43 protein-coding genes and 1 riboswitch (1 of these 44 only partly in view) are annotated in these 57,671 nt (G+C 31.5%); of the genes, 11 read left to right on the top strand and 32 right to left on the bottom strand.

Annotated elements, in window-relative coordinates:
• From D4Z93_RS08330 to D4Z93_RS08360, 7 genes are all read right to left on the bottom strand, one after another.
• Window positions 1-2,110 carry the 5' portion of a glycyl radical protein gene (locus D4Z93_RS08330; protein ID WP_119972418.1) on the bottom strand. Its footprint begins 248 nt before the window's first position, so the window shows 2,110 of its 2,358 coding nt (coding positions 1-2,110); the start codon lies at window positions 2,108-2,110; the stop codon falls past the left edge of the window.
• Between the two features lie 58 nt (window positions 2,111-2,168).
• Window positions 2,169-3,095, bottom strand: coding sequence for a glycyl-radical enzyme activating protein (locus tag D4Z93_RS08335; RefSeq protein WP_119972421.1), 927 nt, complete (start codon window positions 3,093-3,095; stop codon window positions 2,169-2,171).
• Window positions 3,096-3,160: 65 nt separating this feature from the next.
• A complete protein-coding gene (locus D4Z93_RS08340; protein WP_119972423.1) occupies window positions 3,161-4,309 on the bottom strand; it encodes a YkvI family membrane protein in 1,149 nt (382 codons plus the stop codon).
• Between the two features lie 179 nt (window positions 4,310-4,488).
• The gene (locus tag D4Z93_RS08345; RefSeq protein WP_119972425.1) at window positions 4,489-5,637 is read right to left on the bottom strand and encodes a YkvI family membrane protein; all 1,149 of its coding nucleotides are present in this window, start codon (window positions 5,635-5,637) and stop codon (window positions 4,489-4,491) included.
• Window positions 5,638-6,252: 615 nt separating this feature from the next.
• Window positions 6,253-7,149, bottom strand: a complete 897-nt coding sequence (locus D4Z93_RS08350) for a LysR family transcriptional regulator (protein WP_119972428.1) — start codon at window positions 7,147-7,149, stop codon at window positions 6,253-6,255.
• Window positions 7,150-7,306: 157 nt separating this feature from the next.
• Window positions 7,307-8,197: a glycyl-radical enzyme activating protein gene (locus D4Z93_RS08355; protein WP_207666740.1), complete on the bottom strand. Its 891-nt coding sequence runs from the start codon at window positions 8,195-8,197 to the stop codon at window positions 7,307-7,309.
• Window positions 8,198-8,229: 32 nt separating this feature from the next.
• On the bottom strand, window positions 8,230-10,593 hold the full coding sequence (locus tag D4Z93_RS08360) for a glycyl radical protein (RefSeq protein WP_119972432.1): 2,364 nt from the start codon (window positions 10,591-10,593) through the stop codon (window positions 8,230-8,232).
• A gap of 427 nt (window positions 10,594-11,020) precedes the next feature.
• Here D4Z93_RS08360 and D4Z93_RS08365 point away from each other — a divergent pair, with 427 nt between their 5' ends.
• Window positions 11,021-11,485, top strand: coding sequence for a DUF441 domain-containing protein (locus tag D4Z93_RS08365; protein ID WP_119972435.1), 465 nt, complete (start codon window positions 11,021-11,023; stop codon window positions 11,483-11,485).
• Between the two features lie 163 nt (window positions 11,486-11,648).
• On the opposite strand, the gene polC is transcribed toward D4Z93_RS08365, so the two are convergent.
• The 3 genes from polC to D4Z93_RS08380 form a co-directional block, all read right to left on the bottom strand.
• On the bottom strand, window positions 11,649-15,998 hold the full coding sequence (polC, locus tag D4Z93_RS08370) for a DNA polymerase III subunit alpha (protein ID WP_119972438.1): 4,350 nt from the start codon (window positions 15,996-15,998) through the stop codon (window positions 11,649-11,651).
• Window positions 15,999-16,025: 27 nt separating this feature from the next.
• Complete coding sequence (locus D4Z93_RS08375) at window positions 16,026-18,227, bottom strand: DNA topoisomerase III (protein WP_119974276.1); 2,202 nt, start codon at window positions 18,225-18,227, stop codon at window positions 16,026-16,028.
• A 169-nt stretch (window positions 18,228-18,396) separates the two neighbouring features.
• Window positions 18,397-19,317 carry a sensor histidine kinase gene (locus tag D4Z93_RS08380; RefSeq protein ID WP_162920281.1) on the bottom strand — a complete coding sequence of 307 codons (921 nt, stop codon included), beginning with the start codon at window positions 19,315-19,317 and terminating at the stop codon, window positions 18,397-18,399.
• Window positions 19,318-19,505: 188 nt separating this feature from the next.
• Window positions 19,506-19,615: riboswitch (SAM riboswitch) on the top strand.
• A gap of 79 nt (window positions 19,616-19,694) precedes the next feature.
• Here D4Z93_RS08380 and D4Z93_RS08385 point away from each other — a divergent pair.
• Entirely contained in the window at window positions 19,695-20,882 is a 1,188-nt protein-coding gene (locus D4Z93_RS08385; RefSeq protein WP_119972443.1) for a pyridoxal phosphate-dependent aminotransferase, read from the top strand.
• A gap of 130 nt (window positions 20,883-21,012) precedes the next feature.
• On the opposite strand, the gene D4Z93_RS08390 is transcribed toward D4Z93_RS08385, so the two are convergent.
• Window positions 21,013-21,591 carry a DUF1836 domain-containing protein gene (locus D4Z93_RS08390; protein ID WP_119972445.1) on the bottom strand — a complete coding sequence of 193 codons (579 nt, stop codon included), beginning with the start codon at window positions 21,589-21,591 and terminating at the stop codon, window positions 21,013-21,015.
• A 323-nt stretch (window positions 21,592-21,914) separates the two neighbouring features.
• Between D4Z93_RS08390 and trhA the strand changes: the two genes are divergently transcribed.
• Entirely contained in the window at window positions 21,915-22,565 is a 651-nt protein-coding gene (gene trhA / locus D4Z93_RS08395) for a PAQR family membrane homeostasis protein TrhA (RefSeq protein ID WP_119972448.1), read from the top strand.
• Window positions 22,566-22,668: 103 nt separating this feature from the next.
• Here trhA and D4Z93_RS08400 read toward each other — a convergent pair whose 3' ends face one another.
• The 5 genes from D4Z93_RS08400 to D4Z93_RS08420 all read right to left on the bottom strand — a co-directional run bounded on the left by D4Z93_RS08400 (window position 22,669) and on the right by D4Z93_RS08420 (window position 30,912).
• On the bottom strand, window positions 22,669-23,952 hold the full coding sequence (locus D4Z93_RS08400; RefSeq protein WP_119972451.1) for an efflux RND transporter periplasmic adaptor subunit: 1,284 nt from the start codon (window positions 23,950-23,952) through the stop codon (window positions 22,669-22,671).
• The gene (locus D4Z93_RS08405) at window positions 23,939-27,076 is read right to left on the bottom strand and encodes an efflux RND transporter permease subunit (RefSeq protein WP_119972453.1); all 3,138 of its coding nucleotides are present in this window, start codon (window positions 27,074-27,076) and stop codon (window positions 23,939-23,941) included. Before D4Z93_RS08405 ends, D4Z93_RS08400 begins: the two co-directional genes overlap by 14 nt.
• Window positions 27,077-27,355: 279 nt before the next feature.
• A complete protein-coding gene (locus tag D4Z93_RS13490; protein ID WP_119972456.1) occupies window positions 27,356-28,609 on the bottom strand; it encodes a transposase in 1,254 nt (417 codons plus the stop codon).
• A gap of 319 nt (window positions 28,610-28,928) precedes the next feature.
• Window positions 28,929-29,945: an NADH:flavin oxidoreductase gene (locus D4Z93_RS08415; RefSeq protein ID WP_119972459.1), complete on the bottom strand. Its 1,017-nt coding sequence runs from the start codon at window positions 29,943-29,945 to the stop codon at window positions 28,929-28,931.
• 64 nt (window positions 29,946-30,009) lie between these two features.
• Window positions 30,010-30,912, bottom strand: a complete 903-nt coding sequence (locus D4Z93_RS08420) for an MBL fold metallo-hydrolase (protein ID WP_119972461.1) — start codon at window positions 30,910-30,912, stop codon at window positions 30,010-30,012.
• A gap of 228 nt (window positions 30,913-31,140) precedes the next feature.
• Between D4Z93_RS08420 and D4Z93_RS08425 the strand changes: the two genes are divergently transcribed.
• Both D4Z93_RS08425 and D4Z93_RS08430 read left to right on the top strand, forming a co-directional pair.
• Complete coding sequence (locus tag D4Z93_RS08425; RefSeq protein ID WP_119972463.1) at window positions 31,141-32,181, top strand: glucosaminidase domain-containing protein; 1,041 nt, start codon at window positions 31,141-31,143, stop codon at window positions 32,179-32,181.
• 87 nt (window positions 32,182-32,268) lie between these two features.
• Complete coding sequence (locus tag D4Z93_RS08430) at window positions 32,269-32,880, top strand: DNA-3-methyladenine glycosylase (protein ID WP_119972466.1); 612 nt, start codon at window positions 32,269-32,271, stop codon at window positions 32,878-32,880.
• A gap of 51 nt (window positions 32,881-32,931) precedes the next feature.
• Here the strand turns inward: D4Z93_RS08430 and D4Z93_RS08435 are convergent, their stop codons facing one another.
• Entirely contained in the window at window positions 32,932-34,095 is a 1,164-nt protein-coding gene (locus D4Z93_RS08435) for an aspartate aminotransferase family protein (RefSeq protein WP_119972469.1), read from the bottom strand.
• Complete coding sequence (gene argB, locus D4Z93_RS08440; RefSeq protein WP_119972472.1) at window positions 34,077-34,982, bottom strand: acetylglutamate kinase; 906 nt, start codon at window positions 34,980-34,982, stop codon at window positions 34,077-34,079. Before argB ends, D4Z93_RS08435 begins: the two co-directional genes overlap by 19 nt.
• Before the next feature lie 160 nt (window positions 34,983-35,142).
• Here argB and argC point away from each other — a divergent pair, with 160 nt between their 5' ends.
• Window positions 35,143-36,183 carry an N-acetyl-gamma-glutamyl-phosphate reductase gene (gene argC / locus D4Z93_RS08445; RefSeq protein ID WP_119972474.1) on the top strand — a complete coding sequence of 347 codons (1,041 nt, stop codon included), beginning with the start codon at window positions 35,143-35,145 and terminating at the stop codon, window positions 36,181-36,183.
• Between the two features lie 406 nt (window positions 36,184-36,589).
• On the opposite strand, the gene D4Z93_RS08450 is transcribed toward argC, so the two are convergent.
• The 6 genes from D4Z93_RS08450 to cax all read right to left on the bottom strand — a co-directional run bounded on the left by D4Z93_RS08450 (window position 36,590) and on the right by cax (window position 47,057).
• Complete coding sequence (locus D4Z93_RS08450; protein WP_119972477.1) at window positions 36,590-37,954, bottom strand: SpoVR family protein; 1,365 nt, start codon at window positions 37,952-37,954, stop codon at window positions 36,590-36,592.
• Between the two features lie 14 nt (window positions 37,955-37,968).
• Window positions 37,969-39,192, bottom strand: coding sequence for a sporulation protein YhbH (gene yhbH, locus D4Z93_RS08455; RefSeq protein WP_119972480.1), 1,224 nt, complete (start codon window positions 39,190-39,192; stop codon window positions 37,969-37,971).
• Window positions 39,193-39,196: 4 nt separating this feature from the next.
• The gene (locus tag D4Z93_RS08460; RefSeq protein ID WP_119972483.1) at window positions 39,197-41,119 is read right to left on the bottom strand and encodes a PrkA family serine protein kinase; all 1,923 of its coding nucleotides are present in this window, start codon (window positions 41,117-41,119) and stop codon (window positions 39,197-39,199) included.
• Between the two features lie 329 nt (window positions 41,120-41,448).
• Window positions 41,449-45,213 (bottom strand): phosphoribosylformylglycinamidine synthase, encoded by a 3,765-nt coding sequence (locus tag D4Z93_RS08465; protein WP_119972485.1) that lies wholly within the window; start codon window positions 45,211-45,213, stop codon window positions 41,449-41,451.
• 162 nt (window positions 45,214-45,375) lie between these two features.
• Window positions 45,376-45,576, bottom strand: a complete 201-nt coding sequence (locus D4Z93_RS08470) for a cold-shock protein (RefSeq protein WP_423243047.1) — start codon at window positions 45,574-45,576, stop codon at window positions 45,376-45,378.
• Between the two features lie 440 nt (window positions 45,577-46,016).
• Window positions 46,017-47,057, bottom strand: coding sequence for a calcium/proton exchanger (gene cax / locus D4Z93_RS08475; RefSeq protein ID WP_119972493.1), 1,041 nt, complete (start codon window positions 47,055-47,057; stop codon window positions 46,017-46,019).
• A gap of 132 nt (window positions 47,058-47,189) precedes the next feature.
• Here cax and D4Z93_RS08480 point away from each other — a divergent pair, with 132 nt between their 5' ends.
• Both D4Z93_RS08480 and D4Z93_RS08485 read left to right on the top strand, forming a co-directional pair.
• Entirely contained in the window at window positions 47,190-47,573 is a 384-nt protein-coding gene (locus D4Z93_RS08480; protein ID WP_119972496.1) for a NusG domain II-containing protein, read from the top strand.
• Window positions 47,574-47,614: 41 nt separating this feature from the next.
• Window positions 47,615-48,112, top strand: a complete 498-nt coding sequence (locus D4Z93_RS08485) for a Gx transporter family protein (protein WP_119972498.1) — start codon at window positions 47,615-47,617, stop codon at window positions 48,110-48,112.
• Window positions 48,113-48,560: 448 nt separating this feature from the next.
• Here the strand turns inward: D4Z93_RS08485 and rnfB are convergent, their stop codons facing one another.
• The 7 genes from rnfB to D4Z93_RS08520 are packed head-to-tail and all read right to left on the bottom strand — an operon-like array spanning window position 48,561 to window position 54,069.
• Window positions 48,561-49,427 (bottom strand): RnfABCDGE type electron transport complex subunit B, encoded by an 867-nt coding sequence (gene rnfB, locus D4Z93_RS08490; RefSeq protein WP_119972501.1) that lies wholly within the window; start codon window positions 49,425-49,427, stop codon window positions 48,561-48,563.
• 32 nt (window positions 49,428-49,459) lie between these two features.
• Window positions 49,460-50,035 (bottom strand): electron transport complex protein RnfA, encoded by a 576-nt coding sequence (locus D4Z93_RS08495; RefSeq protein ID WP_423243030.1) that lies wholly within the window; start codon window positions 50,033-50,035, stop codon window positions 49,460-49,462.
• Complete coding sequence (gene rsxE / locus D4Z93_RS08500) at window positions 50,035-50,667, bottom strand: electron transport complex subunit RsxE (RefSeq protein ID WP_119972507.1); 633 nt, start codon at window positions 50,665-50,667, stop codon at window positions 50,035-50,037. The genes D4Z93_RS08495 and rsxE overlap by 1 nt, the downstream gene beginning before the upstream one ends.
• A 2-nt stretch (window positions 50,668-50,669) precedes the next feature.
• The gene (locus D4Z93_RS08505; protein WP_119972509.1) at window positions 50,670-51,230 is read right to left on the bottom strand and encodes an RnfABCDGE type electron transport complex subunit G; all 561 of its coding nucleotides are present in this window, start codon (window positions 51,228-51,230) and stop codon (window positions 50,670-50,672) included.
• A gap of 5 nt (window positions 51,231-51,235) precedes the next feature.
• On the bottom strand, window positions 51,236-52,231 hold the full coding sequence (locus D4Z93_RS08510; protein WP_119972511.1) for an RnfABCDGE type electron transport complex subunit D: 996 nt from the start codon (window positions 52,229-52,231) through the stop codon (window positions 51,236-51,238).
• Window positions 52,232-52,243: 12 nt separating this feature from the next.
• Window positions 52,244-53,599 carry an electron transport complex subunit RsxC gene (gene rsxC / locus D4Z93_RS08515; RefSeq protein ID WP_119972514.1) on the bottom strand — a complete coding sequence of 452 codons (1,356 nt, stop codon included), beginning with the start codon at window positions 53,597-53,599 and terminating at the stop codon, window positions 52,244-52,246.
• A gap of 41 nt (window positions 53,600-53,640) precedes the next feature.
• On the bottom strand, window positions 53,641-54,069 hold the full coding sequence (locus D4Z93_RS08520; protein WP_119972517.1) for a SoxR reducing system RseC family protein: 429 nt from the start codon (window positions 54,067-54,069) through the stop codon (window positions 53,641-53,643).
• Window positions 54,070-54,705: 636 nt separating this feature from the next.
• Here D4Z93_RS08520 and D4Z93_RS08525 point away from each other — a divergent pair.
• On the top strand, window positions 54,706-55,185 hold the full coding sequence (locus D4Z93_RS08525) for a hypothetical protein (RefSeq protein ID WP_119972519.1): 480 nt from the start codon (window positions 54,706-54,708) through the stop codon (window positions 55,183-55,185).
• Here D4Z93_RS08525 and D4Z93_RS08530 read toward each other — a convergent pair.
• Entirely contained in the window at window positions 55,168-56,298 is a 1,131-nt protein-coding gene (locus D4Z93_RS08530) for a D-alanyl-D-alanine carboxypeptidase family protein (protein WP_119972522.1), read from the bottom strand. The two genes, D4Z93_RS08525 and D4Z93_RS08530, sit on opposite strands and share 18 nt — an antisense overlap.
• 144 nt (window positions 56,299-56,442) lie before the next feature.
• Between D4Z93_RS08530 and D4Z93_RS08535 the strand changes: the two genes are divergently transcribed.
• Complete coding sequence (locus D4Z93_RS08535) at window positions 56,443-56,928, top strand: DUF2953 domain-containing protein (protein WP_162920282.1); 486 nt, start codon at window positions 56,443-56,445, stop codon at window positions 56,926-56,928.
• Window positions 56,929-57,052: 124 nt separating this feature from the next.
• Entirely contained in the window at window positions 57,053-57,529 is a 477-nt protein-coding gene (gene ytfJ, locus D4Z93_RS08540) for a GerW family sporulation protein (protein WP_119972527.1), read from the top strand.
• Window positions 57,530-57,671 lie beyond the last annotated feature (142 nt).

A 57,671-nucleotide genomic window follows, 5' to 3' on the forward strand; every position in this document is an offset into this window, starting at 1 on the left:
CATATTTTACATTTAATAAAGATCCAGTTAGAGGTTTCATTTGATCAATTTTAGAAAGTGATTTTATAACTGCAGTTGGTCCGTTTACATCTCTGCCTGCAACTGGTGAAGCATTATCACTTAGTGGTTCATATGCATGACGGCCATCTGGAGTTGCACCTACACTCTTTCCCTGCATAACATTGAAGGATTGTGACAAAACAGATAAAACATATTTACCACCTCTATTATCCCTATAATCTACAAGTTCATCAGCATTAATTTTAACAATTCTCCTTGCAATCCCATCAACCAAATCATCATCATTTCCATATTTAGGCGCCTTATTTAACAACAATTGTCTTACCTGTTCATTATTCTTAAAATCGTCTTTAAGAATATTATTCAATTCGTCAAGAGTAAATAATTTCTTCTTAAACACCAATTCATTTACTGCAGCTAAAGAATCTGCAGCATTTGCCAAAGCAGTAATAAAAGTTCCTGAAAAATTATATTTTGCTCCCCCTTCTTGTAATGATCTACCTTTCTTAATGCAATCATCAACCAAACATGATGCAAATGGAGCAGGAACCCTTGTAGCATGAAGTGCACCTACGATATTGTATGCATCCAGCATTAATTTTACAAAATATTTTGTCTGCTTTTCATTAGCTATCATTATATCTTCAAAATCCTTGAAAGAATTCAATTCCCCTGTCTTAAGTCCCAATTGCTTTCCTGTTAAAGGATCTTTACCATTATTTAAAACTAATTCAACTATTTTAACTGTATTTATATATCCTACAACTGGACGTCCATCTGTTTTACCTGTAACATAATTTTCTACACAACCTTCAATACTCCAGTCTCTTGCTTCTTCTATTGTCGCACCTTTCTGCAAAACTAAGGGTATAACCAATTTGTCATTAAAAAATGCAGGAGTTGCTAAACCTTTTTGTGTTATTTTAAGTGCTTTTCTAAAAAATCTATGATCTATATTATCATGATATCTAAATGAAACCGACGGTTGAGTCGTTTGGACATCTTCTGTGGCATCCAGTACTAAGTATGATACATCATTTGTAGCATCCAATCCGTCTGGTGTTTGACCTCCTACCGCTACATTCTGCCACATTGGATAACCTGCAAATGCTTGTGCTTCAAAATGATCTCTAACCTTTATTATTTCCGTGATTTTTATCCATAAGCACTCAATTAGTTCTACGGCCTTATCATGATCTATTATTCCAGCTTTCAAGTCTTTTTGGTAAAACTTATTCATATATTGATCAAATCTTCCTAATCCGATGGAATGTCCATTAGTTTCTATCTGCATTATGAAATGCATAAACCAAACAAATTGAATAGCTTCATAGAAAGTTTTAGGAGAATTCTTAGGTACATTCATGCAATTCTCAGCAATTAATTCAAGTTCAGCTTTTCTTTTGCCGTCTATAGTCTTAGCTGCCAACTTTTTGGCTGTCAAAGAGAATCTTTCTGCAAGTTTTATAGCACTCTCACAAACAATAATTACTGCTTCCCAAAAATCAACTTTTCTCTGAGTTACATCATCAACTGTGTTAACTGCTTCTATTTGGGTCTTTGCTTCTTTTATAATGCCAGACAATCCAATATCAAGAATTTTAGAATAATTTGGAACAACATGACCTGTTGATGTAATTCTTGATCCTACAGATAATACACCTGCCTGTTCAGCTTCAAGTACCTCTTTACTTAATTTCGACGTTGCAAATTCGTTAAAACTCTTTCCATCCCAGAATTTTAGAATACTTAGCAATTCTTTTTTATCGTCTTCTGCTATGGCTAAAGGATCTGTACCTCTTGTTGAAAATTGATCCATCTCATTAATTATCCAGGTAGAACCATATTCAGGAAATACAGGTACTTTCCTAAATTCGGATGATTGATTTCCAACTATCAATTCATCATCAGCTATATAAATACTCATGTTTTCAAGTAAATACTTAGTAGACTTAGCCCTCACAAGCACTGGTGAATCAAGTGTACATTGTCTATAAAACTCTGTAATCAACCTTGCTCTGTCTACATCTATACTTGGTTTTGTATCTCTCAGTCTACTTTTTAATTTTTCTACTCTTTTTGTTAACATAATTAATTCAATCCCCCTTAATATATTTAAATATATTACCTTAATTCTTTTAAAATTGTCAGGAATGTAAAACTAAACATTCAATTCCTTTATTATAAAGAATATTTTTGGCTATATTCATAAGTTTTTTCATATAATTTTCATCAGGAGCTTTTACCTCGCCAAGTTCATAGTTTCTATTTATACTCTTATATTTATGTTCTCCTAGATTATGGTATGGCAAAAGTTCCATCCTCTTTATTGCTTTTAATTGTGTACAAAATTGTGCAGTTAACCTTATATTTTCTTCTGAATCATTGTATCCAGGAATTACAGGAATACGGACTATAATTTTTCTTTCTTTCAGTTTATTGTTGAGTTTTATTAAATTATCTGATATTAGTTTATTTGAAACTCCTGTGAGTTCTTTGTGTTTTATTTCATTCATATGTTTTATATCAAAATGTATAGTATCTAAATAATTTGAGGCTTCCTCTAGTACTGAATAACTTCCATATCCAGAGGTTTCTATGGAAGTATTAATTCCAAAATCTTTACATTCTTTTAAGATTTCTAAAAGAAAATTTGACTGCATTAGAGGTTCTCCACCTGAAAAAGTAACTCCGCCTCCTAATTTCTTATAAAATGGCCTATCTTTTAATATTTCTGTTAACACTTCATCTACTGTCATTTTTTTCCCCATAACTTGTTTTGAATCTGTGCAACACACATCAACGCATAAATTGCAGTTATTACATAATTTTTTATCAATAAGCATTTTACCATTGTCATAACTAATAGCTTTTTGAGGGCATATCTTTTCACACGCACGGCATCCGATACAACGCTTATATAAGGATGCAATTTCAGGTTCAACTTTTTGTGACTCTGGATTTGAACACCATAAGCATCTCAAAGGACATCCTTTTAAAAATACCAGTGTTCGTATTCCCGGACCATCATGTATAGAACATTTTTGAATATTAAATACTACTCCAGTATGCATTATTCACCTCTCCCCATCTTTATTTCCTGTTAAAAGTTAAAACTCTAATTGAATATCTTTACTAATTAAATCGTTTTCCCATTATTCTCAACAATCTTTTTATCATTTTTTCTGTATGGAAATGCATTATTATTTATAAACTCTTTATAAATTATAAATAAAAAGAAAACAATACCTGAATATCCCGAAATAGGGTACAAAATATTTACTAATTTATCAAAAGGCAATACGCTGCCAACAAGCATTCCAATAAGTGTTAATCCTAATGCAACAAAATTGAATTTTTTAGTCTTATCAACAGCAAACTTTCTAGTAATAACTAAAATCATAGAAGACAATGCCGAATAAATACACAGTACTATTATTATTAAAAATATCAATCCTAAGATAGGAGTTATACGCTTAGCAATTGCTAATGTAGGTACCTGTTGACCCTTAACGACATCAAAATAAACAGTCTCAGCTACAATGAGTAAAATAATCGCTAATGTATAAAAAACAGTTCCAATCATACCTGAAAGTCGTGCCTCTTTTACACTTCCTGCAGATTGTCCATTAATAACATAAAACGATACACCAAACATAAGTCCAAGAAATGCATATAACACTCCTGACCATAACCAATTGCCAGACGCCGTTTTAACTCCTGATGCTGTCGTTAAAATAAAAGCACTATTACCTGAATATAAATTCGGATTTCCCGCAAGAGTTATGAAAGCAGCAACACCTATTATTATCATAAATAAAATTTTAATAGGACCAATAACACCTATTATATCAATAAGTTTTTCTACTCCTAATATTGCTGTCGCTAATGAAACAAGAGCCATAATACAAGTAGCTATAGATGTAGGAGCACCATAGTACTGATGAATTGTAGCACCTCCTCCTGCGAGCATTGTTACATATATACCATATAACAATACAACACTATACCATGTATAAATTTTTCCTATATATTTGCCACAATAATATTCAAAAACATCATATGGATCTTCAAATTGCATTTTTTGACCTACCCCATATAAGGCGTAACAAAATATCATCATAAAGGCCATAAAAATAATTGATGATATAATCCCTTTTGTTGCTCCACTTGACGTAAAAAATTGCAAAACCTCTTGTCCTGTTGAAAATCCTGACCCAAGCATATAAGCGCAATATGCTCCAACAAGGATTATAACTTTTTTTATATTAATTGATTCTTCTTCCATAATCATCCTCCTTAATATTTTTAGATCAATTATTATAAGTTCTTAATAGTTATTCCTCATTCATTAAAAAAATTAATTTTCTAATAACTTCTTCCCGAGTACTTTTTTAGTTTGTCATTTCGCTTATATAATCATTTTCATATTAAGTGACATAATTCTATAATTAAGAATTAATATTTCTACCGGGTAATGTTTTCCCCACTATTCTCAATAATCTTCTTATCATTTTTACTATATGGGAATGCATTCTTATTTATAAATTCTTTATAAATCATAAGCCCTACTAACAAAATCCCTATATATCCCGAAACAGGGTATAAAATATTTACTAATTGATCAAAAGGTAATAATGTACCAGCAAACATACCAGCAAGGGTTAATATTGTTGCTACAATATTGAACCTTTTAGTTTTATCAACAGCAAATTTTCTAGTAACAACCATAATCATAGAAGATACCGCAGAATAAATACACAGTATCAATATTAGAGAAAAAATCATTCCTAAAATAGGAGAAATATATTTAGCAATTGCTAATGTAGGCACTTGTTGCCCTTTAATAACATCTAAATAGACAATTTCAGTTATAACCAGCAAAACAACTTCAATGGAAATTGCGCTGACACCAATTATACTTGAAAGCCTTGCTTCCTTTAAACTCTTGCAAGATGATCCACTAATAACAAAGAATGTGATACCAAACATAAGACCCAAAGATGCCCACAATATTGCCGACCAGAGCCAATTATTAGAAGCTATTTTAAATCCTGCTGTTGCTATAAGAACACTATTAACTGATAACAAATTTGGTTTTCCGACAAGAGTAACTAAAGCAGAAATACCCATTATAGTTAAAAATACTATCTTAATAGGCCCTATAACACCTATTATATCAAGAAGTTTTTCAACTCCTAGAATTGCTGTGCCCAACGCTAAAAGCGCCACGATATAGGTACCTATGTTCGTTGGAGCTCCAAAATACTGATGAATTGTAGCGCCTGAACCTGCCAGCATTGTAACATATATACCATACATCAATATAACACTGAACCACATATAAATTTTTCCTATATATTTACCACAATAATACTCAAAAATGTCATATGGATCTTCAAATTGCATTTTTTGACCTACTCCGTATAAGGTATAAACAAAAAAGCCCAATAAAATTGCATAAATTATAGCCCCGATAATACCTTTTATCGCACCACTTGTTGCCAAGAATTGCAAAACTTCTTGTCCTGTTGCAAATCCTGATCCAATCCAATATGCACATAATGCTCCAGCAATAATTATAATCTTTTTTACATTAATCGATTCTTTCCCCATAATTATCCTCCATCCAATATTTTCAAGTTAGTAACTATAAAGTTTTTATAGCTATTTCTTATTAATAAAGAACTAAATTTCTGTTACATACTTTTTAATGAATCTACTAAAATCAATCATCATTCCCCCTTTTATCGGATTAATATTAACAGTTTTATTAAAATTTTAATTCTTTATAATACATGCTTTAAAATAATATTTGTAATTTTATTTGCATATAATCGTTTTCATTTTGTTATTATAGTGAGAAATATAATTCTACAATTAGGAATTAATGGTTCTAATAGTTAAACATATAACTATTTTGGGATTGCTTTTTATTTATATATACCATATATTAGTGATTTTTATTATTATATACAGTATAATTTTATATTATAGAATTGTCAATTCCATTTTATTAAAAATGCATTTATTTTTAAAAGGTAAATTCATACCTTTTATTTCTTATATATTTCGAATCGTTGTCATGGATATGCATTATTTGAAAGCTATCTTATTCTTCTTGTTATTAAAATAAATTCTATAATTCCATAATATAAAATTTTAGATTCTTTTTATTCATAGTTAAAATTATAACTATTCTTAAGAAAATATTTACCCGGCATTTATACTTTATTTCTCCTCCAATAATACTTTCTTAGTACATTCAATAAATCGCTTCATTGCTGGAGAAATATCCTGCAAGGAACGGATTGCTATACCAAGTTCACGATATACTGGTGGTAACAGTGGCCTTACTACAACACTTTTACCACAATTACAAAGAATTTTATCTAGAATCAGTTTCGGTAACATACTAATTCCTAAATTTTGTTCTACCATAAACACAATTGTGTAATCAGAATTAGATGTAAACTTGTATTTCATTGAAATCCCCATTCTCCTAAAATATCTGCTGATATCCTTATCCAATCCATCCAGAGACATGCACATAAGAAAAGAAGTTCCTGTGATAAACTTTGCCGGTATACAGTCATATTTTGCTAAAGGATGATTTTTAGGAAGTACTACAAGGTATGGATCATTCTTCAGCTTTATCCATTTAAAAGTATGATATGGTTGTTTACTTACAAAACACAAATCAATGGAACCTTCCGCTAACCATTTTTCTAAACGCTCTAGGCTATTTTCCTCTAAAAGTTCAATCTGTATTTTAGGATATTTTTCCTGAAAGGTCCGAAATATTTTTGGTAACCATACACCGGCAACAGTGGGAAAACTACCAATACATACCTTACCAGTTTCTACTCCACGAATTAAATCAAATTCCTGATTGAGTTTGGCATTCAATTTCACTAATTCCCGGATAGTAGGAAGTACCCTCTGGCCCTCTGCTGTCAACTGTATCCCCTTATTACTTCTTCGTAAAATAGGAAAACCTACCTCTCTCTCTAGACTATTCATCATATGAGTGATTCCAGATTGAGTATATCCTAGAAACTCACAGGCTTTAGAAAAGCTGCCTTTATCAAGAGTATTTAGCAAAACCTCATACTTTTTGATATCCATTTATCCTCTCTCCTTTAACACTATTCCTATTCCTTATCGTCATTTTTCTATTATACCAGAGCATCATTTCTTTCTATATACTCTCACAAATTGATGAATCATATGAAAATGAAGTATTACCTTCTGTCACCTAAGACTTCTGGTAATACTTTATTTATCAATCAGCCATGCCAAGAACTTCTATCATTATGCCCTCTTTAAGAAATCTTTCTTTTGTCTTTACCAATACCTCATCAGGTGGTGTCTCAAATTCTTGTTGAATAATTCCTACTTCTCTCCCTTTAGATATTCCCATATTATGATAAGGTAAAATATTTATCCTCTTTAATCCCTGTGCAATCATAAAATCACAAAGTTGTTCCACATTCTGTTCACTATCATTTATATTATGAATAAAAGGAACTCTAATTATTATTTTTTCTCTAATTTTTAGATCTTTTACAAGCATTAAAAGATTCCTCATAATAATTTCCGTTGAAACACCGATATACCTTTTATGCATTTCTGAATTCATATGCTTAATATCAAAAAGGATGTAATCACATATTTCTGCTAACACATGCAAATCTTCATATTTACCATAGCCACTCGTTTCAATTGCCACAGATATATTTCTCTTTTTAGCCTCAGTTGCCAAATTTATCGCATACTCACTATTTGCTAAAACTTCACCACCACTTAAGGTAATTCCACCATTAGAATTTTCAAAAAATTGTTTATCCTTTTCGATTTCATCAATTAACTCCTCCAAATTGTACTCATGCGATTTCGTATAAAGTGCTTCAGAGCAACATGTTTCAATACATTTTCTACACTGAATGCATTTTTCTCTATCTATAACAATCCCATTGTCCTGTGAATGCAGAGCATTAACAGGACAAGCTTCTATACAATGACCACATAAAATACACTTTTTCTTTTGGTAATGAATTGAAAAAAATGGGCTGCACAATTCCGGATTATGGCACCATGCACAATTTAATGGGCATCCTTTAAAAAATATAGTTGTACGAATCCCGGGCCCATCCTCTGTACAAAAACGCTGCACTCCTCCTATATAACATGCTTTATTCATTTTAATTAACTTGGTACATGCGCAGTTCTTGAAATTATATTGTCTTGTACATGTTTATCCAATTCTGTAAAGTAAGCAAGATATCCTGCTACCCTAACTAGCAAATTACGATACTTTTCTGGTTCTTTTTGTGCAGCTTTAAGAGTTTCATTATCTATAACATTAATCTGAATATGCTCTCCCATGTTGTCGAAATACGTTTTAATAACACTTTCCAGCACCTGGCGTCCTTTTTCACCTTGAATACTTCTAGGCTCAAATCTAATATTATATAAACATCCATCTTGTGCATTCTTTTGATCCAATTTCGCAACTGATTTTACTGCTGCTGTAGGTCCATTTATATCTCTCCCCATTACAGGAGAACAGTTGTCATTGACAGCGTCATGTGCAAATCTTCCATCAGCAGAAGCAAGAACACTTTTTCCCTGAGAAACATTAAGAGATTGAGATTCTATTACAACTACATATTTTCCTCCTCTGGAATCATGATACCTCGATATACTTTTTCTATAATGTTTAACTATATCGGCAGCAATGGAATCAACATAATCATTATCATTTCCATATTTAGGAGCTTTATTTAAAAGAGTGAGTCTTATATCTTCTTTTCCCTTAAAATTAATATTCAGTGCATCCATTAACTGATCCATGCTTAAAGTTTTCTTTTTAAATACTAATGTGTCAATTGCAGCTATTGCATCTGTTGTATTTCCAATACCACAAATAAATGCTCCCGATTCAGAATATCTGGCTCCTCCAGATTGTACTGATTTTCCCTTTTCTATGCAATCATTAATAGTCATTGATGCAAAAGGTGCTGGTTCACGAAGTGCATGCATAGCACCAACAACATTAAATCCAGTTAACATTAAATCTACAAAATAATCAATTTGTGTATAAAACGCCTTTTTTAATTTTTCTAGACTATCTATACTTTCAAGTTCACCCGTCTTAGGTCCAAGTTGTTCTCCATTTACTGGATTAATACCATTATGCAAAGCTAGCTCTAAACATTTTAGAAGGTTTACATAGCCTACTGTTGGACGTCCATCTGAATATCCAGCTACACATGGCTGAACACATCCTTGAATTCCCCAATTTCTAGCTTCTTCTATGGAAACCCCAAACTTATCCATAATAATAGGAATTACTAAATTATCATTAAAAAACGCTGGAGTAGCCATGCCTTCTTGAATCATTTTCAGAGCTTCTTCTACAAGTTTTTCTGGAGTTCCATTAAAATAACGCAAAGATGCTGTTGGCTGAGATGTTTGCACTCCTTTGTTGGCTTTTAATACTAAATATGAAGTTTCATTGCTTGCATCCTTACCGTCTGATGTTTGACCACCAATAATGAGATTTTGCCACATAGGATATCCTGCAAATGATTCACTATAAAATTTATCACGAAGTTTGATAATATCTGTAACTTTAATAAAAAAGCACTGTAAGATTTCTATAGCTTTCTCTTCTGTAATAGATCCCTTTGATAAATCGTTTACATAAAAATCATTAATATATTGATCAAATCTATGAAATGAAATTCCGTGACCGTTCGTTTCAATGTTGATAATAACATGGATAAACCATACAAATTGCACTGCTTCCATGAATGTCTTTGCAGGCTTCAATGGTATATTTTTACAATTACTGCTAATTTCCAATAATTCATCTTTTCTCACCGGGTCTTTTTCTTTTTCAGCTAATTTTGCTGCCAATTCACTATAACGCCTTGCAAGTTCACCTACCCCATCAATAGCAATAATTACAGCATTCCAAAAATCTACTTGTTCTGCCTTTTCCCTGCAATCGATAACGGTTTCAGCAATTTTTTGCTGGCATTTTTCTTTATAATAATTCAAGCCATTTCTCAAGAGATTATAATAATCTGGAAGTAAGTGCCCTGTTCCGCAATCTCTGTTTCCGATAGTCATAACACCACTTTTTTCAGCATTTTTTGATTTTTCAGATAAATTTCTCTCTACTATTTTTTCAAAGCTATTGCCCTTCCATTTAGATAAAATTTGCACCAACTCCTTTTTTTCTTCATCTGTAATCAATAAAGGATCAGTCGGTCTTGTAGCAAATTCATCAATTTCTTCTACAATCCACTCCGAATTATATTCTGGAAAAACTGGAGCACAACGTGGTTTATCTGCAAGATTTCCTACAATCAATTCACCATCTTGTATAAAGATAGTCATATTTTTTAAAATATGTGCCAACATATACGCTTTTTGTAATACTGGTGGTTCTACTGCATGTTTTTCAATTGCCTCTGTAGCAAGTCTTGCTCTTTCTACACCAATACTTGGTTTTACTTTGTTTTGTTTCTCTTTTAACATTTTAATTCTTTCTGTCAACATATAAGCATTCCCCCTTAAAAATTATAAAATTTACTACCAAGAATTTTGTCATTTTTTTGAATATATTTTTCTATTTTATGGTAGCATACTTCTTTTTAGTAGTAAAGTTCACTTATTTAATATCGGGTATTACTAAAAGTCATATACTTCCATTCAAAATATCTTGAAGTTTATGGTATTACTAAACAATGATATAATAACCTTATATTCAATATAGGATTTGTAATTCCAGGCTTAAGTTATACATAAGCTGACATTTCCAAAATGTAGGCACATTAAAAAATTTAATGCACAGGTCGAAATTTTTTAGGTGACGAATTTTGGAAATATCAACTAAAGTATAACTTAAGCCTGGAATTACAAACACTATACTATTTTATAAAAATAAAGCATAATATTAATTATACATAATAGGAGGTAACTTAAATTGGAATCAAATATTATTTTAATTGTCCTGTTACTCGTAGCAGTAATTGGAAAAGCTAATTCAGTAGCCCTAGGTATATGTGCCCTATTATTCTTTAAACTTTTAAATATTGATAAATATGTATTTCCATCACTTCAGGCAAATGGTATATCAATAGGAGTTGTTATTCTCATTGCATCAATCTTAGTACCAATAGCAAATGGGACCGTACGTTTTTCAAATATTAAAGGTGTTTTTTCATCATTTTTAGGTATATTTGCACTTTTAATTTCTTTATTCACTACATATTTAAGTGGTCTTGGAATGCAGTATCTCACAATTCAAGGACACAGTGAAGTAATGCCTGCTTTGATAATAGGTGCTGTAATTGCTGCTGCATTCTTAGGTGGAGTTCCAGTAGGGCCTATGATTACATCCGGAATAATAGCACTCGGACTCAAGGCTTTTCACAAAATAGGTATGTAAAAAAACAGGTGTACTAATTGCACCTGTTAAAATCCTTATAGAGTTTAAAATTCTAAGCTTAACTTATGCGTAGATCGGGATTTCTAAAATTTTTTACGTGGCGTATTTTGGAAATCCCGGTCGGAGCATAAGTTAAGCTTTCATTTATAAACCCTATAAGCAATTAAATAGCATCAAAGAAACTCATCTGGTCGCTCTCTGGAAGACCTTTTAAGCATCCAAATTTATCAAGAAGTTCTACAGCAGAGTTTCCTATTTTCCCACGTTTCCTTAAATCATCTATTGACGTAAAAGGCTGCTTTTTAGCAGCATTATATATGCTCTCTGACGCAATATTCCCCATGCCGGATATACTATTTATAGGTGGTCTTAAGCCATCATCTTCTACTAAGAATTTAGTGGCATGAGATTTATAAAAATCAATCGAAAGAAACTTGAATCCCCTTTCATACATTTCCAAAACTATCTCTAAGTCATCATACATATCTTTATCTTTAGGAGTAGCTTCATTTCCCATCATCTCAATTTCCTTCATTTTACGTTCAACTTTTTCTTTTCCAAATATCATAAATTCACTATCAAAAGCTTTCGCCCTGATTGAAAAATATGCAGCATAGTAAGCTTTTGGTATATGAACTTTGAACCATGCAATTCTAAAGGCCATCATAACATATGCTGCTGCATGCGCTTTAGGGAACATATATTTTATCTTCTTGCATGAATTTATGTACCATTCAGGAACTTTATGTTCTCTCATTAAAGCCTCGTATTCAGCCCATTTTTTAGGGTCTTTAAGTGCCTTTCCTTTACGTACTGTTTCCATTATTTTAAAAGCAGTATTTGGAGGAAGTCCCCTTTTTATAAGATATATCATTATATCATCTCTGGTACACACAGCTTCACTCAATGTAACTATGCCCTGGTCAATTAAGTCCTTTGCATTTCCGAGCCATACATCAGTACCATGAGAAAGCCCTGATATACAAAGAAGTTCTGAAAATGTCTTAGGCATTGTATCGACAAGCATTCCACGTACAAACTTAGTTCCAAACTCAGGGATTCCAAGTGTTCCAACTTTAGAATTTATCTGCTCTGGAGTTACTTTAAGAGCTTCCGTTGACGAAAATAACGACATTGTTTCCTTATCATCAAGTGGTATTTTATGCGGATTTACTCCCGTTATATCCTGAAGCATTCTTATAACGGTAGGATCATCGTGTCCAAGTATATCAAGTTTCAAGAGGTTTTGGTCAATAGAATGATAATCAAAATGAGTTGTTATAATATTTGAATCTGGATCATCTGCTGGATGCTGTACTGGACAAAACTCAAATATTTCACGTCCTTTTGGAACAACTATTATTCCACCTGGATGTTGTCCAGTAGTTCTTTTTATACCTGTACATCCTTTTGATATTCTAGTTATTTCAGCCTTATTTATTGAAATATTTCTTTCCTCGTAATACTTCTTAACGTATCCAAATGCAGTTTTTTCTGCTACGGTACCTATTGTTCCAGCTTTAAATGTTGTACCTTTTCCAAATATTACTTCTGTATATTTGTGTGCCTTAGCCTGATATTCTCCGGAGAAATTCAGATCTATATCTGGCTCTTTATCACCATTAAAACCAAGGAATGTTTCAAACGGTATATCCATTCCATCCTTATCCATTTTTTCTCCACATACAGGACAATTTTTATCCGGCAAATCAAATCCATTCTTAACACCATAATCATTAAAATCAGAATATTTGCATTTTGGACACCTATAATGCGGCGGCAGTGCATTAACTTCTGTTATACCTGTCATATTAGCTACAAAAGAAGACCCGACAGAGCCCCTTGAACCAACTAAATATCCATCTTCATTTGACTTCCAAACTAACTTTTGGGCTATGATATACATTACAGAAAACCCATTTTTTATTATCGATTCAAGTTCCCTATCCAATCTCTGCTGAACAATCTCCGGCAGTGAATCTCCATATAACTCATGCGCTCTGTTGTAAGCTATATCCTTGATCGTCCGTTCACAGCCATCTATATGCGGGGGACATTTTTCCGGCGATATAGGACTTATCCTATCACACATATCTGATATCTTATTTGTATTTGCAACTACTACTTCATACGCTTTTTCTTCTCCTAAATATGAAAATTCTTTAAGCATCTCATCTGTAGTTCTTAAATATAATGGTGCTTGATTATCTGCGTCTTTAAAGCCCTGACCTGCTTCTAGTATCCTTCTATATATTTCATCCTCAGGATCCATGAAATGTACATCACAAGTTGCAACTACAAGTTTACCAAGCTTTTCTCCAAGCTTTACAATCCTCCTATTTATATCCTTTAAATACTCTCTATCCTGAACCTGACCGTTTCTAATCAGATAATCATTATTTCCAGGTGGCTGTATCTCAAGATAATCATATTCTCCGGCTATTTTTTCTACCTCTTCATCTGATTTTCCTAAAAGTATTGCTTGATAGAGTTCACCTTCACTACATGCACTTCCTATGATTAAACCCTCCGAATACTTTTTATAAAGACTTTTTAATATACGCGGCTTTTTATAAAAGTAATGCAAATGAGAGTATGATACAAGTTTATAGAGATTTTTTAAACCCGTATAGTTTTTTGCAAGTATTATTGCATGGTAAGTTTTAAGCTTTTTATATTCTTCTTTTCTTGAAATCTCATCTCTCGCATATGTATCTATATCTGCAAGAGTAACTGCACCTCTATCTTTAAGTTTATCAATCATAATATTAAATATCTTAACCGTTGTATTAACATCATCTAAAGCTCTATGTGCAACTTCAACCTTTACACCTAATTTTTTCGCGATTCTTCCTAATTTATATGTCTTAAATTCAGGAAATAATTCCTGGGCTAGAGATAATGTATCTACATATGTAAAATCAAAATCATATCCAAGAAATTTGGCATTGTGTTTTAAAAAACCGATATCAAATTCAGCGTTGTGTGCAACTAAAACACTTTCAGATATAAACTCAAGCATTTTAGGAAACACTTTATCTATAGTTTCTGCATCTTTTACCATATCATCAGTTATATTAGTAATTTCTACAACTCTTAGCGGGATTGATTTTTCAGGATTTACAAAGCAGCTGAATTTATCTATTACAGTTCCTTTCTTTATTTTCATGATTCCTATTTCAGTAATCTTTTCAGTTACCGGAGAAAACCCCGTAGTTTCAAGATCGAGCACACAATACGTTGTGTCAATGCTTTGATCTTTTATATTTATAACAGAAGGTTTTTTATCTGGAGCTAGATATGCTTCTACCCCATATATAATTTTCATATCAGGATTATCTCTTCCCAAAAGCTTATGTGCCTCAGGAAAGGCCTGAACTACACCATGATCTGTTATTGCAATAGATGTCATGCCCCAGTCCATTGCTCTCTTAATAAGGTCTGTTGCACTTGTCATAGCATCCATCTGGCTCATTTTTGTATGCATATGAAGTTCTACTCTTTTAATTTCAGCATCATCTTTTCTTATTTCCTCATCCATCCCCTGAGTTTCAATTATTGTACTCACAATAACCTCTACTTCCTGAGAAAATTTACTGTAACCTGCATTTCCTAAGATTCTTACACCTTTAGCTTTTTTAAGCCTTGATACTACTGAAGAATCTTCTCCGCCTTTTACAAAAGCCTTACACGTAATAGAACTAAAACCATCATATAAATCAAATGATATTAATACCTTCCCACTTCTAAGTTCTTTTGATTCTATATTAGATATTTCTCCTTCTATACCAACTCTTCCTTCATAAGGCGTAATATCTGAAATTTTAATAAGTTCATCTATGTTCACATTTCTTCCTAATATCAAAAATGGATTATCTTTCTTACTATACTCTACTCTAACTTTCTTATTTGTATTTTTGGTGTTACTTAACATCTTAGGGTTGATGTTATTTTTTTTATCTGCTGGTCTTGACTCAAGCTCTTTTTTTATAATAAGCATTTCTTCCTTATTTTTATCATTTCGAGCCTTTATTAATTCCTCAGCACTCACTTTATCGATAAAATGTATGGTATAATTTTTCCCATATATCCTCTTTATAGTACTATTTATTTCTTTATCATAATCCATTTTCCTCAAAACATCTGATACGGGAATATTAAAATTAAAATTTATTATATCCTCACTAATCTCAAAATTGCAATTACTTGTCATTGCCTTTAGCATTGGATGTTTACAGGCCATATATTCTATAATACCTTTAAGCTCTTCGTCTATTGACTTCTTATTTATTCCATCATCATACTCTATAGTAATCTTAGAATCATCTAAAGCAAATCTATTTTTTATAAAATCATTAAAAAGTTCAATTTCTTTTATGTCAATATATTTACCAGAATTCAGCTTGATCTCTAAAGTCCGGATATTCTTTTTCAAAACAACAGAGGAGATAAAAGCCGAATTTATATTTCCATCTGATTTGTAATCACTAAAAACTTCACTTATTCTTTTCATATTAACATAGCCCTCTTTATATTTGCCTTATTTCAAATTTAATTTAGCCAGTGCATCTGCAAGTGCAGAATTTATAGGAACTTCATTTTCTTTCTTCATCTTATTCATATATTTATTAACATCTCTCTTATTTAACTTGCTATCGCCCTCTTTAAATCTCTTTTTAAATACTGATGCCTTTTCTCTAAAACTGCAGGTAGTACAAACATATATTTGCCCGTCTCCATCACCTCTAAGTTCAAGTTTCTTATGGCAATTAGGACATCTTACATTTGTAAATCTGGCTAAGTTTTCTCTATGTCCACAAGTTCTATCCTGACACACAAGCATCCTTCCATGTTTTCCATTAACCTCAAGCATGTACTTGCCGCATTCAGGGCACTTTGTTCCCGACAAATTATCATGTTTAAATTTATCATGACTCTTTTTTACATCCGCAACTAATTTTGATGAATAATCTCTCATTCCGTCTATAAATTTTCTATCATTTAACTTTCCTTTACTTATTAAATCAAGTTCTGTTTCCCATTTAGCAGTAAGAAGGGGTGATTTTAAGTCATCTGGTACCAATTCCACAAGCTGTTTTCCTTTAGAAGTCGGAATTATTTCTTTTCCATTCTTTTCTACATAGAAGGTATTAAATAACTTTTCAATTATATCTGCTCTTGTAGCAACTGTTCCAAGTCCGCCGGTTTCACCTAAAGTCTTTGCATATTCTTTATTCATGTTTATATATCTCTGAGGATTTTCCATTGCAGAGAGAAGCGTTCCTTCATTGAATCTTGCAGGCGGCTTTGTCTGTCCTTTATGGATTTTAGCGTTAACAAGCCTTATAGTATCTCCTTTGCTCACTTCCGGTAAAACCTGATCCTTTAATTCTTCATAATCAACATTCTCATTATCCTCAAAATCATCCTCTTTACCGTATACTGCCTTCCAACCATGTGACTTAATTATCTTACCTCTTGCTGTAAAAACTTCTCCATTAACCTCAATCTTTATAGTAGTTTGAACATATTCAAATGGAGGAAGCATAACACTTAAAAATCTCTTGACTACCAGATCATACACTTTCTTTTCCTCATAACTTAACTTTGAGAGATTAATCATCTCCTCAGTTGGAATTATTGCATGATGATCCGAAACCTTGCTGTCATCGACAAATCTTTTACTTGCATTTATTTTATTCCCCATTATTTTCATGGTAAACTTGCTGTAGTTTCCAACTGATACAGCTCTTAATCTATCCCTAATAGTAGGAACTATGTCAGAAGAAATATATCTTGAATCTGTTCTAGGATATGTGAGTACTTTATAATTTTCATACAATCTCTGCATTATAGAAAGAGTTTCTTTTGCAGAAAAGCCAAAAATTCTATTACAATCCCTTTGAAGTTCGGTTAAATCATACAAAGCTTGAGAATACTTCTTTTTATTGCTTTGTGTGACTTCAACTACTCTTCCCGTTTGAGAATTTACTTTTGATACAATTTTTTCAGCAATTTTTTCATCAAAGATGCTCAAATTCCCATTAGAATTTTGCCACTGAAGTGTATATCCATTATTAGTATTTCCAGTTATACTATAATAATTTTTAGGTTTAAAATTTTTAATTTCCTCCTCTCTATGAACAATCATAGCAAGTGTTGGTGTCTGAACTCTTCCTGCTGATAACTGTGCATTATGTTTGCAGGTAAGCGCTCTTGTAACATTAAGTCCTACAAACCAATCTGCCTCAGCTCTTGACTCAGCCGCTCTATATAAATTATCATATTTCGATGCCGGTTTTAAATTGCTAAATCCCTCTTTTATTGCTTTATCCGTTTGAGATGATATCCAAAGCCTTTTTACATTTTTATTAACCTTTACTTTCTCAAGTATCCATCTTGCAACGAGCTCACCTTCTCTTCCGGCGTCTGTTGCTATAATTACCCCATTTACATCTTTTCTATTTAATTGAGTTTTAACTGTATTAAATTGCTTGCCAGTCTGTTTTATAACTACAAGTTTTAAATGTTTTGGAAGCATCGGCAAATCTTCCATTCTCCAGGTTTTGTATTTATCATCATAGGTTTCTGGATCTGCCAGTGTAACAAGATGCCCGAGTGCCCATGTTACTATATATTTTTCTCCTTCCAAAAAGCCATTTCCCTTTTTACTACACTTTAATACTCTTGCTATTTCTCTTCCAACTGACGGTTTCTCTGCCAAAACTAATGTTTTTCCCATATTAAAATTTCCTTTCACAACCTTCTATAATAAAAATAAGGATAGTTACATAATATTCCTACCCTTAAATTCTAAACATTTTACAAAAATCAATTACTATTTTCTAGTATCATTATACATTTTACAATTTATATTTTCAAGATTATAAAATACGTTTCAAATATGATACCTACACATAAATATCTGAAAACTCAATGTTTATACGATCTATTTTATCATCATAATTAAATTGAGTATCATGAACCGTCTTTTTATTTTCAATAGTCTTTACTGGTAAATCTATAATAAATTCTGTTCCACACCCAAGACGACTTTTAACATCTATAGTTCCACCATGCATTTCAACAAACGATTTCACAAGACATAATCCTATGCCACTACCTGCCTGATCACTTTTGCATGGTTTTCCTGCCTGAACAAATCTTTTAAATATGCCATTTAATTTTTCTTTTGGAATACCTGTACCTGTATCTTTTACAGATATTTTAACATTCCTTCCCATATCTGTTACTGTAACGTATAAATATCCTCCTTGTTCAGTGAATTTTATGGCATTTGAAATAAGATTTAATATTATTCTTTCTATTTTATCGGCATCACATGCCATAATTTTTTCTTCTACATTTGTATCAAATGTCAAATTTATTCCTTTATTTCTTACATATTCCACTACTGATAATGTTATATTTTCAACTATATTAATTATATTAAAATTATCCAGATTAAGTTCAGAAAATCCTGCATCTATCTTTGTCATATCAATCATATTATTGGTGAGTCTTATAAGTCTATAACAATTTTGATTTATTATATTTATATATGTAGTTAGTTTTTTACTTTCATCTAAATTATCTCTTTTTATAATAACATTACATAACTGCAGAGAATTAAATATTAAATTAAGAGGTGTCCTAAATTCATGTGACAGATTGGCGAAAAATTCAATTCTAATTTTATCATGGTTTAAAGTTTCCTTTATGACTTCATTTTGTTTTTTTATTATATTTTGAAGCCTTGTTATTTTATTTTTTTCATAATTTCTTCTTTTTGTGTGTTTTAAATCATCCGTATTCGGTGACTTTTTTTCCATTTTATTCATCCCCCATACATCGTATTAATAACTTATTCTATACGTTTAATTTCACTTCCTTTAATTGTATTAATAACTTATTCTATACATTTAATCAATTTCCTTCATTTAAATGTAATTTTTTATAAGAAAATAAATTTGACTAAATATTATTTATCAACTATAATATTACCTAAATTAAATAAGAACTCTTATCAAGAGAGGCAGAGGGACTGGCCCTATGAAGCCCGGCAACCAGTATCGCTCATTTGCGATATATTGGTGCCAATTCCTGCAGCAAGGAGCTGATAGATAAGAGAGGTCACAGCAATATTGTTTTTAAAACCTCTTTTATTAAGAGGTTTTTTTATTTTAATATTTTGAAAGGACGGGATAATATGCCTCAACTTAGTACAAAATTAAACCTTTTTACAGACTCTGTTATAAGAAAAATGACTCGAATAGCAAACCAATATAATGCAATAAATCTATCACAAGGTTTTCCTGATTTTGATCCTCCTTCTGTAATAACTGACAGATTAAAAGAAGTAACAAAAGAAGGTCCTCATCAATATGAGATTACATGGGGCTCACAGAAATTTCGTGAAGCACTTGCAAAAAAACAATCAAAATTCATGAATCTTGATATAAATCCTAACACCGATATTGTTGTAACTTGTGGAAGTACAGAAGCAATGATGGTAGCTATGATGACTGTTTGTAATCCAGGTGACAAGGTAATTGTATTTTCACCTTTTTATGAAAATTATGCATCGGATTCAATACTCTGTAATGCGGAACCAATTTATGTACCACTTTATCCTCCTGCTTTTAAATATAATAAGGAGGAATTAATAAATGCTTTTAAACAAAAACCAAAAACTTTAATTTTATGCAATCCTTCAAATCCTATTGGAAAAGTATTCAGCCTAGAGGAACTCGAATTTATAGCAAATCTTGCTGAAGAATATGATACTTTTGTTATAACAGATGAAGTATATGAACACATAGTAATGCCTCCATATAAGCATATATATTTTGCTTCCCTGCCTAATATGTATAAGAGAACTCTATCTTGTAGTTCACTTTCAAAGACTTATTCAATAACTGGCTGGAGGCTTGGCTATATAATTGCACCAGCCAATATAATTGAAAATGCTAGAAAAGTACATGACTTCTTAACTGTAGGGGCCGCTGCACCGCTTCAAGAGGCTATTGTAGCTGGATTAAATTTACCTGACAGTTACTATGAAGATTTAACCAAACTTTATACTGGAAAAAGAGATCTATTCCTTAAAGGACTTGATGAAGCTGGCTTAAAGTATATAAAACCACAAGGTGCATATTATGTACTTGTAGATATATCAGATTTGAAAAGAAAAAATGAAACAGATCTTGAATTTTCCGAATGGATGATAAAAGAAATTGGAGTTGCTCCGGTACCAGGATCTAGTTTTTTTAAAGAGGATATAAATTATCTTATTCGTTTCCATTTTGCAAAAAAAGATGATACTTTAAAAGAGGCTATAAAAAGACTTAAGACTTTAGTATATAAAGCCAGGATCAGAAAATCCACTCTTCTATGATATATAGAGTTTCTAACCTGCAACCTGACTTATACTTTGATTAGATATACAACTTTTGATACTATAAATACTTTTTTATAATTTTGGGTTTAGAATTATTAAAAGTATTTATAGTACTGAATTTTGATAACTATTTGAAGTATTTGTCTATTATCTTTTCTGCTGTTCTCCTCTGCATATTGGCATTATTTATAAGTGTTAAAACTACAAGTAGTAACTTTTCATAATCATCTGACCTGTCGAGTTTTTCTGATTCCTTCAAAATTGAATTTACCTTGTTTTCAATTTCTTCTTTAAGGCTAACCTCATCTGCTTTTTTTATGTTCAAAAATACCTGATATAGGGAATCTAACTTCATATTCTCCTCTTCTTTTGAATTTACTACTATTTTATTTAACAAAAGTTTTATATCATTTATAGATAAAATCTGCTTTAAATTATATAAAAATATCATCATTATTATATGATTTCTTGAATACTTTTTATTTTTAATAGGCATAAGTATTTTATCCTTGGTATAATTATTGATCATCGTTTTAGTTAAAAGCTTATCTTCTTCACTACGTTTAGTTCCGCTTAAACTAGTCTCAAATAAAGTTATTACTTGATCCATATATAAATCTAATTTTGGTATATCGGATAATTCTATTTCTTGATTCAAATTTAACTCTTCTATACTTTCAAGCACGTTTTTTTTAATATCTCCCATTTATCTCCACTCCATTTATTATTTACATTATATCATATAGTTTCCATAACTATATGATCTCGTTTTTATATTTTTAAATTGGCAGTATTATTAAATAAATAAAAGTAATTTATCGAAAAACACTTATTTTAACAGTATTTTGGCTAATAATTTAAATTGATATATTATATAATAATTATATAATATAAATATATCATAAAGTGGTTTTAATAACCACAAGAAATTGTATGAACAAATTTTGTAATGAAATATTTTTTGATAAATTGTCAAAGATATACTTATAGTTTTATTTTATAACTATGAACACATTGGGAGGAGTAGTAATGAAAAAATTTTTTAGGGAACCTGTAAATGGTTTTACTCATTTGTTTGGTGCAATAGTATCATTGGTCGGATTAATTTTACTTATTGCAAAAACTCTTATGTCATATCCTTCAAGTAATTTAAAATTGACTGCAGTAATAATATTCGGCATGAGTCTAATTTTTCTATATACAGCAAGTTCAATATATCATCTTATAAATTCTACAGAAAAAGTGCTAAAGTTTCTGAGAAGGCTTGATCATTCCATGATATTTATACTTATCGCTGGAACATATACACCAATATGCCTTATTACACTTACTGGAAGACTTCGTTGGATTATATTTATAGCTATATGGTCAATGGCTGCAGCTGGAGTACTATTTAAAATGATATGGTTCAGTATGCCAAGGTGGCTATCAACTTTATTTTATATAGCCATGGGTTGGTTTGTAATATTATTCATTTCCCCCGTTTCCAGGGTTATAAATTTAAGAGGTATGATTTGGCTTGTATTAGGTGGAATATTCTACACTGTAGGTGGGATCATATACGCATGCAAATGGCCAAAACTCAATTTAAAGGTATTAGGTTTTCATGAGATATTCCATATATTTGTGTTACTTGGAAGCTTCAGCCACTACATATGTATACTTAAATATGTAGTATAAATCAGCTTTTTATATATGGTTTACAATTCTAAGTTAAGCTTTCATTTATAAACCCAATGATATAGGAACAGCTGGATATCTAAAATAGATACCCGGCTGTTTTTTAATTGACCATTTTCACTTTTTGGTTGTCATTTAAGAATAGCTGCCCTTCTGTTATTATATTATCAGTCTCATATATATTATTTGACTTTACTTCTACATATTTGTCATTTGACAAACCTGTCTCTACTGAAACTTTTTTAACTTTTCCATTTGAAACTTTATATATATATGATACTCCATTTTCAATTTTAACAGCTTCAACAGGAACTGTGATTACATTATCGACCTTCTCATCTGGTAATTCCACCTTAGTAAACATACCAGGTTTTAATTCTCCACTTGAATTATCAACCTTAATCTTAACTATATATGTTTGAGTCTTACTATCTGCTGCAGGACCTATACTATATATCGTACCAGTTATATTTTTATCTTTAAGTACTCCTATCTCTATTTTAATTTTGTCCTCCGATTTTAGTTTACTCATAACCTTATCAGATACATTTACCTCTGCATCAAGTGTACTTGTGTCTATTATAGTAAGAGCCGACGCAGCAGTTGGAGTCATTTCTCCCTGCTTGGCATTTACTACTGATATCGTTCCGGAAATTGGTGCAGTAACAGTCGCATTACTCAGCTGTACTTTAGCAGACTCAACAGCAGCCTCTGATTGTGCCACTTGAGCCTGTGCAGCTTGTATAGACTCGGGTCCAACCTCATTACTTATTACATTAAAATTATTTTTAGCCCCATTATATGCTACTTCAGCAGTTTTATATTTAGTAGTTGCCGTCTGTAAATCCTGTTCTGATACAGCTCCAGCACTGTACAAACTCTGCATCTTATTATAATAATCCTGCGCATCATTATATGATACGGCTGCACTTTGGAGTGTTTGCTCTGCTTGAATCATAGGCTGATCTACAGCCGCTCCCTTTGTCTTTCCTAAATTTGCATTAGCTGAATCTAATGCCGCCTGCTGCTGGTCAACTTGTGCCTTAAGTTCACTTGAATCAAGTGTAAAAAGCACTTGTCCACTTGATACCTTACTTCCTACATCTACATTTAAGGAAGTAATTTTACCTGCCATTTTAGCAGATACATCCACTTGCTTTATAGGTTTTATCTGACAAGAATACTCAACATATGTGGATATTGAATTTATAGAAGGTTTTACTGTTTTTACAGTAGTTATATTATTTTTTACTTTAGTATCCTTTTTATTATTTATTATTCTCATAGTAAATATTCCTGCAATAATTACTATAATTATAATACTAATAATTAGTTTCTTTTTACTTATATGATGAGTAATATTTTTGATGTTATCAATAACTTTCATACTGTGACACCTCCTTATTACCTTTTGTGAATCTTCTTTTTAATGAACTTTTTATGTCTTCTAGTAACGTGTATACAACTGGTAATAGTATAGGAGTTAATATTGTAGAAGTTATCATTCCACCTATTATAAGACAAGACATTCCACTAAGTTCACTTCCTTCACCTGTAGAAATAGCTGAAGGTAACATACCTACTACCATTGTTGCAGTGGTCATTATAATTGGTCTAAGCCTTGTAACACCTGCCTCAAGCAATGCCTCTCTAAGATTCATCCCACGTTTCATAAGTGTATTTGTATAATCTATAAGAAGTGTTCCATTTTTAGATGCTAATCCGTCAAGCATAATTACACCAATCATTGTCGGAATACTTAATGTCTTTCCTGTTATAGCGAGTATTCCAAGTGCTCCGATTATAGCACATGGAAGTGCAAGCATTCTTACTGCTGGCGTTAAGAAGGACTCATATAATACTACAAGGATCATATAAACAAGTACTATGGATGCAACTAATGCTTTTATAAGAGAAGCGAATGAATCTGTCAGCTCTTTTTGATCTCCACCAAATTTTATTTCATAACCTGCCGGGAGATTCAAAGTCTTAAGTTTATTCTTAATCTGACTATTTACCTCTCCAAGTGACTTACCCTCTAAATTCGCTGAAACAGTTATTACATCTTGTCTATCCTGTCGTGAAATTGTAGATGGACTATCCGCCACCTTAATATCTGCGATTTGATTTAATGCAATAGGTTGTCCAGATGAACTCAATACTTTTATGGAACCAATATCTTGTGGAGTTTTTACCTGCCCATCCATAAATTTAACATTTATATCATAGTCGTCATCGTCAGTGGCATACTGACCAGCTGTAGAACCATTTATTCCTGTTCTAAGTGCTGCTGATATATCCGATAAAGATACTCCATAAGTTGAAGCGGCAAGTTTATCTATTTGCACTCTTATTTCATTAGAATCGTCATTCGATGAATTCTCAACATCAGTAATACCTGGAACAGTTTTTACTAAATCCTCAACCTTTTTACTTATTTCTGTTAAATTCTCGTAATCATCACCCTCTACATTTATTGATATTGGCTTACTCCCTGATCCGGCTAAACCCATACCTGATTCAGAAACGTCAAATTTTATTCCAGGTATTTGATCTCCCCATTCACGAAGTTCAGCCGCTACATCGCTTTGACTCTTCTTCCTTTGATTTATAGGTTTTAATTGCACCACCATCATTGCAGAAGATGAATTATTACTGCCTATTATAGAATAATAATCCTTAACATCTTTCATTGATTTTAAGTGACTTTCAATCATTTTTACTTTATCATCCGTCTGATTTAAATTAGAACCAGAAGTTAAGGACACATTTACAAAAAATTCACTTTGATCAGATTGCGGCATAGCCTCAGTTTTTATAACTCCCATTGGTATAAGCGCAATACTAAAAGCTATAAGTAAACATGTTGTTATTATAACCTTGGCTCTATTTTCAAGAGACCACACAAGTAATTTTTTATATGATTGTGTCCATTTATCTATGAATTTAGAAATAGATTCCATGGCCTTTAAAATAAAATTATTCTTTAATCTAGAATTTTCTTGTGCGTGTGTTTTTGGAAAAGCTTTTTTAGATTTAAACAAACGCGATGCAAGCATTGGTGTAACTGTAAACGATACAAAAAGTGAAAATAATGAAGCAAATGTTATTGTGAGTCCAAATTCTCTAAAATACTTGCCTATCATTCCTGACATAAAGGCAACCGGAGTATATACAACAACATCACACAATGTAATTGCAATAGCTGCAAGCCCTATTTCTCTACGTCCTTCAATAGCAGCTTTAATTGGATTTTCACCAGCTGCAAGGTGCCTCTGTATATTCTCGAGTACAACTATAGAATCATCAACCAATATTCCTATGCAAAGTGACAATCCCATTAAAGACATCATATTCAAAGTAAAATGGCAAACATACATCATGAAAAAAGTTGATATAAGTGATGTTGGTATAGCTACCAATACAACTAATGATGAACGCCAGCTCTTTAAAAAGAACAGCAATACTATAGCAGTAGTTATTATTCCTTCTATAAGTCTATGTTGTATATCTTTAAGTGAAGATCTTATGTACGTTGTAGTATCCTCTACTACTGAAATTTTAACTCCTTGTGGAAGCTGTTTATTTATCGTATTTAATTGTTCCTTTACATTGTCAACAACCTTAACCACATTAGCATCGCTTTGTTTTTGGATCTCAATTCCTATTGTATTATGTCCGCCTGTTCTCAGTATTTGAGTAGCATCTGGGTAGTCCATGTTAACCCTGGCTATATCTGAAAGCCTTATACTGCCGCCCTGTGAATTTACTCCACCGGTTGGAATAATCAAATTTTTAACATCGTCAATACTATTAAATTGTGCCATTGCCCTGACAGTTTGTGTACTTTTGTTTTCTTTTATTTGCCCAAGAGGCATATTAACATTATCTGATTGCAATTTTGCGAGCACATTATTAATATTAACACCATAATAATCTACAGCTGTTTTATCGAGTTTTACCATAAGCTGTTTTTTTTGTGCACCATCTATGGTAACATTACCTACTCCAGTAGTTTTTTCAAGCTGTTCTTTAATCTTATCAGCCTGGTTATACAGTTCATCATATGATACATTTCCCGTTACACTAAGTACAAGTGCTGATATTATATTAGTATCCAGTTTATATAAAATAGGCTTGTCCGCGTTTTTGGGAAGTTTAGCACTTAAATTATCAACAGCTTTTTGTACATCAAGAAAAACTGTATTCATATTTGCGCCAGTTTTAAATCTTACAATTGTTGTACTGACCCCTTCTCTTGCTGTAGAACTTATTGTATCAACACCACTTATTCCGGAAACAGAATCTTCTACAGGCTTTGTAATGTCCTTCTTTATCTGATCAGCATCCGCTCCATTATAACTTGTACTTATAGTCATAATTGGTATATCCATAGACGGCAGCAAATCAGAGCCAAGACTTGTATACCCCATAACTCCGAGTCCTATAAGCAGTGCCACTACAATTATTATTGCGGTAGGCCGTTTTACAGATATTTCAGTTATACTCATCATCTCACCTCCAAATAAATTTAATAAATTGGTTTGAATATTCATCTAAAACTAATGTTCAAATTATAGCATACTAGAAAATTTAAGTAAATAATTTGTAAAATATACCAGAGATTTAGCACCTAAATTCCAGTAAAAATTTTATTTTTACTGGAATTGTATCCAATTACATTTATTTAAAGGGCTGGTAAGCACGGAGACCGTTAGGTCAAAAAAATAATTATAATACCTCTTTACCCCGATAAATTTATATAATCAATTTCCAGTTTTAATTTTGAATTATGTCTTTCCAAATATAGGGTTATTCCAATTATCTTCTATAGTAAATCTTTCATCTTTTATATCTTCAATAATATCCATTTGAAGCATATTCTTTTCTCTAAAACCCCTTATACACCTAAAAAAGTATAACTGCATTAAATTAAATGCTATTATTATAAACATTAAAACTGTTTCTACGCCCGTAGGGCTATGAAGAAAACAGTGATCTAAATGCCATTCCGTCTTCAGTTGATGAAATATATTATTTTCAATGTCCCATCTTTTATGCATTATCTTCCACAGGCTTTCTACTGATGTAAATTTATCTGTTGTTATGATCCATCCTTCTTTAATCTCTATTCTGTCTCCAGTATGAATTTCTTCCACAAACCTCAAGAACCTTACTTTTATATCCTTATCAGACATTTCAAAATTATCATCTTCCCATGCCTTAATTTTTGTGTAGATATTTGTATTTTTTCTTACAATCCAGTTCTTATCTGCCTCACGGCATTTAAATAAAGCTAACGCGTCTTTTACAATGTGAAGACGTTCATCTTTTACTCTAACTACAACATTCATTCCTATAGAGAGTACTTCTTTTATCCATGTAGCATTACAATACAAAGCATCAGCTACAATGATATCCGCAAAGTGATGATATTTTTTATATAGCTTTTTAATTAAACGTTTGCCGGCAGTAATTTCTCCTTCATCTTTACCTGAACTATCTTTTTGGGATTCAAGCATTTCCTGATCTAAAACAATATGTGGATCACAACCAACCATTGCACAAACTACTGATCTGTGAAAATGATGCGTTATACCATTTTTATCAACCCTTGTAAGGCAGTTGTTACAAGATTTTTTAATACTGTCAAATAGTTCTACACCATCTATGGCAGCTACCTTTAAACCATCTATAGTACCATTTCTAAATACTTTATTCTTCGCAGTAGTTTTTATTATGTGCTTGTTGATATTTTTTAAGCCATCAAGATCAAAATCATTCAAGAAACGCCTAACGGCGTCAATGCGTAGCATTTTAGTATTTTTAGGTAATACCTTTTTAAATTTATTCTTTTCAATCCAATGTTCTAATCTATTGAAACTTCTTATTTGAAGCATGAATCCAAATAATACTACGAAAGCTATTGTTGAAACTTTTGCTGGAGATTTTATTATTTTATTTTTTAAACTATTGATTTTTTCACCTATATCATATACCCTGTTAATATAAGTGAGTAGCTGTTTCAAATAACTTTTACTCATTTTATCAGCATCCTTTTATTTTTAGTTTTTAGCAAAACCATTATAAAAAGGATGCTTTTATTATGCAAATTTTTTCCGTATAATTTCCAGTAAAAATCGGAATCTATTAATTCTACTGTAAATATTCATAAGACTTTATAATTCAAAGGACTACCGTCCTAAAAATTTTTTAAGTGCTAAACTTCTGAAAATATACTAAAAAAAATTAACTATAATTTAATAATTTGATATACAAATCACCCACACTTTCTTAAATTAAATTATAATTATAAAAAGGGCTATAGTTTAATACATAGTCGGTATTAAACTATAACCTCTTTTATAAGTTCAATATGCAATTTTTATTATTTTTAAAACAATTTCCGCAGGATACACATTTAGATTTTGTAGTTAATCCATTTACCCATTTGTTTATCAAGTCAGGTTCACATACAAAAGGCCTTGCCATTGAAAAATATTGTATTTTTGAAGTACTCAGTATTCGATCCATATTACATATATTTCTATTCACTCCCACAAGTATTACAGGAGCCTCTATTTCCTCTGCCACTTCCTCTGCATAATCTTTATATACAGATTCTTTATTTGTTTCCTTTTCCCAAATTCTATCTCCTCCGCTTATTTCAATAGCATTTATACCTCTCTTATCAAGCTCTCTGCACACATATTTGCAATCATCAAAACTTGCACCACCAACTTTAAAATCAGAACAATTAAGCTTTATAAATATATTAAAATCACTGCCAACTTTTTTGCGTATTTCATCATATACATCGAGTATAAGCCTAGCTCTGTTCTCTATAGATCCACCATACTCATCTATCCTATTATTATATAGTGGACTCAAACTCATATTTAAATAGTATCCATGTGCAGCATGTATTTCAACTCCATCAAAATTTGCCTCTTTAACTCTATATGCCGCCTCACCAAATGCCTTCACAATATTATTTATATCTTCTTTTGACATATCATTTGTTAATCCAGGTGATTCTATGCCTCTTTTTCTATTTATATATTCTCTTCCATGAACTATCTGCATTATAATCTTGCAGTTATTACTATGCACCATATCAGTTAACTTTTTATACTCTTCAATAAAAGAGTTATCATATATTCCAAGTATTCTAGGTGCTGGTTTATCATCTTTAAATACTGTTGTATAACTTGTTATTATAAGTCCAGTACCACCTTTTGCTAAATCCTTATATAAATCAAATAATTCTTCAGTAATATGCCCATCTTTACAAGCTTTGCCTTCATAAGTTGCTGAACGCACAAATCTATTTTTCAGTTCCATATTGTTTATCTTTGTAACATCAAATAAAGAGTTCATTAAATAGCCCTCCTTTTAATATAATAAATGAATCATTAACTTCCTTCTTCATATTATACCACTACTATAAAATATTTACTTTTCCATATTTCATAAAACCATCGCATATATTAGGTTTTACCTTTTCTTCTTCAGTTAAATATTCTATATACGATTTTAATGATCTCTCTATAACATTATACTTGTATATACTGTTTATATGGATATGAAATGCTTTTATTACAGTTCTTAATATTTCTTCCATTGTCATATTCCCATTTATTAATTCACATATTCTTTTTGATCTAAACTTATAAAAATCTATATTATCTGATATGAGTTGCTTTATATCGTCATAAATGCCTTTATGAGCAACTATATATTTGCTGCACTCTACATCGTAAAGTTTATTCTTACTTTTTAAATCCTCCTTGAGCATAAGCGCATACGGCATCTTGGCACTATTCATAACATCATAACCTATCAAAGCATCCCCTATATATAGAACATCATCAGGTGTAATTATACATATATGTCCCGGACTATGACCTGGTGTATGTATAATTTTAAACTTAATACCACAAATAAATACACTGTCTTGTTCATCTGATATTATTATATCTGTCTTGCAAACCATATGTCCAAAATGTTTTTTCACATCGGTCAAGGACTGGCCACCATAGTAAACTTTTAAATTTATTATAGAATCGCATATAAAGGCTTCAGGTTCAGACATTGCAATTATACAATTAAACTTTTTCTTAAAATAAGCATTGTTTCCAATATGATCTATATGAGAATGACTTGATATTATTGCAGCGACCTTAAAATTATTCTCTCTAAATATATCTTCAATACCTTCTCTTTCTCCTCTTGCCCATCCTGAATCAAACATTATAATTTTTTGTTCATCAATTTTATAAAATGGTATATACGTCATTCCAGTATCAATGCAAAACGTATTTCCCTTTACTTTTTCTATGTTCATATGTTTTCAGTAAATGAATATTTACTTCTCCTTTCAACAAATATATTTCACTATTATATTATATTCTCTTTTTAAATAAATAGATATAAATTTATTCGTATTTCGTGTCACATTATAAGGATTCTTCAATATATATAAACAAAATATCGCCTGCACATCTAAAGTTTTTCATTAAAAATACGATAATGACTTTATCATTCTATTTTAATTTTATAGGCAGTGAATATAATGAATTCTTTTGAAGAAAATTTAAAATACATCAAAGTTATTGATAAAAATCAAGTTATGGTTTTAAAAAAATATATATATTCTAAGTATAAAGATAATTCAAAAGTTGAAAATGCAAAATTATTATCTAATACAGTAAATCATATAATCTACTCAAAGCTAGAAGGACTTCCTAATGAATTTAAACAATCTATAAAGGTTGATACATTAAAAAATACCTTTATGCAGAACAAGGATTTAATTACTATATTTGATATGTTTAATTCGTGTCTCAAAAATAAGAACCTTTTAAATAATTTTACAGAAAATCTAAAAGCATGGATAAACTCTTACTCAAACATCAAGATAAATTCTGAAGAATTCTATAACTACCTTAGCACAAGAAACATAACACTTGACAATACAGCTGCTAGTTCTATTGTCAATGAAACTACTACTTTTACAAAATACAAAAAACATATATATATAACAGCTGTATCTATAATTTTAATTACATCATTATGTGCATTTAACAAATTTTCACCAAATACCTTCAGTGAAATAGGATATGAAAGCAGAGGTATTCTGGGAATAGATAATATTAGGACATCCTCTAAATTTCCGAATCTACATCTTCCAGTCTATATGAGATATAGATCTATAAACAAAACAAAGTTGAAAAATTTTCTGGATAAGCGCAATTCCCTCCTGGCATCTGAACCATATTTTAGCACTATTATTAATACATCAAAAGAATTTAATTTAAATCCAGTTTTATTATTTGCAATAACAGGTCAAGAGCAGAACTTTGTTCCAAAAACTGATCCCACTGCATCAAAGATAGCAAACAATCCTTTTAATGTTTATCATAGCTGGCAGGAGTATAATACAAACATAAAAGATTCTTCTCAAATAGCATCAAGAACAGTTATAAATTTAGCTAAAGGCATGCCCAAAAATTCAAATCCATTTCTTTGGATTGGTAGACAATATGCAGAAGATAAAAATTGGGGAAATGGTATTGAATCAATATTTAATGAGTTATCATCATATATAAAATAAAGATTCCTATACAATTAACAAATATAAAGCTATAATAAGGAATAATTGATATGATAATTAAAATTTACAAATTGGAGGACATTAGAGATGAAAAAACTGGATAGGGATTTTTTTGATAGAGATTCATTAATAGTTGCACAGGAACTCTTAGGTAAAGTAATTGTTCATATTGTAGATGGTAAAAAACTTTCTGGTAAAATTGTTGAGGCTGAGGCCTATATGGGCATTACCGATAAAGCTGCACACTCTTACGGCGGCAGAAGAACTCCGCGTGTAGAAGTAATGTACGGCAATCCAGGATTTTCTTATGTATTTATTGTTTACGGCATGCACTACTGCTTTAATGTAGTTACAAGAGAAAAGGGAAATCCTCAGGCTGTTTTGATAAGAGCTGTCGAACCTGTAGATGGTGTAGAATATATGGCTTTAAATAGATTTAACAAAAAATATGACTGCCTTACAAAAAAACAAATAAATAACCTTACAAATGGACCTGGAAAACTATGCAAAGCCCTTCTTATTGATAAGAGTCTAAACGGTGAAGATTTATGTGGCAGTAACTTATATATAGAAGAAGGAGAAAATGAGAAATTCAATAAAATAGCTTCTAAGCGTATTGGAATTGATTACGCAGAAGAAGCCAAAGACTACCTTTGGAGATTTTACATAGAAGATAATCTATATATATCTGTAAAGTAACCAATTTTGTTACTTTACAGATCAAAAATCTTCAAATTTACTATTTAAATATTAAAATGTTTTTATAACCTCTTCAAGCTTTATAATAAACTTGTCTATGTCTTCTTTCTCTATATTAAGTGGAGGTAATATTCTTATAACATCTTTTCCTGCCGTTATCAGCAGAAGTTTATGTTCAAAACATCTTTTACTAAATTCGCTCACATCAATGCTTAATTTCAATCCAAGCAAAAACCCCATTCCTTTAATTTCTTCTATTATATTATACTTTTCTTTAAGTTTCTTTAATTTAGATACCATATAATCACTTTTATCATCAACTTTATCTAATATTTTATTGTCTACAAGCTCATCTAAAACCGCACATCCAACTGCACAAGCAAGTGGATTTCCGCCAAAGGTACTTCCGTGATCTCCATGAGTTAAAACGGATGCTCTTTTATTTGTCATAACCGCGCCTATTGGAAATCCGGCTCCTAGTCCTTTTGCCATACAAATAACATCAGGTATAACATCAAATTTTTTATATGCAAACAAACTCCCAGTTCTACCTACGCCGCACTGAACTTCATCAAATATTAAGAGCGCATCATATTTTTCACATAATGCTTTTACTCCTTTTAAATACGCGCTATCCGCACAAACAACTCCACCTTCTCCTTGTATCGGTTCAATTATAATTCCGCAGACATCTTCATTTATCTTACTTTTTATATCTTCTATATCGTTGAACTTAGCATTTGTAGTTCCCCCAATTAAAGGTTCAAAGTCCTCTTGATATTTTTTCTGACCGGTAACAGATAATGCTCCCATAGTTCTTCCATGAAATGAATTATCCATATATATTATTATATTCTTTTTATTTCCGCCCTTTATCTTTCCATATTTTCTTGCAACTTTAAGTCCTCCTTCAATAGCTTCAGTGCCACTATTACAAAAAAATACAGCTTCATGATCACTTAAATCTGTTAATCTATTAGATAATTTTACAGCTTTATCATTCCAGTAATAATTTGATATCTGTATTTCATTTTGGACCTGATCTGTTATAGCTTCAATTATTGCCGGATTACTATGTCCGAGACAGTTTACTGCAACTCCAGATACAAAATCCATATATTCTGTACCTTTATCATCATATAGTTTACAGCCAATTCCTTTCTTAAAAATAACATCAAATCTTCCATAAGTATCCATTATATTGCTCTTTGGCATCGCTTTTCTCTCCCTTCCAATTCCCTTGTAATCTTTGTACCAGAACTATTTATTATATCTAAAATTGCACTATGATCCTTCCTGCCATCTATAAGATGCACATTTTTAGTACCATCTTCAATTGCTTCTATACAGCATTCCATTTTTGGAATCATTCCACCATCAATTACTTTTTCTCTAATATATTTTTTTATCATACTCGGAGTTATTTCACTTATTATACTGCTTTCATCATTTACATCTTTATATACTCCCTTTACATCTGTGAGTATTATTAGCTTTTCAGCCTTGAGAGATGAACTAATCGCTGATGCAGCATAATCTGCATTTATATTATATCTATTTCCATTTAAATCACATCCAATAGGTGCTATAACTGGCACCCTCCCTCTCTCAATCAGATTTGAAATAAGATTTTTATTTATACTCGCAACTTCTCCAACAAAGCCTATATCTATTTTTTTATTTCCATTATATACATATTTCTTTTTAGCCTTAATCAAATTACTGTCCCTTCCACTCAGCCCAACAGCACTTATGCCATGATTGCTTAGTCTAGCCGATATATCTTTATTAATATGTCCTGAAAGAACCATTTCAACTACATCCATAACATTTTCATCAGTGACTCTAAGTCCATTTACAAACTTACTTTCTATGTTAACCCTATCAAGCCACTTTGATATTTCCGGTCCTCCACCATGAACTATTACAATATCAATACCTACATGTTTCATCATTACTATATCTTCTATAAAGGCATTTGCAGCCTCTCTATTTTTCAATATACTTCCGCCATATTTTATTACAAAAGTTTTACCTATGAATTTTTTTAATAAAGGTAACGGATCAAATTCTAAAGACTTAGGGTCCCCATTATTTATCATCTGCCACACCAACCTTATTGATTTTATACGAATAATTATACTATCTATTTTATTAATATGCAATATATTTTAAATCTTTTTTTATTTTTTATTGCATAATAATATTATTTTATGTATAATTATTTTTATTGAATTTAATAGTTATTTGGGAGTGGTAAAAATGATAAAAGCAGGTATAATAGGTTCTACTGGATATGCCGGACAGCAGTTAGTATGGCTTTTAAGCAAACACACAGATGTAAAAATAGTTTTTTTATGTTCTCACAGTTATGATGGAAGTTATTATAATAATATATACAAAAACTATACTGGTTACTCAAAAGATATTTGCATAAATATGCAGGAAGCTGAAAATAAATTTAGTGATATAAATATTTTATTTATTGCCCTTCCTCACGGCAAATCCTTTAATATAGTAAAAAAAGCTTTAGATAAAGGTGTTAAAGTAATAGATCTTGGTGCTGATTTCAGAATAAAAAACAAAGAAACCTACAAGAAGTGGTATGGAATAGAACATACAAGCAGCAATTTATTAAGTAAATCTATATATGGACTTCCAGAGATAAATAGAGAAAAGATTAAAGAAGCTTCTCTTATAGCAAATCCTGGATGTTATCCAACAGCAAGCATACTAGCTTTAACTCCTCTTTTAAAGAATAATTTGATACATACGGATTCCATCATAATAGATGCAAAATCAGGGGCAACTGGTGCCGGCAGATCTGCTAAAATTGACAATATATTTACAGAATGCAATGAATCAATAAAAGCATATTCTGTTGCCTGTCACAGGCATACTCCGGAGATAGAACAGGAACTTTCAAACATATCCAACACTGATATTAAACTTACATTTACACCTCATCTTGTTCCTATGAATAGAGGTATACTATCTATATGTTATGCTACACTTAATAAAAAAGGAATTACCGAAAAGGATATATATGATATGTATCGTAAATTTTATATGGGAGAACAATTTGTAAAGGTTGTTGACTTCATGCCCGAAACCAGATGGGTTAGAGGTTCTAACATGTGCCATATAGGATTAAGAGTTGACTTAAGGACTAATAGAATAATTGTCGGATCAGCAATAGATAACCTTATGAAAGGTGCAGCAAGTCAAGCCGTTCAAAATATGAATTTGATGTTTGGTTTAGAAGAATCTAAGTGCATTGACTTTCCATCTATGGCATTATAATCCCCATATAGGGCTTGTAACTGAAAGCTTAACTTATGCGCAGACCAGGATTTCCAAAATTAAGACACATTAAAAAATTTTGTAGTAAGTCTTAGCGGAGCGTTATTAAAAATCTTAGTGGATTTTATATGTTTGAACAAAGTGAGTTTATAAAATCTGCTTAGATTTTTATGAACGCAAGCTTACACTTACTAGAAATTTTTTACGTGACGTATTTTGGAAATCCTGGTCTGCGCATAAGTTAAGCTTCTACTTGTAAACTCTAATAGGATTTGTAATTTTAAAGTTAATTTATACCAGAGGGAGATGCTGACAAAATATAGGTACATTAAATGCTTTTATTGTACCGGATTTTGGCAGCATCTCCCGGGGGATGGATTAACTTTTCAGTTACAAGCCCATATTTCTAGGAGTAAATAACCTTATTTTCATCACATACTATTTTTGTTTTCCTTCCATCCATATAAGTCTTTAAAACGACTTTATGTTTCCACAAATCAACTACATATTTAAGAGTCTCTATTGTATACTTTAACTGGAGTTCTCTGCCATCAAACACATGCTCTAGGGTCAGTGTTTTGTCAAATCTTGAACAGTCTGTAATTATTATATAAGGAATACTACCAACCCCACATGAATTACTCAAGGTATCTCTTATATTTTTCCATCCTGTTTCATCTGAGATTTCTTCTATTATAATATTCCTATTTTTTTCAATATACTCAAATAAATTCAATTTATTACATAGTTCTTCTGTAAAATATCTTCTAATAAATGATGAATCTCTTTCCATTTCTCTAACTTCAAATATTTTTTCAATTCCATACTTTTCAGCTAAATTTTTATACAACTCAAATCCAAGAAAATATGGATTTACGCTGCCTTGAAGAGGAACAATTACATCATTGTGTCTTTTTATAAATTCTATATATAGATCAGGTGGCAAATCTAGTTTCTTTAATATATTATAGTGCCAGAAACTAGCCCATCCCTCATTCATTATTTTAGTTTCAATCTGTGGTATAAAATACATTGTCTCTTTTCTTACTATATCTATAATATTTTTCTGCCATTCCTCAAGTTCACCATACTTTGATATAAACCCAAGCATATCCTCAACTGGTTCCTGAGGAATTTTCTCTAAATTTGGAGGTTCTTTTTTATTTTTAGGAATTATTATACTATCTCGTAAATCATCATTTTTATAATCATTAATTTTCCTTTTTTTTATTTCCTCATCAGTCAAATATTTAAATCCCACTGCCCTGTTTGTTTGAAATTTAAGAGCATGAGCTGCATTCAGCATTTTCTCTACTTCTATATACCCTATACTCGGATCATTTATATATGATCTTATCATATCTGCATGATTCTTAAACATTTCTACTGTATATTCGGCATTTGTACCCTGTTTAAACAATCTATTATTTTTAAAAAAATCATTATGTCCATAAACATGTGCTATAGTTAATATTTGAAGTAGTTTTGTATTATCTTTCATTAAATAAGCTATGCATGGATTTGAATTTATAACCATCTCATAAGGCAGACCTGTAAGATTATAATTATATAATGTCTTTAGCTTTTCATATCCTTTTCCAAAACTCCAGTGCGGATACATAGAAGGCATACCTACATATACTTCATAAGCAATCATTTCATTGTAGTTTATTATCTCAAACTCTTGAGGATAGTAATCTAATCCAAAATCTTGTGCTATTGCCTCAATTTTTTCATTCCAATATTCAAGCTCCTTTAAAGTATACTCCAAGTTTTTTCTCCCCCCTATTCAGTATCATTCTTTATATCAACTGTCAGCATTTCTTTTAGAGCATTCCACATATCTTCTTTCTTTTTTATAGATACCGGAACAAAGTTATTTCTTTTTACCTCATTTGAGTATCTTTTTTTTATTGCACTTGTATAGCCATATGCCATTATTTCAGCATAACCAAATAAATTACACACATCACACAATTTATTTGCTGACTTAACAGCCCTGTCATTATCTTCACTCCAGTTATCACCATCACTTACATGAAAAGCATATATATTCCAAATAGATGGATTATATTTTTCTCTTATCATTTCAAGGGCTTTATTATATCCACTTGATATATACGTTCCACCAGATTCAACCTTGTGAAAAAATTCATCCTCAGTTACTATTTTTGCAATTGTAGAATGTGCAATGAATTCTATTTCAACAGTTGAATACTTCATTCTAATAAAATGGTAAAGCATAAGATAAAATGATCTTGCCAAGTATTTCTTAGTTGGATCCATAGATGCTGATGTATCCATAATACAAATTACAACTGCATTATATTCTTTTTTAAGCACAGGTTTAACTCTGTAATACCTAAGATCATCTTCTTTAAATGGAAACCTTCCACTTAGTTTCCCATCTTCTAGCTTGTATCTTTTTTCCAATTTTTGATCTACATTATAGAGATCACTGTCTTTAGATAGTGCACGCTTCATTCCCTGTTTTCTCTTTAATTTTTCAACAACAGTCCTCTTTTTTGCAAGCCTTGGTGGTATTCCTTTTTTTTGATAACCACATTTCTTTCTTGATGATTCAAACACAATTTCAGAATACTTCTTCTTACTTAAGTTAGGGAGATTTAAATCTTCAAATATATATTCCATTATTTCATCTATCGTAACTTCAGTTTCATATATATCTTCGCCCTCTTCATTTCCAGCTCTGCTTCCCTCTTTTTTATTTCCATCTTTTGATGTTCCTATCACATCTCCTCTTTTTTCTGTTCCATTACCACTTCCAACTCCGGGAACATTTTTTCCATATATAAATTTATACTCTTTAAGCCCTTTTATTGGAATCTTTATTTTTTTATTTCTATCAGTCTGCCCAACTATACTTTCCTCAGACAATATATCAACAAGGTTTTTCTTTATTGAATCTTCAACCAGCTGTCTGTTCCGTCTTCTATCCTCAACTGCCCTATCATGATCTATTGGAGTAAACTCTCTGAATATGGCCATATTATCAGTCCTTCCATAAGTTGTTAGCCGCATATTTTAGTATAACATCACAACAATGATCACAATATCCATTCTTCTTCATTTCATCAACCATTGAATTATACTTTTCATCCTGCTCCTTATCTCTAACTTTAGATTTCGTTATAATACGGGACATTTCTCTTACGGATGAAGTTATTTTTTTCTCAATTGCCTCTTTTAAGGGCTCATAGGATGTATATTCAAGCTTTTCTCCTTTTCTCATCATGTAGAACATATATGATGTTACATCTGATCTAAAACCCTTTGCAGAACTCTCAGAGATCCCTATCTGCTCCTCGATTGATCTCATAAAGTTTTCATCAGGTTCCAGCTGCTCTCCGGTTGAATTATCTTTAATTTTTGTCTTATTTACATAAGCCTCAGAATGATCTAAATAATTATTAAACAAACTTTCAGCTTGTTCCTTAAAACTCTGTATAAATGCTTTAGTAATTTCTTTCTCCAATATTTTATTATATTCTTTTCTTATAGTATCCTGTATAAATGCTAAATATTTTTTCTTTACATCATCAGATGTATCCAGGTCACGTACTGATTTTATTATACTTTCCATCACACTTAAAGGATTTATACACTTAAATTCTGAATTTGAAAGAGCATTATCTATAGCTTTTACTATAAACCTAGTGGATATTCCATCCATTCCCTCTCTGATTCCAGCTTCATCTCTAAGCTCTGTTATATCTATTCTCTTTGTAGTACCCTTCTCAACTATCTCTTCTCCATTGTATATCTTTAATTTAGTAAACTGATCAACTTTATTTGATGGTTTAAGTCTTGTAAGTATTGCAAACATAGCTGCAATTTCAATTGTATGCGGTGCTATATGGGCTTTAAAATTACTCTTCCCAAGTATTTTTTTATATATCTTTATCTCTTCATTTAGTTCAAGACAGTAAGGTACCTCTACCTTTACTATCCTATCTAACACAGCTTCGTTTGTATGATCCGATTTAAATTTATCCCACTCAGCTTCATTTGAATGTGCAATTATTACTCCATCAAAGTATATCATAGACCCCTTTCCTGGTGATGGTATTGACTTCTCCTGGGTAGCAGTTATTATGGTATGAAGATATTCAACATCATTCTTAAATACTTCTATAAACTCAACTAAACCTCTATTGCCGACATTAAAGGCTCCATTTAATGAAAATATTCTTGGATCATCCTCTGGATATAAATCCATCTTTGATATATCTACAGAGCCGACTAAAACAGAGGTATCCTGATTATTTGGATCAACAGGAGGAACTACTCCTATTCCTTTTCGTGATCTTATCGAAAATCCAGTTTTCACAACCGGGAATTTCTCGAACTCCCCTTTAAACTCTTCTCTCAATCTGTACCTACATTCAGGACATAAATCCCCTTCAATCTTCACACCTAACTTTTGTTCAAATTCGCCTCTTAAATGTTTTGGTATAAGATGAAGGGGCTCCTCCCTCATAGGGCAGCCCTCTAAGCTGTATACGGGGCTGCTCTTTTCAAGTGCCTTCTTAATGGATTCTACAATAGATGACTTTCCTGATCCCACAGGTCCAACTAAATATAATACCTGTCTTGATTCTTCACCTTCCATAGCTGCTGAATAAAAATAACTGGCTATCTTCATTAGGGTTTTATCAATTCCGAAAAAATTATCTTTGAAAAATCCATAGCTCTTTATATTTTCATTTCCGTATATTCTTCTTATTCTAAGATTTTCCTCAGGTTTTAGAATTCTTACACCTTTGCTGGCTATAATATCATAAATCCTCTTATGAGCAAGTGCTGTGATCCCGGGATTTTGTTTTACTACGTCTAGATATTCCAAAAATGTGCCCGAAAAATTCTCTTTTTTTCTTTTTTCTCTATCCATCTTAATCAATTCCTTAAAATCCATTCTATAACCTCCATAAAGTAATATCATTGATTTGTATTTAAATAAACATTTCAATAATCTTTGTAGTATTTATATTAATTTTTTGCACATTTTAGAACAATATAGGATTTGTAATTCCGAGCTTAAGTTATACTCCAGCTTGCATTTATAAACTCTATGGCTCAGATAACTTTATAATTAGCCCTTTTGATTTAACAAAAAACATAAAAAAACTGCTGATAAAACAATGTTTATCAACAGTTCAAGGACTATTTAAATATTGCCTTGATATTATAATATGAGTAAAAAGTTACATATATATTATTTGCAGTTATATAAATAAATATACACTACTTAAAATAATTTACACCTGCTTCAAATAACTTCTGATCCTTATTTCCCGGGATATTTTTAAGTACATTAGTTCCCTTTCTCTCAGAATGTCCCATTTTACCAAGTATTCTTCCATCAGGACTTGTTATTCCCTCAACAGCATATATTGAACCATTAGGATTAAATTTTATATCGTATGATGCATTTCCATTAAAATCAACATATTGAGTTGCAATCTGACCATTTTTTATAAGTTTATTTAAAGTTTCATCATTTGCAACAAACCTACCCTCACCATGAGATACTGCAATAGCATGTATGTCTCCAACATTTACATTACTAAACCAAGGTGATAAATTAGATGTTATCCTTGTATTAACCACATGAGACACATGCCTTCCAATCTTATTATAGGTAAGTGTTGGACAGTTTTCATCAATATCTCTTATCTCGCCAAATGGTACAAGCCCAAGTTTTATAAGTGCCTGAAAGCCATTGCATATTCCAAGCATAAGTCCATCTCTATTATTCAAGAGTTCCATTACAGCATCTTTAATTTTAGGATTTCTAAACACTGTAGCTATAAACTTTCCAGATCCATCTGGTTCATCACCAGCACTGAATCCTCCAGGAAGCATTACTATCTGAGAATTCGATATACAATCTGCCATTAAATCTACGGATTTTTCAATATCATGTATAGATAAATTCTTAAAGACCATTGTATTTACAATTGCACCTGCATTTTCAAATGCCCTGGCAGAATCATATTCACAATTAGTCCCAGGAAATACCGGAATAAATACAGTCGGTTTTGCTGATTTTACAGACGAAAGTTTAAATTTTTTGATATTATATTCTATATTTTCTACTTTATCACGTACTAATTCTGTTTTGGAAGGGAATATATCTTCAAGAGGAGCTTCCCATGCCCTATATAATTCCTCTATATTAAGTTTTGTACCTCTTATAGATATATTATTATCTGAAGAAGTTTCCCCTATAATAGTATACCTATCTTGAGATAAATATTTTCCCACATCTATGTCCCCACTAATTTCCATAATTAAAGATCCAAATTTATTCGCAAACAATTCATCTATACCAATGTTATCTGAGATTTTTAAACCTACTCTATTTCCAAAACTCATTTTACTTAAAGCCTCACATATACTCCCGGATTTTATTGTGCTGGATGCAAGCACAACTTTATCAGAAGCCATATTTTTAACAGATGTCATATTTTGTTTAAACTTTTCAAAGTCTGGCAAGTAATATTCATCCTTTACTAATGGCACTAATATTACCCTGCTGCCAGGTTTTTTAAACTCAGCTGATACGACGCTTTCTACATTAGTTACATTAAGTGCAAATGACACTAAAGTAGGAGGTACATCCATATCTTTAAAACTTCCAGACATGCTGTCTTTTCCACCTATAGCTGCGATTTCTAATCTTCTCTGGGCATATAACGCTCCAAGGAGTGCTGAAAATGGTTTTCCCCATCTCTTAGGATTTTCCCCCAGTCTTTCAAAATACTCCTGAAAAGTAAGTCTTATTTTGCTTATATCACCACCTAATGCAGCTACTTTAGCAGCGGATTCTACAACTGCATACAGTGCGCCATAAAATGGGCTCCATTTACTTATGTTAGGGTCAAAACCATATGTCATTACAGTTCCTGTATTTGTATCACCCTTCAAAACTGGGAGTTTTGCAGCCATACCCTCTTGTGGTGTATCCTGGTACTTTCCCCCAAACGGCATAATCACAGTTGATGCTCCTATTGTACTATCAAATCTTTCAACAAGTCCCTTCTGGCTGCATACATTTAAACTTCTAAGTGTATCTAACCATTTAGTTTTTACATCAGTTACACTAATCGAATCGTCAAAATAAGTTTTATCCTCTTTAGGAGCTTCAACCAAAACATCCGTTTTTTGAGTGACTCCATTAGTATTCAAAAAATTTCTGTTCAAATCAACTATCGTATTATCATTCCAAAACATCCTTAATCTATTATTTGAGGTAACCCTAGCAACCTTTACAGCCTCAAGATTTTCCTTTTTAGCATGTTCTATAAATCTTTTCTCATCCTCTTTTGAAATAACAACTGCCATTCGTTCCTGTGATTCAGATATTGCAAGTTCTGTACCGTCAAGTCCTTCATATTTCTTAGGTACCAAATCTAAATTTATATCAAGGCCATCTGTAAGTTCTCCTATGGCTACAGATACACCACCTGCTCCAAAATCATTACATCTTTTTATCATATTAGTTACATCTTTATTTCTAAATAGCCTTTGAATTTTTCTTTCAGTCGGGGCATTTCCTTTTTGAACTTCCGCTCCACAATTTAAAAGGGAATTCTCAGTATGTTTTTTTGATGATCCTGTTGCTCCGCCACATCCGTCTCTTCCAGTTCTCCCTCCAAGTAAAATTACTATATCTCCTTCTTCAGGCTCTTTTCTTACAACATTTTCATAAGGAGCAGCTCCAACAACAGCACCTATCTCCATTCTCTTTGCAACATACAAGGGATCATATATTTCAGTTACTTGTCCAGTCGCAAGCCCTATTTGATTTCCATATGAACTATATCCCTGTGCTGCATCTATAGTTAGTTTCTTTTGAGGCAGCTTTCCATCAAGTGTTTCCTCTATAGGAGTTCTAGGATCACCACATCCAGTAACTCTCATAGCCTGATATACATATGATCTTCCTGAAAGAGGATCCCTTATGGCACCTCCAAGACAGGTTGCAGCACCTCCAAAAGGTTCTATCTCAGTAGGATGATTGTGTGTCTCATTTTTAAACATAACAAGCCATTTTTCAGTTTTTCCATTTACCTCAGCATCTACGACTATACTGCAGGCATTTATTTCCTCTGACTCATCTAAATCATCTAATTTATGAGCCTTTTTAAGTTCTTTAGCCGCTATAGTTGCTATGTCCATCAAACACACTTTTTTATCATTATCCCTGTATATATTATTTCTTATATCTAAATATTCACCATATGCATTTTTTAAAGGTTCATTATATTTTCCATCTTCTATATTTATATTATTTAATTCTGTCATAAAAGTAGTATGTCTGCAATGATCGGACCAATAGGTATCTATAACTTTTATTTCAGTAATAGTAGGATTTCTCTTTTCAGTGTCACTAAAATACACCTGACAAAACTTAAGATCCTCAAAACTCATGGCAAGACCATTTTTTTGCATAAAGTCTTTTAATTCAGTATCATTCATATCTATAAAATCTTTTAGTACCTGAACTTTTTCTGGTATTTCAATCGACATTTTTAAACTATCTGGCTTAGTAAGGGATGCTTCTCTGGAATCAACAAGGTTTATACAATAATTTTTTATCTTTATAAAATCTTCTTCTGATATATTTCCACTTAATATATATAATTTTGAGGATAAAATATCTGATTTTTCGCCTTCTGCCAATATTTGAACACATTGTGATGCAGAATCAGCTCTCTGGTCATACTGTCCTGGCAAATATTCTACCGCAAACACTTTATCATTCCTGCAAATATTAATTTCTTCTTCAAAGATCCTATCAACCGTCTTATCCGAAAAAATTGTATTTATAGATTTCTTATACTCCTCTTCACTTATACCTTCTATATCATAACGATTTACTATTCTAACATTTTGTATATTAGATATATTCAGGCTTTCTTTTAAATCATTTAATAAATTTTGAGCCTCTACATTGAAACCTTTTTTCTTCTCTACAAATATTCTTCTAACAGAATTCTCCATGATTATTTCCCCTCACTTTTATTTTCCGAACATTTTTATATTTATTTTTAATATTATTCGCATTTATTATACCACACTTCCCCTCTTTTACAAATACATAAAATTAATTTTTTACATAAAAAAATAAATCCCTTAAAATAAAAGGATTTATTTTTATGTATACTATAATTTTTTTACATGGGAAGCTTGAGACCCCTTAGGTGTATCAACTACATCATACGATACCTTCTGTCCTTCATTTAGGTTTTTTCTGTCTCCATCTCCTTCTATCGATGAATAGTGAACAAAAACATCACTTCCATCTTCCCCGGATATGAATCCATATCCTTTTTCATCATTAAACCATTTTACTGTACCTGTTATCATTTAAATAAAACCTCCAAAATCTTATGCCGCAGCTGTTAAAATTAAAAAGCATACAACATTAATTATATACGTTATTATATACATAATTATTCTTTTAATACATTTACTTCACACTTTATTTTTATATAGGGTTTGTAATTCCAAGCTTACGTATAACTTAAGCTTTAAATTACAAAAACTATGTATGGTTAATGTAATGAAAGCTTAACTTATGCGCAAGCCGGGATTTCTGAAATTAAGGTACATTAAAAAATTTTTTAGTAAGTCTTAGTGAAGTATTTTTGAAAATCTTAGTAGATTTTATATGTTTGAGCCTGCGAGTTTATAAAATCTGCTTAGATTTTTATAAATACGAACTTAGACTTACTAGAAATTTTTTACGTGATATATTTTGGAAATCCCGGCCTGCGCATAAGTTAAGCTTTCATTTGTAAACCCTATATCAAAAATGACACAGCTATGATTAGATAAACAAATACGAGCTGTACTCCTTCTAACCAATTAGATTCTCCATCACTTGCCACTCTATTTACAATTAACACGGAAACTATTAATGCGGCAAGTTCAAAATCATTCAAAATTATGCTCATAGGTCTAAAAAATAGACTTATCAAAACAAGTACAGGTGTTACAAATAATATCATCTGCAAACTTGATCCTATGGCTATTTCTATAGACAAATCCATTTTATCCTTCATGGCCATCATAACAGAAGTACTGTGTTCTGCTGCATTTCCTATAATAGGTATTATTATTATTCCTACAAAAGTCTCACTTAATCTTAACATACTACTCATCGAATCCACTGATGAGACTAATATTTCACTTTCAAGTGCAATAATAACAGTACTAATTAAAAGAACAGCAATAGATTTTGTCAAACTCCACTTTTTATTTTTATCATCTTCATATTTTAATGCATACAAATCTTTATGAGTGTAGAAAGAAAAATATAAACTTAAAATGTAAATCACGAACATAATTCCGGCCACTACTAAACTGAACCATTCATATTTATTCGTAATTGCTCCCTTATTTATCGTATGTGTAAAAATAGCTGGTATACAAAGACCTATTACAGCAAACAAAAGCATACTCGATGAAACCTCAGTTGTTTTCTTATTAAATTTCTGTGATTTATATTTAAAACCGCCAAAAAGCATGCTAAAACCAAGTACCAAAAGAATATTTCCTATTACAGATCCAACTATAGATGCCTTCACAACTTCAATCATTCCCCTTTTTAAAGCAAAAAAAGAAATTATAAGTTCTGTAGCATTTCCAAATGTAGCATTTAAAAATCCTCCTATTTTAGGACCTGAATACACAGAAATTTGTTCTGTAGCCTCTCCCATCAATCCTGCAAGTGGTATAATTGCTAATGCTGAACAAACAAAATTCAGTACTTGATTTACCTTAAATAATTCTAAAATAATGCTTATTGGTATAAAGATTAAAAAAAATTTTAGAATTTTCATCTATTATCTGCCTCCTATAATATTTGTTATTATAACATATAATTTATCAACATATACTTATCACTGTTATGGTAAAATATTATATGTATTGATGGTTTTATCAAGACAAGAGACGAGGGAGGAATATACATTATGAAAAAAGGTGATAAGATTATATCTATATTAGTATTATGTTTAATAATATTGAGTTTTATAGGTGTGTATGCATACAAACAATACGAAAAAGGATCTCATCATATAGCTATTATAAAACAAAATGGCACAATTATTAAAACTATAGATTTAGATAAGGTTTCTGGAAAAAACCAGTTTAAAGTTACCTATAATAAAACTCACTACAATGTAATTCAGTATGAAAAGGGTAAAATAAGATTTCTAGATGCAGATTGTCCTGACAAAATTTGTGTTAAGACGGGATGGATATCAGAGGGTGGTCAAAGTGCTGCATGTCTTCCCCATAAATTACTGATAAAAATAAATGGTGGAAAGTCAAAAGTTGATCAGGTAATAAACTAATATAAACTTACAAATTATCTATAATTGAGTAGAGGTGTACGATGAATAAAACTAAAAAAATGGTTTTCATGAGTCTGCTTACTGGAATTGCACTTGTAATATACATAGTAGAAGCCCAGATTCCTGTTGTATTTCCAGGAATAAAACTAGGTCTTGCAAATGTAGTATCTCTTGCTGCTCTAATTGTCTTTGGTTGGAAAGAGGCCTTTCTCATCATGTTTTTGAGAACTATACTAGGTTCAATGTTTGCAGGAAATATGTCATCTTTCCTATTCAGTGTATCCGGAGGCATCTTAAGCAATCTGGTTATGGCACTCATGTACAAATATCTAAAAAAATACATAAGCCTTTGGACTATAAGTATAACAGGGGCTATATTTCATAACATAGGTCAATTATTTGTAGCTGCAATTGTAATACAGGATCTCAGAATATATATATACCTTCCTATACTTTTAGTTTCAGCAATAGCTGCAGGTCTTTTCATCGGACTATGCTGCAACATCCTAGTAAAACATTTAAATAAGCTCCAGGTATAGGATTATTTCATCAAAGGGCAATTTACACTCCGGGATATGCTACCGAAATGAAAGTACATTTAAATACTTTTTTGTAATTCTTGGATCAGCATTTTAGAAAATCTATAAACATTGATACTGTCTGAGCATAGCGAGTTTATCAATGTTTATTAGATTTTCAAAATACTGAACCTTAGAATTCCTAAAAGTATTTATGGTACTGAATTTTGGTAGCATATCCCGGAGTGTAAATTGCCCTTTGATGAAAATACCTATAGGGTTTACAAATTAAGCTTAACTTATGCGCAAGCTTAGACTTACTAGAAATTTTTTTACGTGACGTATTTTAGAAATCCCGGCCGGAGCATAAGTTAAAGTTTCATTCATAGACCCTATCTATAAGCTCTAATTAAAAATACGTTTATACAGAAATAAATCTGCATAAACGTATTTTTTAATACAGTATATATTAATTTTTCGAAACATTTGCTGCAATTTCTTGCTTTGTCTTAGTTTCAATTCCTAAATCTCCAATTATAGACTGAATTGCTTTTGTAGGACATTTAGCCAAACATGTAGCTTCACTACATTTTTCGATACAAACATGTGTATCAACTACTGCCAAAGCATTTTCAACCTTAATTGCTCCGTATTCACAATTTCTAGCACAAAGACCACATCCTAAACATCCAACCTTACAAGCTTTACGTACAGCAGCACCCTTATCATGTGAATTACACTCTACACATACATGTGCTTTAGTTGGTAATAAAGTTATGACATTTTTAGGACAAACTGACTCACATTTTCCGCAACCTGTACATTTTTTTGTATTAACTATTGGAAGACCATTATCCCCAAGAGTCAATGCTCCAAATGGACAATTATTAACACAAGTTCCAAGTCCAATACATCCATATTGACATTCTTTTGGACCATTTTGCAGTAAATTTGCTGCTACACAATCCTTTATACCTTCATATTTATATTTTCTAGCAGCATTATCAAGGTTTCCAGCACATCTAACATGCGCATATTTTTGTTCAACCTTCGCTGCTGCTTTTCCAGTTAATTTTGCTACAGCAGTTGCTACAGCTTCTTTACCAGGGACACATAAATTAGGTGGAACATCTTTATCTAGAACAACAGCCTCTGCATATGCTCTACATCCTGCATATCCACATCCACCACATTGTCCTTTTGGAAGCTCGTCCTCAACCAATTCTATTAACGGATTTACCTCCATAGCAAACTTTTTATCTGTTAAGGCTAAAACAAAACCAAAAACTATACCAATACCAGTCATTACAACTACAACCATTATTGCAGTACTCATAATTATACCTCAGCTCCTTTCTACACCCTATATCATACCTTCATGCCCGAAAAACCAAGGAATGATAGAGCTAGCATACCTGCTAAAATAAATGCAACACCAAGGCCTTGTAATGGCTTAGGCACATCTGCTAAGTTTAATTTTTCTCTCAGACTGGACATTAAAGTTATTGCTAAAGCAAATCCTAAACCAGAAGCGATCGCATTGACTAAACTCTCCAAGAAATTATAGTTATTTTGAACGTTCAAAAGTGGTACTGAAAGAACTATGCAGTTTGTAGCAATTAGCAATAAATATATACCCCACATATTATATAAAGCAGGCGCTTGTTTCTTAATTATCAACTCTAGGAGTTGTACAAAACTTGCTATCAAAAGTACGAATACAATCGTCTTTAAAAATTCCAAATGGAATGGCAATAATACAAAATTATAAACAACCCACGCAAGTGCCGAACTCATTGTTAAAACTGAAGTAACTGCCATACCCATACCAACTGATGCATCAAAACTCTTAGAAACACCAAAGAATATACAAAGTCCTAAGAATTTAGTCAAAACATAGTTGTTAATAAGTACTGAAGTTATAAAAATACTTAAGTATGTCATTATGCTTCACCTCTCTCTGCTCTACGCTGTTCAGCCTTTTCATTTATAGTTTTAAATATAGCTACCATGAATCCTATCAGTATAAAAGCACCTGGTGCTAAAATCATTAACAAAACAGGTTGATACGAACTTGGAAGTATACGAATTCCACATAAAGTACCTGCTCCAATTACTTCACGGATTACAGCTATTAAAAGCATTGCTAGACAGAAACCGCTCCCCATTCCTAAACCATCGAAGAAAGAAGGAATTACCTTATTCTTTGATGCAAATGTCTCTGCACGTGCCAGTATTATAGCAAAAACAACTACCAAATCTAGATATATTCCAAGTGCAGCATATAATGTTGGAGACACTGCTTGTAATATCAATTCAACAAGTGTAACGATAGTTGCTATAGATGTAATATATACAGGTACACGAACTTTAGGGTTTACTATCTTTCTTATTATAGATACAACAGTATTATTAGCAGTTATAACAAACAGAACTGATAAACCCATAGTCAAAGCAGTTAAAACTGAACCAGTTACAGCCAGTGAAGGACAAAGGCTTAGCGCTAATACAAATATTGGGTTTTCAGCAATTAGACCTTTTTTATATATACTCCATAAACTAACTTTATTTTCCATGCCTACTTACCTCCTTTAAATTTATTAACGTCATCCACTGCTTGTTTAACGCCTTTAGTTACAGCCCTAGAAGAAATTGTTGCTCCTGTCATCGCTTGAATATGTTTTTTATCCGTTGGATCCTTGACTACATCCAAGTCACTTGAAGCTTTTCCCTTAAATTGACTCTTAAAAGGCTCTTCACTTGCATTTGCTCCAAGTCCAGGTGTTTCATTTGCTTCAGTAATGTCATATTCTATAACCTTACCTTGATCATCAACTGCAACCAGCATTTTTATAGGTCCACCATAACCACCCGGTGCTTCTGGAACTACATAAGCTATAGTTTTACCACCCTTTTCTGCTGCATACCAATCAGTCTTTCCAGGAACAGCCTTAAAGGAATCAGCACTCTTAACCAATGCCTGCATTTTCTGCTGTGTAAGCTGTTTACTCTTTTGTACTGCTATAGGATGAGTAAAATAATATGCAGTAGCGAGAATAGCTCCTGATACAAAACATGTCAAACCCAAATTCATAGCTATTTGAACAATACTATACTTTTTTTGAACATTTTCAGCCATCTAAATTACCCCCTCTTTGCTCCAAATTTTACTGGAGGCATAAAACGATCTATCAGAGGTGTAACTGCGTTCATAAGTAATATAGAATAACAAACACCTTCTGGATAACCGCCTTTTAACCTTATCCATGCAGTAATAAGACCCGCGCCAAGAGCAAAAACAATTTGTCCTTTCAACGTAATTGGTGTAGTAACCATATCTGTTGCCATAAAAAATGCTCCTATTACTAATCCACCTGCCATCATATTAAATATAGGATCTCCTGTGAAAAATCCTGAGTTTCCTCCAAATATCCATGTTATAACACCTACAGTTGCAATCATTGTAACTGGTACCTGCCAGTGTATATACCCTCTATAAATTAAATAAATTCCTCCTAAGATTAGTAAAACCGTTGAAGTTTCACCAAGACTACCATTACGGAATCCTAAAAACATCGCTTTATATAATTCGGGCCTGCTTCCAAAAGTTTTTATAAGTTCGTTATATCCATGTAATTTAAGGATTCCAAGTGGTGTAGCAGATGATACTACATTAACACTTGTAGTCATATGTGACCATGTAGTCATTGCAACTGGCCATGAAGCTAAAATAGCTGCTCTTCCTATGTGTGCCGGATTAAAAATATTATATCCAAGTCCACCCATTGCATGTTTAGCAACTGCTATAGCCATAAATGATCCAAACGCTGTCATATACCAGGGAATAGATGGTGGCAAACACATAGCAAGCAATAATCCTGTTAAAAATGCACTTCCATCTCCAATAGTCACAGGTTTCTTTCTAACCTTCTCAATAATGTACTCTACAAGCACAGCAGATATAATACCCGAAAGCATTGTTCCTAAAGCTGGTAATCCAAAATGGAATACAGCAAAAATTGCTGCTGGCGCTAATGCTATATTTACATTCCACATGATCTTTGAAATTGATTCCTCTGAACGAACATGTGGTGATGCAGAAACTGTAAAAGTATTTTGTTTTAATTGTACTTCAGCCATTTAAGTCACCTCCTATTTTCCTGCAGCTTCAGCTTTAGCTTTAGCTGCTTTTGCCTTGGCCGCTTTAGCTGCGTTCTGAGCCTTGCAATATTTAATGTATTGAACAATATTACGTTTAGCCGGGCATATATAAACACAACTACCACACTCTACACAATCTAATAGATTATACTTTTCTTTTGCCATCTCATACATATTTCGTTCACCAAGCTGACTAAGCATACTTGGATTCAAATGCATAGGACATACACTTACACACTTTCCACACGAAATGCATGGTGACTGCGTACCGGAATTAATATCTTTTTTGCCTAGAAGCAATATTCCAGATGTACCTTTAATTACAGGTATATCCAAATTTGACTCAGCCATTCCCATCATAGGTCCACCACTAATAAGTTTTTCAGGTGTCTCTTTCAATCCACCACAATACTCAATAGCTTGACCGAAAGTTGTACCAATCCTAAGAAGAAGATTCTTAGGCTCTTTTACTATCGCTCCACTTATAGTTGTAACTCTCTGAATTAAAGGAATACCCTTTGTTACTGCATCATTAATTGCCACAACAGTTCCTACATTCTGAACGACCACTCCAACATCTGCTGGTAGTCCTCCTGATGGAACCTCTCTATCAACTAAAGCCTTTATAAGCATTTTCTCTGCTCCCTGAGGATATTTAGTAGGCAGTCCAACAACTTCTATACCTGAACCTTCGAAGGCTTTTTGCATAACACTTATTGCCTTAGGTTTGTTATCTTCAATACCAACATATCCTTTAGTAACTCCAAGAACTTTCATCACTATCTTTATACCAGTTAAAATAGGTTCTGGATGTTCAACCATTGTTCTATAGTCTGCTGTCAGATAAGGTTCGCACTCAGCTGCATTCAAAATGAATGTGTCAACTTCTTTACCTTTAGGTGGTGCAAGTTTAACATGAGTTGGAAATGTAGCTCCACCCATTCCAACTATACCGCCTTCTTTTATTAAATCTCTCAATTCATCTGGACTTAATTTTTCCCAATCTCTCTCTAAAGGTATTCCTTCTGCCCACTCATCCAGCCCATCGTTTTCAATAACTATAGCTTGGCACTTTCCAAAGCCTGGATGTGGATATTCTCCAACATCAACTACTGTACCTGATATAGAAGCGTGTATATTAGCGGAAACAAATGCATCACTTTTAGCGATAAGTTGTCCCTTTTTAACCGTGTCACCTTTCTTAACCAAAGGTGAGCATGGTGCACCAATATGTTGTCTAACAGGAATTACGACTTTATTTGGCAGAGGTGCAACTTCAATCGTTTTATCAGCTGTGTAGCCTTTTTGATCGTTAGGATGCACTCCCCCGAGAAAACTTCTCAACATTTTTTCAACACCTCGCTAGATTAATTTTTTAGCAAAAATTTTTAGTATAAAATACGTGTAATAACAGGCTGCATATTTTGGTCTCTATAAGCAGCTTTATCAAAAATTTTTACATATATGATTGATATGATAAAAGCTATTATTCCACCTCCTATTTGAAACGCTTTCATTGATTGAGCATGTCCTGTGTAACCGGACAATTTGCCTCCAATTACAACACCTAAAAAAGCTGCAACAAGAGGCAATATATATACAACAAAAGCTGCTTTTAACATATTAACTTGCTTTATTTCAAAAATTACATGCTGTCCCGGTTTAGCTTCTAATGGATTTTTAGCATCAATGACCATGGCATCAGCACCAGGGCACATACCACAATTCTTACAATCTCCATGTCTGCTAGCCCTAACCTTTACCATACTGTTACCTATATCTTCAATTACTATACCTTGATTCTCTTGACTGCTCATATCTATCACCCCTCTTATTTAAAATTATGAAACAAAAAACATATTTTAAATTTTAAAGATTTAGACCAATTACTCTGTATCAATTAGTGAACTAACCTGTATCAATTTGCCAAACATTCATTTTACGAAACTTCATACACATTTTAGACATTGTTTTTTATTTTTGTACTTCTATTTCATTATAAAACCTTTTATTATTATTTGCAAATTTAAAATTTGTTTAAAGTTTATTTAAAAATATAATCAGGAGTGTATTTTTTTATTTACCTTCTCAATTAGATTATACATGTTAAAAATTTAATTGCAATATTTTTTGGTAAACGATTTCTTAATTAAATTTATACCTAAAGCAATTAACTTGCATTTTACTGCGTTATTTTTTACAATCAGGCCATATACAATATATATTTTTTAACAAACCAACTTATTACAATATAGTAAAATAAGTAATATCTTCGTGGCGTAAATTTTCCTTATATTCATAATATTATCATATTTTGAAATTTGATTCTCATTTATAGAATATACCTTTGATTTAAAAATATCAACAAATAATTAATTTATATCTATTATATATTGTAATTATTATGATAAAATGCTATATATAAAATGAGAATTGTGCGAAAGGATATAATAATGATTATCAATAATAAAAGAGATTTTTTAACAAAGATTTGCAAATACTGTGTATCAACTTACCAGATATCAAATAGTGCTCCGATAATTTCAGATTTTATATACTATATTTGCAAAGAAGTAGAATTAGATGTGCCTCAAGTTCACGGAACAGTTACATTACAAATAAATGGATCTAAAAAGCAGTTTTCACACTGCTTTAATGTATATAATAGTATAATTGTAGATGCTTCGATATATAGTTTAGCTCTTATAAATAAATCACTCACTGAGCTACTCCCATTATATATAGTAGGGTATCCTCCATACGAAATAGATTATCACATATATACCTCAATAAGACATATTCCTCAAGTAAAATTTGATCAACTATTTCTAAATAAAGTATTATCTGAAATAGATAATATTCCCGATATAAATATAAGTAAATTCAATAGTACAGATGATTCCAAAAAAACAAATCTATTCTTCTACAAGTGATTTTATGGAATCAATTATATTTGGGAAAATCATTTTATTTACTTTATAATAACTATCTGATATTAAAAAATTATTATATATTATATTTCCATCACAATATACCTTGACATTGCCTATCTTGTCACCAGGCTTTATTGAAGTTCCTATCATTTTAGGCTTTTCAATTTTCATAACATATTTTGAACCTTTTCTAATTGGTATTATTATGTCTTCAGCATATTTTAATTTAACAGACTTATTCCTTAATTTTACTTCATCTGCAATAGTATCTCTTAAGGCTACTTTTTTAAACTCATAATTTTTTATTACATAATTATATATATTTTCTGTTACTTTCCATCTCGGAGTACAATTTAAAACAACTATTACAATATCACTATAGTCATTTTTAACTGATGTTACTAAACATTTTCCGGCCTTACCTGTATATCCGGTCTTTACTCCATTAGCATTTTTTATTTGCCACAATATCTTGTTTATATTATGATAACTTCTCGTAAAATTATGTTCACCCGCAGATATATCTTTAGAACTTACAATATCATTAAATATTTTATCTTCCTTAGCTTTACATGTAATTACTGCTAAATCGTAAGCTGTAGTATAATGATCATCATAATCTAATCCATGCGGCGTATGGAAATGAGTATTTATTACTCCTATTTCTGATGCATATTCATTCATAACTTTTACAAACTCCTCAACACTTCCACTTATACCTTCTGCAATTGCAACAGCTGCATCATTCCCAGATCTAAGCATAAGTCCATATAATAATTCTCTTATAGATATCTCTTCACCTTTTTTATATCCAACCTTTGATCCTTGCATTCCTGATGATCTCGCTGAGATTGTTACTTTTTTATCTAAATTTCCATATTTTAATGCAACTAATGTCGTCATTATTTTAGTAGTACTAGCCATTGGAACAAGCATATATGCATTTTTTTCATATAATACAGCTTTTGATTTATTGTCTATAGCTACTGCATATTTTGCATCTACATATATTTCATTATTTTTATTGTATTCCATGCCTTCTACTGGACTTGATATAACAAATAATATAATAAACAATATAACAATATTTACAACCTTATATATTTTCTTCATTTTATTTACTCCTTTTTTAATAAAAGTTTCAATAGTTAGTTTATCAAGATTTTTTTAAAATAAACCCTAAATTTATTCCTCGTTGTTATATAAATTCCAATAATGGTTATACTTATTAAAGTACAAATTTGGAGGATTATACAAATGCTAATTTTCTTATTAATCTTACTCATAATATTTTTTCTATTAATAGTTCCTATACCTTTAAAACTAAAAATCCTTTACAAAAATAAGAAATTCGGAATATACCTATATAACATAAATATATATAATAAATTATTCAAAAATAGAAAAATAAAAAGTAGTTCTCCTAAAAGAATTAACATAAAACATCTGTCTTCATTACTATCATCGTTGTCATCTTTTAAAAACAGCAAATTAAAACCTATTATAAAATTAAATATAAACTTGACATATGGCCTCGACGATGCAGCATACACTGCAGTACTCTATGGTATGCTTTCTTCATCCTATCCGCTTATCAAGAATCTATTAAGTACAATATTTAAAATCAAAAAAGTTAATATCAATATAACTCCAAAAATGAACGATTGTATATTGGATTTTGAATTAAACAGTATAATTTCTATAAATTTAGCTAAAATTATTTATATGAGATTTTTAATATAAGTATCTATACTTTAAACTGTAAATTAAAACACTATACAGGTTTTTACCTAAATCCTTACTCTTGCAATACAATTTGAATAATATAAAATTTTTAAACAATATAAGTAATGGAGGAATTTATAATATGGAAACTCACCCTATTGAAAATTTAATGAAAAGTACTATGGAAAACCTTAAAGACATGATAGATGTAAACACAATTGTAGGAGATGCCGTGGAATCCAAAGATGGTTCTCTTATAATTCCAATATCAAAAGTTTCATTTGGATTTGCATCTGGTGGAAGTGAATTTGCATGCAGCAATACTGAAAACTCTGATTCTGATTATCCATTTGGTGGAGGTTCTGGGGCAGGAGTCACTGTGAAGCCGGTAGCTTTCTTAGTTATAAGTAACGGTTCAGTGAAACTTCTTTCTTTAGATCAGAAAAATACTTATGAAAAATTAATAGACAGCGTTCCTCAAGTCATGGATTTCTTTAAAGGTATATGCAAGGATAAACACAATAACAAATGTAATAAATCTGAAGATAACCATACTAAAGATAGAACCAATGAGACTCATTACAATTCTAAAGATGAGGATAATAGAGAAGAGGATTAACTTCACTTTAGACATTTAGCAGTACACTGCCAAATAGATATAAAAGATTTTACATCAATATTAACTTATACACAAAGATTTCTGACTAAAGGTTATATAAGATTTGTAATTCTAAGCTTAACCCGTGCGCAGGTCGGGATTT

Origin of the sequence: Clostridium fermenticellae, assembly GCF_003600355.1 — a bacterium.
Classification (GTDB): domain Bacteria; phylum Bacillota; class Clostridia; order Clostridiales; family Clostridiaceae; genus Clostridium_AV; species Clostridium_AV fermenticellae.

Bases quoted from the DNA above. Each gene is read 5' to 3' on its own strand.
- rnfB (WP_119972501.1), bottom strand. From the start codon at position 49,427: ATGAGTACTGCAATAATGGTTGTAGTTGTAATGACTGGTATTGGTATA.
- D4Z93_RS08420 (WP_119972461.1), bottom strand. From the start codon at position 30,912: ATGAACATAGAAAAAGTAAAGGGAAATACGTTTTGCATTGATACTGGA.
- argC (WP_119972474.1), top strand. From the start codon at position 35,143: ATGATAAAAGCAGGTATAATAGGTTCTACTGGATATGCCGGACAGCAG.
- cax (WP_119972493.1), bottom strand. From the start codon at position 47,057: ATGAAAATTCTAAAATTTTTTTTAATCTTTATACCAATAAGCATTATT.
- D4Z93_RS08460 (WP_119972483.1), bottom strand. From the start codon at position 41,119: ATGGATTTTAAGGAATTGATTAAGATGGATAGAGAAAAAAGAAAAAAA.
- D4Z93_RS08465 (WP_119972485.1), bottom strand. From the start codon at position 45,213: ATGGAGAATTCTGTTAGAAGAATATTTGTAGAGAAGAAAAAAGGTTTC.
- ytfJ (WP_119972527.1), top strand. From the start codon at position 57,053: ATGGAAACTCACCCTATTGAAAATTTAATGAAAAGTACTATGGAAAAC.
- D4Z93_RS08535 (WP_162920282.1), top strand. From the start codon at position 56,443: ATGCTAATTTTCTTATTAATCTTACTCATAATATTTTTTCTATTAATA.
- D4Z93_RS08505 (WP_119972509.1), bottom strand. From the start codon at position 51,230: ATGGCTGAAAATGTTCAAAAAAAGTATAGTATTGTTCAAATAGCTATG.
- argB (WP_119972472.1), bottom strand. From the start codon at position 34,982: ATGATAAATAATGGGGACCCTAAGTCTTTAGAATTTGATCCGTTACCT.
- D4Z93_RS08360 (WP_119972432.1), bottom strand. From the start codon at position 10,593: ATGTTGACAGAAAGAATTAAAATGTTAAAAGAGAAACAAAACAAAGTA.
- D4Z93_RS08415 (WP_119972459.1), bottom strand. From the start codon at position 29,945: ATGAACTCTTTATTTGATGTTACAAAGATAAACAATATGGAACTGAAA.
- D4Z93_RS08350 (WP_119972428.1), bottom strand. From the start codon at position 7,149: ATGGATATCAAAAAGTATGAGGTTTTGCTAAATACTCTTGATAAAGGC.
- yhbH (WP_119972480.1), bottom strand. From the start codon at position 39,192: ATGGCCATATTCAGAGAGTTTACTCCAATAGATCATGATAGGGCAGTT.
- D4Z93_RS08400 (WP_119972451.1), bottom strand. From the start codon at position 23,952: ATGAAAGTTATTGATAACATCAAAAATATTACTCATCATATAAGTAAA.
- D4Z93_RS08530 (WP_119972522.1), bottom strand. From the start codon at position 56,298: ATGAAGAAAATATATAAGGTTGTAAATATTGTTATATTGTTTATTATA.
- D4Z93_RS08340 (WP_119972423.1), bottom strand. From the start codon at position 4,309: ATGGAAGAAGAATCAATTAATATAAAAAAAGTTATAATCCTTGTTGGA.
- D4Z93_RS13490 (WP_119972456.1), bottom strand. From the start codon at position 28,609: ATGAGTAAAAGTTATTTGAAACAGCTACTCACTTATATTAACAGGGTA.
- D4Z93_RS08480 (WP_119972496.1), top strand. From the start codon at position 47,190: ATGAAAAAAGGTGATAAGATTATATCTATATTAGTATTATGTTTAATA.
- D4Z93_RS08525 (WP_119972519.1), top strand. From the start codon at position 54,706: ATGATTATCAATAATAAAAGAGATTTTTTAACAAAGATTTGCAAATAC.
- D4Z93_RS08510 (WP_119972511.1), bottom strand. From the start codon at position 52,231: ATGGCTGAAGTACAATTAAAACAAAATACTTTTACAGTTTCTGCATCA.
- D4Z93_RS08495 (WP_423243030.1), bottom strand. From the start codon at position 50,035: ATGACATACTTAAGTATTTTTATAACTTCAGTACTTATTAACAACTAT.
- D4Z93_RS08405 (WP_119972453.1), bottom strand. From the start codon at position 27,076: ATGAGTATAACTGAAATATCTGTAAAACGGCCTACCGCAATAATAATT.
- trhA (WP_119972448.1), top strand. From the start codon at position 21,915: ATGAAAAAATTTTTTAGGGAACCTGTAAATGGTTTTACTCATTTGTTT.
- D4Z93_RS08485 (WP_119972498.1), top strand. From the start codon at position 47,615: ATGAATAAAACTAAAAAAATGGTTTTCATGAGTCTGCTTACTGGAATT.
- D4Z93_RS08345 (WP_119972425.1), bottom strand. From the start codon at position 5,637: ATGGGGAAAGAATCGATTAATGTAAAAAAGATTATAATTATTGCTGGA.
- rsxE (WP_119972507.1), bottom strand. From the start codon at position 50,667: ATGGAAAATAAAGTTAGTTTATGGAGTATATATAAAAAAGGTCTAATT.
- D4Z93_RS08390 (WP_119972445.1), bottom strand. From the start codon at position 21,591: ATGGGAGATATTAAAAAAAACGTGCTTGAAAGTATAGAAGAGTTAAAT.
- polC (WP_119972438.1), bottom strand. From the start codon at position 15,998: ATGAAAAGAATAAGTGAAGTTTTTAGTGATTACAAATCAGATGGAAAT.
- D4Z93_RS08375 (WP_119974276.1), bottom strand. From the start codon at position 18,227: ATGGGAAAAACATTAGTTTTGGCAGAGAAACCGTCAGTTGGAAGAGAA.
- D4Z93_RS08385 (WP_119972443.1), top strand. From the start codon at position 19,695: ATGCCTCAACTTAGTACAAAATTAAACCTTTTTACAGACTCTGTTATA.
- D4Z93_RS08430 (WP_119972466.1), top strand. From the start codon at position 32,269: ATGAAAAAACTGGATAGGGATTTTTTTGATAGAGATTCATTAATAGTT.
- D4Z93_RS08520 (WP_119972517.1), bottom strand. From the start codon at position 54,069: ATGAGCAGTCAAGAGAATCAAGGTATAGTAATTGAAGATATAGGTAAC.
- D4Z93_RS08335 (WP_119972421.1), bottom strand. From the start codon at position 3,095: ATGCATACTGGAGTAGTATTTAATATTCAAAAATGTTCTATACATGAT.
- D4Z93_RS08425 (WP_119972463.1), top strand. From the start codon at position 31,141: ATGAATTCTTTTGAAGAAAATTTAAAATACATCAAAGTTATTGATAAA.
- D4Z93_RS08435 (WP_119972469.1), bottom strand. From the start codon at position 34,095: ATGCCAAAGAGCAATATAATGGATACTTATGGAAGATTTGATGTTATT.
- rsxC (WP_119972514.1), bottom strand. From the start codon at position 53,599: ATGTTGAGAAGTTTTCTCGGGGGAGTGCATCCTAACGATCAAAAAGGC.
- D4Z93_RS08380 (WP_162920281.1), bottom strand. From the start codon at position 19,317: ATGGAAAAAAAGTCACCGAATACGGATGATTTAAAACACACAAAAAGA.